Annotated in this window: 48 protein-coding genes and 1 riboswitch (1 of these 49 running past the window's edge); of the genes, 34 read left to right on the top strand and 14 right to left on the bottom strand. The window is 61.8% G+C overall.

Annotation, left to right across the window (positions count from 1 at the left end; genetic code table 11):
- The 9 genes from ATY78_RS14185 to opgC form a co-directional block, all read left to right on the top strand.
- On the top strand, positions 1-129 hold the 3' portion of the coding sequence (locus ATY78_RS14185) for an ABC transporter substrate-binding protein (protein WP_088682968.1). The gene continues 1,515 nt to the left of window position 1, outside the view; only the last 129 of its 1,644 coding nucleotides appear in the window; its start codon lies off the left edge, out of view; the stop codon is at positions 127-129.
- 18 nt (positions 130-147) lie between these two features.
- Entirely contained in the window at positions 148-1,215 is a 1,068-nt protein-coding gene (locus ATY78_RS14180) for an ABC transporter permease (RefSeq protein ID WP_088682967.1), read from the top strand.
- A complete protein-coding gene (locus ATY78_RS14175) occupies positions 1,212-2,147 on the top strand; it encodes an ABC transporter permease (protein ID WP_088682966.1) in 936 nt (311 codons plus the stop codon). Before ATY78_RS14180 ends, ATY78_RS14175 begins: the two co-directional genes overlap by 4 nt.
- Positions 2,144-2,977 (top strand): ABC transporter ATP-binding protein, encoded by an 834-nt coding sequence (locus ATY78_RS14170; RefSeq protein WP_088682965.1) that lies wholly within the window; start codon positions 2,144-2,146, stop codon positions 2,975-2,977. Before ATY78_RS14175 ends, ATY78_RS14170 begins: the two co-directional genes overlap by 4 nt.
- Entirely contained in the window at positions 2,974-3,723 is a 750-nt protein-coding gene (locus ATY78_RS14165; RefSeq protein WP_088682964.1) for an ABC transporter ATP-binding protein, read from the top strand. Before ATY78_RS14170 ends, ATY78_RS14165 begins: the two co-directional genes overlap by 4 nt.
- Before the next feature lie 162 nt (positions 3,724-3,885).
- Entirely contained in the window at positions 3,886-4,074 is a 189-nt protein-coding gene (locus ATY78_RS14160) for a hypothetical protein (RefSeq protein ID WP_088682963.1), read from the top strand.
- A 124-nt stretch (positions 4,075-4,198) separates the two neighbouring features.
- Positions 4,199-4,363, top strand: coding sequence for a hypothetical protein (locus tag ATY78_RS28570; RefSeq protein WP_190237461.1), 165 nt, complete (start codon positions 4,199-4,201; stop codon positions 4,361-4,363).
- A gap of 566 nt (positions 4,364-4,929) precedes the next feature.
- Positions 4,930-13,449, top strand: coding sequence for a glucoamylase family protein (locus tag ATY78_RS14155; protein WP_088682962.1), 8,520 nt, complete (start codon positions 4,930-4,932; stop codon positions 13,447-13,449).
- 99 nt (positions 13,450-13,548) lie between these two features.
- Positions 13,549-14,787 carry an OpgC domain-containing protein gene (opgC, locus tag ATY78_RS14150; protein WP_088682961.1) on the top strand — a complete coding sequence of 413 codons (1,239 nt, stop codon included), beginning with the start codon at positions 13,549-13,551 and terminating at the stop codon, positions 14,785-14,787.
- Between the two features lie 172 nt (positions 14,788-14,959).
- Here the strand turns inward: opgC and ATY78_RS14145 are convergent, their stop codons facing one another.
- Both ATY78_RS14145 and ATY78_RS14140 read right to left on the bottom strand, forming a co-directional pair.
- Positions 14,960-15,310 (bottom strand): VOC family protein, encoded by a 351-nt coding sequence (locus ATY78_RS14145; RefSeq protein WP_088682960.1) that lies wholly within the window; start codon positions 15,308-15,310, stop codon positions 14,960-14,962.
- 214 nt (positions 15,311-15,524) lie between these two features.
- Positions 15,525-17,288, bottom strand: coding sequence for a glucan ABC transporter ATP-binding protein/ permease (locus tag ATY78_RS14140; protein ID WP_088682959.1), 1,764 nt, complete (start codon positions 17,286-17,288; stop codon positions 15,525-15,527).
- 301 nt (positions 17,289-17,589) lie between these two features.
- Here ATY78_RS14140 and ATY78_RS14135 point away from each other — a divergent pair, with 301 nt between their 5' ends.
- The 3 genes from ATY78_RS14135 (at position 17,590) to ATY78_RS14125 (ending at position 22,807) form a co-directional block, all read left to right on the top strand.
- Entirely contained in the window at positions 17,590-18,330 is a 741-nt protein-coding gene (locus tag ATY78_RS14135) for a LuxR family transcriptional regulator (protein ID WP_088682958.1), read from the top strand.
- Positions 18,331-18,503: 173 nt separating this feature from the next.
- Positions 18,504-21,968, top strand: coding sequence for a pyruvate carboxylase (pyc, locus tag ATY78_RS14130; RefSeq protein WP_088682957.1), 3,465 nt, complete (start codon positions 18,504-18,506; stop codon positions 21,966-21,968).
- A gap of 266 nt (positions 21,969-22,234) precedes the next feature.
- Entirely contained in the window at positions 22,235-22,807 is a 573-nt protein-coding gene (locus tag ATY78_RS14125; RefSeq protein WP_088682956.1) for an NAD(P)H-dependent oxidoreductase, read from the top strand.
- Positions 22,808-22,862: 55 nt separating this feature from the next.
- Here ATY78_RS14125 and ATY78_RS14120 read toward each other — a convergent pair whose 3' ends face one another.
- From ATY78_RS14120 to ATY78_RS14105, 4 genes are all read right to left on the bottom strand, one after another.
- Positions 22,863-23,624: an amino acid ABC transporter ATP-binding protein gene (locus ATY78_RS14120; RefSeq protein ID WP_088682955.1), complete on the bottom strand. Its 762-nt coding sequence runs from the start codon at positions 23,622-23,624 to the stop codon at positions 22,863-22,865.
- Positions 23,621-24,301, bottom strand: coding sequence for an amino acid ABC transporter permease (locus tag ATY78_RS14115; RefSeq protein ID WP_088682954.1), 681 nt, complete (start codon positions 24,299-24,301; stop codon positions 23,621-23,623). Before ATY78_RS14115 ends, ATY78_RS14120 begins: the two co-directional genes overlap by 4 nt.
- A gap of 209 nt (positions 24,302-24,510) precedes the next feature.
- A complete protein-coding gene (locus ATY78_RS14110) occupies positions 24,511-25,284 on the bottom strand; it encodes an amino acid ABC transporter substrate-binding protein (protein WP_088682953.1) in 774 nt (257 codons plus the stop codon).
- 154 nt (positions 25,285-25,438) lie between these two features.
- Complete coding sequence (locus ATY78_RS14105) at positions 25,439-26,296, bottom strand: DMT family transporter (protein ID WP_088682952.1); 858 nt, start codon at positions 26,294-26,296, stop codon at positions 25,439-25,441.
- A gap of 145 nt (positions 26,297-26,441) precedes the next feature.
- On the opposite strand from ATY78_RS14105, the gene ATY78_RS14100 reads away from it, so the two are divergent.
- The 4 genes from ATY78_RS14100 to hisC all read left to right on the top strand — a co-directional run bounded on the left by ATY78_RS14100 (position 26,442) and on the right by hisC (position 30,900).
- Entirely contained in the window at positions 26,442-27,218 is a 777-nt protein-coding gene (locus tag ATY78_RS14100; protein ID WP_088682951.1) for a DeoR/GlpR family DNA-binding transcription regulator, read from the top strand.
- A gap of 63 nt (positions 27,219-27,281) precedes the next feature.
- Positions 27,282-28,475: an MFS transporter gene (locus ATY78_RS14095; RefSeq protein ID WP_088682950.1), complete on the top strand. Its 1,194-nt coding sequence runs from the start codon at positions 27,282-27,284 to the stop codon at positions 28,473-28,475.
- A 96-nt stretch (positions 28,476-28,571) separates the two neighbouring features.
- Positions 28,572-29,822 (top strand): flavodoxin-dependent (E)-4-hydroxy-3-methylbut-2-enyl-diphosphate synthase, encoded by a 1,251-nt coding sequence (gene ispG / locus ATY78_RS14090; RefSeq protein WP_088682949.1) that lies wholly within the window; start codon positions 28,572-28,574, stop codon positions 29,820-29,822.
- Positions 29,823-29,838: 16 nt separating this feature from the next.
- Positions 29,839-30,900 (top strand): histidinol-phosphate transaminase, encoded by a 1,062-nt coding sequence (gene hisC, locus ATY78_RS14085; RefSeq protein WP_088682948.1) that lies wholly within the window; start codon positions 29,839-29,841, stop codon positions 30,898-30,900.
- 9 nt (positions 30,901-30,909) lie between these two features.
- Here the strand turns inward: hisC and ATY78_RS14080 are convergent, their stop codons facing one another.
- Positions 30,910-31,824, bottom strand: a complete 915-nt coding sequence (locus ATY78_RS14080) for a polyprenyl synthetase family protein (RefSeq protein ID WP_088682947.1) — start codon at positions 31,822-31,824, stop codon at positions 30,910-30,912.
- Positions 31,825-31,958: 134 nt separating this feature from the next.
- Between ATY78_RS14080 and ATY78_RS14075 the strand changes: the two genes are divergently transcribed.
- The 5 genes from ATY78_RS14075 (at position 31,959) to ATY78_RS14055 (ending at position 35,069) form a co-directional block, all read left to right on the top strand.
- Positions 31,959-32,696: a transglycosylase domain-containing protein gene (locus ATY78_RS14075; protein WP_190237460.1), complete on the top strand. Its 738-nt coding sequence runs from the start codon at positions 31,959-31,961 to the stop codon at positions 32,694-32,696.
- Positions 32,697-32,792: 96 nt separating this feature from the next.
- Complete coding sequence (locus tag ATY78_RS14070; RefSeq protein ID WP_088682946.1) at positions 32,793-33,515, top strand: DUF1868 domain-containing protein; 723 nt, start codon at positions 32,793-32,795, stop codon at positions 33,513-33,515.
- Between the two features lie 13 nt (positions 33,516-33,528).
- On the top strand, positions 33,529-34,176 hold the full coding sequence (locus ATY78_RS14065) for a glutathione S-transferase family protein (protein ID WP_088682945.1): 648 nt from the start codon (positions 33,529-33,531) through the stop codon (positions 34,174-34,176).
- A 156-nt stretch (positions 34,177-34,332) separates the two neighbouring features.
- Positions 34,333-34,518 (top strand): 50S ribosomal protein L32, encoded by a 186-nt coding sequence (gene rpmF, locus ATY78_RS14060; RefSeq protein ID WP_003543812.1) that lies wholly within the window; start codon positions 34,333-34,335, stop codon positions 34,516-34,518.
- 143 nt (positions 34,519-34,661) lie between these two features.
- Complete coding sequence (locus ATY78_RS14055; RefSeq protein WP_088682944.1) at positions 34,662-35,069, top strand: hypothetical protein; 408 nt, start codon at positions 34,662-34,664, stop codon at positions 35,067-35,069.
- Here the strand turns inward: ATY78_RS14055 and phaR are convergent.
- Positions 35,064-35,636: a polyhydroxyalkanoate synthesis repressor PhaR gene (gene phaR / locus ATY78_RS14050; RefSeq protein ID WP_008528469.1), complete on the bottom strand. Its 573-nt coding sequence runs from the start codon at positions 35,634-35,636 to the stop codon at positions 35,064-35,066. The two genes, ATY78_RS14055 and phaR, sit on opposite strands and share 6 nt — an antisense overlap.
- A gap of 241 nt (positions 35,637-35,877) precedes the next feature.
- Here phaR and ATY78_RS14045 point away from each other — a divergent pair, with 241 nt between their 5' ends.
- Both ATY78_RS14045 and ATY78_RS14040 read left to right on the top strand, forming a co-directional pair.
- Complete coding sequence (locus tag ATY78_RS14045; protein WP_088682943.1) at positions 35,878-37,059, top strand: acetyl-CoA C-acetyltransferase; 1,182 nt, start codon at positions 35,878-35,880, stop codon at positions 37,057-37,059.
- 72 nt (positions 37,060-37,131) lie between these two features.
- The gene (locus tag ATY78_RS14040; RefSeq protein WP_088682942.1) at positions 37,132-37,857 is read left to right on the top strand and encodes a beta-ketoacyl-ACP reductase; all 726 of its coding nucleotides are present in this window, start codon (positions 37,132-37,134) and stop codon (positions 37,855-37,857) included.
- 415 nt (positions 37,858-38,272) lie between these two features.
- Here the strand turns inward: ATY78_RS14040 and ATY78_RS14035 are convergent, their stop codons facing one another.
- On the bottom strand, positions 38,273-38,533 hold the full coding sequence (locus ATY78_RS14035; protein WP_004674249.1) for a glycine zipper domain-containing protein: 261 nt from the start codon (positions 38,531-38,533) through the stop codon (positions 38,273-38,275).
- A 27-nt stretch (positions 38,534-38,560) separates the two neighbouring features.
- Entirely contained in the window at positions 38,561-38,716 is a 156-nt protein-coding gene (locus ATY78_RS14030; protein ID WP_017962528.1) for a DUF3309 family protein, read from the bottom strand.
- Between the two features lie 794 nt (positions 38,717-39,510).
- On the opposite strand from ATY78_RS14030, the gene ATY78_RS14025 reads away from it, so the two are divergent.
- From ATY78_RS14025 to ATY78_RS14005, 5 genes are all read left to right on the top strand, one after another.
- A complete protein-coding gene (locus tag ATY78_RS14025) occupies positions 39,511-42,726 on the top strand; it encodes a DEAD/DEAH box helicase (protein WP_088682941.1) in 3,216 nt (1,071 codons plus the stop codon).
- A 2-nt stretch (positions 42,727-42,728) separates the two neighbouring features.
- Positions 42,729-43,133 carry an RNA-binding S4 domain-containing protein gene (locus tag ATY78_RS14020; protein WP_088682940.1) on the top strand — a complete coding sequence of 135 codons (405 nt, stop codon included), beginning with the start codon at positions 42,729-42,731 and terminating at the stop codon, positions 43,131-43,133.
- Positions 43,134-43,328: 195 nt separating this feature from the next.
- A complete protein-coding gene (gene fdxA, locus ATY78_RS14015; protein WP_049733327.1) occupies positions 43,329-43,667 on the top strand; it encodes a ferredoxin FdxA in 339 nt (112 codons plus the stop codon).
- A gap of 394 nt (positions 43,668-44,061) precedes the next feature.
- A complete protein-coding gene (locus ATY78_RS14010; RefSeq protein ID WP_088682939.1) occupies positions 44,062-44,631 on the top strand; it encodes a CarD family transcriptional regulator in 570 nt (189 codons plus the stop codon).
- A 375-nt stretch (positions 44,632-45,006) separates the two neighbouring features.
- A complete protein-coding gene (locus ATY78_RS14005; protein WP_018244054.1) occupies positions 45,007-45,870 on the top strand; it encodes an RNA polymerase factor sigma-32 in 864 nt (287 codons plus the stop codon).
- A gap of 50 nt (positions 45,871-45,920) precedes the next feature.
- Here the strand turns inward: ATY78_RS14005 and ATY78_RS14000 are convergent, their stop codons facing one another.
- Together ATY78_RS14000 and ATY78_RS13995 are read right to left on the bottom strand one after the other, a co-directional pair.
- Complete coding sequence (locus tag ATY78_RS14000; RefSeq protein WP_088682938.1) at positions 45,921-47,465, bottom strand: M48 family metalloprotease; 1,545 nt, start codon at positions 47,463-47,465, stop codon at positions 45,921-45,923.
- Between the two features lie 385 nt (positions 47,466-47,850).
- Positions 47,851-49,386: an MDR family MFS transporter gene (locus ATY78_RS13995; protein ID WP_088682937.1), complete on the bottom strand. Its 1,536-nt coding sequence runs from the start codon at positions 49,384-49,386 to the stop codon at positions 47,851-47,853.
- Between the two features lie 114 nt (positions 49,387-49,500).
- Between ATY78_RS13995 and ATY78_RS13990 the strand changes: the two genes are divergently transcribed.
- From ATY78_RS13990 to ATY78_RS13975, 4 genes are all read left to right on the top strand, one after another.
- Positions 49,501-50,028 (top strand): MarR family winged helix-turn-helix transcriptional regulator, encoded by a 528-nt coding sequence (locus ATY78_RS13990; RefSeq protein WP_088682936.1) that lies wholly within the window; start codon positions 49,501-49,503, stop codon positions 50,026-50,028.
- Positions 50,029-50,085: 57 nt separating this feature from the next.
- Positions 50,086-50,742: a thiamine diphosphokinase gene (locus tag ATY78_RS13985; RefSeq protein ID WP_190237459.1), complete on the top strand. Its 657-nt coding sequence runs from the start codon at positions 50,086-50,088 to the stop codon at positions 50,740-50,742.
- A gap of 3 nt (positions 50,743-50,745) precedes the next feature.
- Positions 50,746-52,566 (top strand): ABC-F family ATP-binding cassette domain-containing protein, encoded by a 1,821-nt coding sequence (locus tag ATY78_RS13980; protein WP_088682934.1) that lies wholly within the window; start codon positions 50,746-50,748, stop codon positions 52,564-52,566.
- 113 nt (positions 52,567-52,679) lie between these two features.
- A complete protein-coding gene (locus ATY78_RS13975) occupies positions 52,680-53,309 on the top strand; it encodes a hypothetical protein (protein ID WP_088682933.1) in 630 nt (209 codons plus the stop codon).
- Positions 53,310-53,318: 9 nt separating this feature from the next.
- On the opposite strand, the gene ATY78_RS13970 is transcribed toward ATY78_RS13975, so the two are convergent.
- A complete protein-coding gene (locus tag ATY78_RS13970; protein WP_088682932.1) occupies positions 53,319-55,172 on the bottom strand; it encodes an ABC transporter ATP-binding protein/permease in 1,854 nt (617 codons plus the stop codon).
- Between the two features lie 152 nt (positions 55,173-55,324).
- Positions 55,325-55,402, top strand: a riboswitch (SAM riboswitch).
- Between the two features lie 49 nt (positions 55,403-55,451).
- Between ATY78_RS13970 and metA the strand changes: the two genes are divergently transcribed.
- Positions 55,452-56,375, top strand: a complete 924-nt coding sequence (gene metA / locus ATY78_RS13965; RefSeq protein ID WP_088682931.1) for a homoserine O-succinyltransferase — start codon at positions 55,452-55,454, stop codon at positions 56,373-56,375.
- A 92-nt stretch (positions 56,376-56,467) separates the two neighbouring features.
- Positions 56,468-57,490, top strand: a complete 1,023-nt coding sequence (locus ATY78_RS13960) for an aldose epimerase family protein (protein ID WP_088682930.1) — start codon at positions 56,468-56,470, stop codon at positions 57,488-57,490.
- Positions 57,491-57,571: 81 nt separating this feature from the next.
- Here the strand turns inward: ATY78_RS13960 and ATY78_RS13955 are convergent.
- A partial coding sequence (locus ATY78_RS13955) for an IS3 family transposase (protein WP_141105615.1) occupies positions 57,572-57,671 on the bottom strand: 100 nt, incomplete at its 5' end.

The raw sequence follows: 57,671 nt of genomic DNA, 5'->3' as shown, positions 1-57,671 counted from the left end.
CTCGCCAACAGCCCCTTCGTCATCATCTTCCAGCAGACCGAGGTGGCGGGCTATCGCAAGAACCTGAAGGATTTCAAGCTGGGTCCGAGCTTCGACACCAACTTCGTCGGCCCGATCGCCAAGGAATAATCCGGCAGGATTAGCGGCGTGAGCACCATCGAAACCAGGCAGGAGGCGCGGCCCCGCAAGGGCCGTGCCGGCGCCTTCGCGAAGGCGGCAGGGCGTTTCCTGTTTGCCGCCGTCACCACCTATCTCGGCCTCTTGGCCGTCACCTTCTTCATCGGCCGCGTCGTGCCGATCGATCCAGTGCTCGCCATTCTCGGCGACCGCGCTCCTACCCATGTCGTCGAGCGGGTACGCCAGGAGATGGGCTTCAACCTGCCGCTCTATCAGCAGTTCTACATCTATATCAAAGGGGTGCTGTCCGGTGATTTCGGCAATTCGGTGCTGACGACCAATCCGGTCATGGTCGATATCCGCCGCGTCATGCCGGCGACGATCGAGCTCGCGACGCTGGGAACACTGATCGGCGCTTGCGTCGGCGTGCCGCTCGGCGTTCTCGCCGCCGTGCGGCGCGGCAGCATCGCCGACCAGGTCGTGCGCGTCATCGGTCTCATCGGCTATTCGGTGCCGATCTTCTGGCTGGCGCTGATTTCGCTCGTCATCTTCTATGCGCGGCTGCGCTGGGTGGCGTTTCCCGGCCGCATCGACATCGTCTTCGAGTATACGTTCACGCCGATCACCGGCTTCTATCTTCTGGACAGCGCCTGGCAGGGGCAATGGGATGTCTTTTATGACGTTTTCCGCCACATTATCCTGCCTGCGTCGCTGCTCGGCTATTTCTCGCTCGCCTATATCAGCCGCATGACGCGCAGCTTCATGCTGAACGAGCTTTCGCAGGAATACATCGTCGCCGCGCGCGCCAAAGGACTGTCGGAAACACGGGTGATCTGGGGCCATGCGCTGCGCAACGCGGCCGTGCCGCTCGTCACCGTCATCGCGCTTTCCTATGCCGGCCTGCTCGAAGGATCGGTGCTGACCGAGACCGTCTTTTCCTGGCCGGGCATCGGGCTCTACATCACCAATTCGCTGCAGAACGCCGATATGAATGCCGTGCTCGGCGGCACGATCGTCATCGGGACAATCTTCATCGGCATCAACCTTCTGTCCGATCTTCTCTACCGGACGCTCGACCCAAGGACGCGAACCCGATGACGGCTCCTGCCAGCCCATCTCCAGCGATGAGCCGCCGCGAATGGCTGCTTTCCGACCGTCCGCAGTCGCGCATGCAGGCCCGCCTCGGCCGCGCCTACGTCACCTGGCGGCAGTTCACGGCAAACAGGCTCGCCGTCGTCGGCCTCATGATCATCGTCGCGCTGCTTGTGGTCGCGGCTTTCGCCGGTCTCATCGCCACGCACGATCCCGTCGTCGGCGATCTCCGTAATGCCCGCCTGCTGCCGCCGGGAACGGCCGGCTACCTGCTCGGTACGGACGATCAGGGCCGCGATATCTATTCACGGCTGATCTACGGGTCGCGATTGACCCTGTTCGTCGTCGTGCTCGTCGCCATCATTTCCGCGCCGATCGGGCTGATCGTCGGCACGGTATCGGGTTATGCCGGGGGCTGGGTGGACGCGACGCTGATGCGCATCACCGATATTTTCCTCGCCTTTCCGAAACTGGTGCTGGCGCTCGCCTTCGTCGCCGCCCTCGGTCCGGGCATCCAGAATGCGGTCATCGCCATCGCCATCACCTCCTGGCCGCCCTATGCCCGCATCGCGCGCGCCGAAACGCTGACGGTCCGGCGATCCGATTATATCTCGGCGGTGAAGCTGATGGGCGCCTCGCCGCTGCGCATCATCGTGCGCCATGTCATGCCGCTCTGCATTTCCTCGCTGATCGTGCGCGTGACGCTCGACATGGCGGGCATCATCCTGACGGCGGCAGGTCTCGGTTTCCTCGGCCTCGGCGCACAGCCGCCGCTGCCGGAGTGGGGCGCGATGATCGCCTCGGGCCGGCGCTTCATCCTCGATCAGTGGTGGGTCGCGGCGATGCCCGGTATCGCCATCCTCATCGTCAGCCTCGGCTTCAATCTCTTGGGCGACGGCCTGCGCGACGCGCTCGATCCGAAGGAGAGCGGCCAGTGACGACACTTCTGACGGTCGACAAGCTCAAGGTCAGCTATCCCACCCGCACCGGCGTGATCGAGGCCGTGCGCGGCGTCTCCTTCACGCTCGGCAAGGAGAGGCTCGGCATCGTCGGTGAATCCGGTTCCGGCAAGTCGCAGACCGGCCGGGCGATCATGGGGCTGACGCCGAAGCACGGTATCGTCACGGCCGACAGGCTCGATTTCAACGGCATCGACCTGCTCAAGGCATCGCCCGGCGAAAGGCGCAGGCTGCGCGGCAAGCGCATCGCCATGATCCTGCAGGATCCGAAATATTCGCTCGATCCCGTCATGACGATCGGCAGGCAGATCTGCGAAACGCTGCGCACGCATGAGAAGGTCGGCAAGGCGGAAGCGCGCGAACGGGCGCTCGCCATGCTGGAAGCGGTGCAGATCCGTGATCCCCAACGCGTCTTCGACCTGCACCCGCACGAGGTTTCGGGCGGCATGGGGCAGCGCGCGATGATTGCCATGATGCTGATTGCCGGTCCCGAACTGCTGATCGCCGACGAACCTACCTCGGCGCTCGACGTGACGGTGCAGCTCGACGTGCTCCGGATCATGGACAGGCTGGTTGCAGAGCGGGGCATGGGGCTGATTTTCGTTTCCCATGATCTGAGGCTTGTCTCTTCCTTCTGCGACCGCGTCATCGTCATGTATGCCGGGAAGATCGTCGAGGAGCTTGCGGCCGCTGATCTCAAACATGCGCAGCATCCCTATACGCGCGGACTGCTGAACTGCATGCCCGAGATCGGCGCAAGCCGTCATCCGCTGCCGGTGCTCGACCGCAGGCCGGAGTGGGCGGCATGAGCGCAGCACTGGAGATCGACGATCTCAGCGTCATCTATGACGAATTCCACGCGCTGAAGGATGTGAGCGTCACCGTCGAGGGCGGTGCGTCCTTCGGCCTCGTCGGCGAGTCCGGCTCGGGAAAATCCACCCTGCTGCGCGCCGTCGCCGGGCTTGCGCCGGTCAGCGGCGGGACGATCCGTATCGAGGGGGAGACCCTCAGAGGCGCGAAACGCAGCAAGGCTTTTTACCGGCGCGTGCAGATGGTCTTTCAGGACCCTTACGGTTCGCTGCATCCGCGCCAGACGATCGACCGGCTTTTGCTCGAACCGCTTGCGATCCACGGCATCGGGGAGAGCGACAAGCGCATCGCGCGGGCGCTCGACGAGGTCGGCCTCGGCAACGGCTTCCGGTTCCGCTATCCGCACCAGCTCTCCGGCGGCCAGCGGCAGCGTGTGGCGATCGCCCGGGCGCTGATCGTCGAACCTTCGATCCTGCTGCTCGACGAACCGACATCGGCGCTCGATGCCTCGGTGCAGGCCGAGGTGTTGAACCTGCTCGAGCAGATCCGGCGCGACCGTAAGCTCACCTTCGTGATGGTGAGCCATGATCTCGGCGTCATCACGCATATGTGCGAAAGACTTGCCGTCATGCGCAACGGCGCCGTCGTCGAACGCCTGAGCTCGGAAGACCTGGCGAGGGGCGCGGTCCAGGAGGACTACACGAAAAATTTGATGATCGCGAGCAGGGGTTTCGTCAAAGCCTGAAGGGCAGTCTTTTCAAACCCTTGAAAAGAAAAGGGCTCGGAAGCCGTTAAGGCTAATGTTTCCCTAAAAGACGACCAACCAACTAGACTATTGACAGCTGCCTCGCTTCTGTCATGATCCTGTTAACGATTGTTAGCTTTCGTGATCGATGGAGGTTGAGGCATGTTCTTTCTCGGTGGCATGACCATGGGCTACCTCGATCCTCCCGTCAAAGCCGATCGCCGGGAACAGATTTCGGTGTCCATTCCCGCCGAAAAGGATCGCCGGCTGATCGAGACCTCTTCCAATCCGCCGCAGAGCGACGATGCCGTCGAGCGCTCGTTGATCTGGGCATGGCGCACGCTCTGCTAAAATGGCTGGTTGAATTTTCTCTTCCGTTCGCTCTGGACGGAAATTTATCTCTACCTACCTGATAGAGAAAATAATTATAACGCGAGCCGCACAACCGGCCGCAGGAAAACAACGGAGGCAACATATGGCAGATCTGGGTATTTCGCATACTCACGTGAACCAATATGGTTCCGTACCGAACAAGAAGCCGCTCACGACGCGCCACAGGCTTCAGACGGCGCTCCACGGAGCGCTCTTCACGGCGGCATTCCTGTTCGTCGTCGCCATGGTTTGCGGGCTCGTCGGTTAATTCGGCGGATCATAAGCTCGGTAGCTGCTCGGGCTGCAGCGGCTTCCGCTTTCCCGAAGCAGGAACGCCTCATTTGTCCCTGCGCCCTCCTGACATCATCCTGTCGAGGATGATGTGGCCATAGAGTTGAGCGGCGTCACCATTCCCATCTGTTTTTTCACGCATTTCAAAGCGCGCCGGCATCGAAGTTCGTTCATGCGGCGCGCTTTGACTTTTGCTGTCTCCGCGAGCCGTTGCCAGACCAGGGTTCAGCTGCCGTATTTTCGTCGTTCCGCGGTCGAAACCAGTTCATCGAGACCGCGATTCCTGCCCCTCGACTTGAATTATCCCGATCGTGTCCAAGTTTCGACATGGCTTTCGCGGAGAGGATATCGAATGATTTCCATCACCCGTCCGGCCGCCCTGAACCAGGGCTTAATCCGTTTGCGTTACTCAACCCAAGCCTCAATCATCCCGGTTTAATCGATCTTCGAAGAATCGGGCTCCGTTCATGTCGCAGTCATGATAAGCAGTGCAAAAGGCTGAGCAAAACAGCCATAACTTTGTTTGGATCCAGAACCGAACCCATGTCTATTGCCAATCTTTCTCCGAGCCTCCCACGCGAATCCGAGATGAAGCAGATCGATCACAATGATTCGATCCGCTCGACCTATCTTTCCATCGAGGACATCAAGGCGATGGGCGATGCGATCGCCCGCAACGGCGTCGACAAGCTGCCGGCTTTCGCGCCTTTCGATTTCTTCGCGCGCCACAAGGAAAACGAGAAGGAAATCCTGCGCGTCTACCGAACCACGGCAACGGATGTCGAGGCCGGAGAGACGATTACGCCGGCGGCGGAATGGCTGCTGGACAATCACTATATCGTCGAAGAGGCGATCCAGGAGGTGCGGCGCGACTTTCCCCGCCGCTTCTACCGCGAATTGCCGACTATTTCTGTCGGGGGTGTCGAGATACCGCGAACCCTCGTGCTTGCCTGGCTCTATGTCGCCCATACCCACAGCACGATCTCGCAGGAAAGCCTGACGGCGCTGGTCGACGGTTTCCAGGCCAATGAGACGCTGAGGATCGGTGAACTCTGGGCCCTGCCCTCGCTCGTGCGCTACGTGCTGGTCGAAAATCTTCGCCGTATTTCGAGCCGTGTCGAGGCCAGCCGCCGTCTGCGCCGCCGCGCCAACGAGGCGGCCGACGAGCTGGTCCGCCTGACCGATCCGGCGAAAGCTGCCGCCTATCTGAAGACGCTGGAGCCGCTTGCCGAGGACAACACCTTCTCGACGCAGTTCCTCTACCGGTTGCGCGACGGTTCGCAGACATCGAGTCTCGCGATCACCTGGCTCGACGAGCGGCTGGAGGAACTCGGGCGCAATACCGAGGAGGCGACGACGGCCGAACACAGCCGCCTGTCTTCCGGCAACGTGACGATGGGCAACATCATCCGCAGCCTTCGCGAGATCGACGATACGGAATGGTCGGTCTGGGTCGAACAGGTCAGCCATGTCGACAAGCTGCTCTGGGAGCATTCGGACTATGGCATCCTCGATTCCGGCTCGCGCAACAAGTACCGCAAGCAGATCGAGAAGCTTGCCAAGCGCTCGCCGCTGACGGAAATGGAAATCGCCCAGCTGGCGCTCGACATGACCGATGCCGCCAAGGCTTCCGGTGAGCCGCAGCCGCATGAACCGAATGTCGGCGGCTTCCTGTCCGGTCCGCAGCGGCCGAAACTCGAGGCGCGGGCGAACTATCGCCCGACGGTCATCCAGCATTTCGTGCGCGCCGTGCGCCAGTTCAACTGGCTGGCGATCGCCGTGCCGGTCATGCTGCTGACGATCATCGCCATGGCGATCGTCGGCAAGTTCATGTCGAATGCCGGCATGGGCCCGATCGAAATCGCCGTGCTGCTGATCATGTTCTCGCTGCCGGCCTCGGAGGGCGCCACAGGTCTCTTCAACACCGTGCTTTCCTTCTTCGTGACGCCGGCGCGTCTCGTCGGTTACGAATTCAAGGAGGGCATTCCGGAGGATGCGCGTACGCTGCTCGTCGTGCCCTGCCTGATCTCGAACCGCGACAGCGTCGACGATCAGGTGCGCAATCTCGAAGTTCATTATCTCGCCAATCCGCGCGGGGAGATCTATTTCGCATTGCTCAGCGATTGGCCCGACAGCGATGTCGAGGAAACGCCTGCCGATCTCGAGGTTCTCGACTATGCCCGGCGCGAGATCGCCAATCTGTCCGCCCGCTACGCCTATGACGGCAAGACGCGCTTCTACCTGCTGCATCGCCGCCGTCTCTACAATCCTTCCGAAGGTGTATGGATGGGCTGGGAGCGCAAGCGCGGCAAGCTGCATGAGCTGAACATGCTCCTGCGCGGCGACCGCGACACGACCTATCTGCCGGGGGCCAATGCCGTTCCGGCCAACGTGCAGTATGTCATGACGCTCGATGCCGACACGCGCCTGATGCGTGATGCCGTCACCAAGCTCGTCGGCAAGCTCTACCACCCGATCAACCGCCCGGTCATCAACCCGAAAACCGGCCGCGTCGAAAGCGGCTACGGCGTGCTGCAGCCGCGCGTCACCCCGTCGCTGACGACGGGCAAGGACGCCTCGGTCTTCCAGCGTGTCTTTTCGATCAACCGCGGCCTCGACCCCTACGTCTTCACCGTTTCCGACGTCTATCAGGATCTCGCCGGCGAAGGCACCTTCACGGGCAAGGGCCTCTATCATGTCGATGCTTTCGAAGCGTCTCTGAAGGGCAGGATCGAAGAGAACTCGGTGCTCAGCCACGACCTTCTCGAAGGTTCGATGGCGCGCTGCGCGCTCGTCACCGATCTCGAACTGGTCGAGGATTTTCCGGTCCGCTACGAGGTGGAAACCTCGCGCCAGCATCGCTGGGCACGCGGCGACTGGCAGCTCTTGCCCTATATGTTCAATCCGAAATACGGCGTGACCGCGCTCGGCCGCTGGAAGATGTTCGACAATCTGCGCCGTTCGCTGACGCCGATCGCCTGGTTCTTCGCCTCCGTTCTCGGCTGGTATTTCATGGGCCCGCTCGGCGCGCTCGTCTGGCAGATTCTCCTGATCTTCTGCCTCTTCGTCGCGCCGACTCTGTCGCTCATCAACGGCATCATTCCGCGCACCAGCGATATCGTCGCCCGCGCCCATCTTTATACGGTCTGGTCCGATATCACGGCGGCCAATGCGCAGGTCGCGCTGCGCATCGTCTTCATCGCCGATTCCGCGGCGATGATGGCGGATGCGATCGGCCGCTCGCTCTACCGCCTGCTCGTCAGCCGCAAGCTGATGCTGCAATGGCGCACCGCTGCCAGCGTTCAGGCCGGCGGCCAGGGAACGCTGATCTCTTATTATAAGCAGATGTGGCATGCGCCGGCACTGGCGCTGCTGGCGCTCGGTTTTGCGGCTCTTCCGGGCGACAACGCTTTCCTCGTCGGCATTCCCTTCGCGTTTCTGTGGATACTCTCGCCCGTCGTCGCCTGGTATGTCAGCCAGTCGGCCGAGACCGAGGACCGGCTCGAAGTCGCCGATTCCGTGTCGAGCGAACTGCGCAAGATCGCCCGGCGCACCTGGCGTTACTTCGAGACCTTCACGACCCCGGAGCAGAATTATCTGCCGCCGGACAATATCCAGGAAACGCCGCATGTCATCGTCGCGGCGCGCACCTCGCCGACTAATATCGGTGTCTATCTGCTCTCCGTCGTTTCCGGCCGGCACTTCGGCTGGTTCTCCTTCGAGGAGACGATCGAGCGGCTGGAGCAGACGATCGCGACGATCGACAAGATGGAGAAATTCCGCGGCCATCTGTTCAACTGGTATCACACCGATACGCTGCAGACGCTCGGACCGCGCTACGTCTCCGCCGTCGACAGCGGCAATCTCGCAGGCCATCTGATCGCCATTTCGTCGGCCTGCCGCAACTGGGCCGAGGCGCCGTCGGCCCACATGCAGGGCAATCTCGACGGTGTCGGCGACACGGCCGGCATTCTCGGCGAAGTGCTGGCTGATCTGCCCGACGACCGCAAGACCGTGCGCCCGCTGCGCCGGCGCCTGGAGGAACGCATCGTCGGCTTCCAGAACGCGCTTGCCGCGGTCAAGCGCGAGCACGAATTCGCCTCGATCCGCATCATCAACCTCGCCGTTCTTGCACGCGACATCGAAAAGCTCGCCGCCAATCTCGACCATGAGGTCAAGTCGAAGCAGAGCGAAGAGGTCACCCAATGGGCCGCCTCCCTCGTGAAGGTCTGCGAGGCGCATATATCAGACAGCACCTTCGACCTTTCCAAGGTCGATGACCTGAGGCCGCGCCTGGTGGCGCTGCGCGACAAGGCGCGCGACCTCGCCTTCTCGATGGATTTCGGCTTCCTGTTCCGACCGGAGCGCCGCCTGCTGTCGATCGGCTACCGCGTCGAAAGTGGCGAGCTCGATCAGGCCTGCTACGATCTTCTCGCCTCGGAATGCCGTCTGACCAGCCTCTTCGGCATCGCCAAGGGCGATCTGCCGACGGAACACTGGTACCGGCTCGGCCGCCAGGTCGTGCCTGTGGGGTCGCGCGGCGCGCTCGTCTCCTGGTCCGGCTCGATGTTCGAATATCTGATGCCGCCGCTCGTCATGCAGGAGCGCGGCGGAGGCATTCTCAACCAGACCAACAATCTGGTCGTGATCGAGCAGATGAATTATGCTCGCAAGCTCGGCATTCCGTGGGGCATTTCGGAAGCAGCCTTCAATGCCCGCGACCATAACCTCAACTATCAGTACACGAATTTCGGCGTTCCGACGCTCGGTCTGAAACGCGGCCTCGGCCACAATGCCGTCATCGCGCCTTACGCCTCGCTGCTGGCCAGCCAGTACGACCCGCCGGGCGCGCTCGAAAACCTGCAGAAGCTGCGCAAGCTCGGCGCGCTCGGCAAGTTCGGCTTCCACGACGCCGTCGATTTCACGCCGACGCGCGTGCCGGAAGGCAAGAAATGCGCGGTGGTCTACAATTATTATGCCCACCATCACGGCATGTCGATCGCGGCCGTCGCCAACGTCGCCTTCAACGGCCATCTGCGCGAGCTCTTCCACTCCGATCCCGTGATCGAGGCGGCCGAACTGCTGCTGCAGGAAAAGGCGCCGCGCGACATCCCGGTCATGAGCGGCAAGCACGAATCCGATACGCCGGCCAGCATTCAGGACGATCTGCTGCGGCCCGAGATCCGGAAGATCAGCGACCCGGCTTCGCGCGATCGCGAACTCGTCTTCCTGTCGAACGGCCATTATTCGCTGATGCTGACGGCGACGGGCGCCGGTTATTCCCGCTGGAACGGCCTTTCCGTTTCCCGCTGGAAGGCCGATCCGACCGAAGACCGCTGGGGCACCTTCATCTTCCTGCGCGATACCGCCACCAACGAATGGTGGTCGGCGACCGCGGAGCCGAAGGGCGTCGAGGGCGAGAAGATCAAGGTCGAATTCGCCGACGAGAAGGCGCAGTTCACCAAGACGGTCGGCGACCTGACGAGCGAGGTCGAGTGCATCATCGCGACCGAGCATGATGCCGAAGCCCGCCGCGTTACCCTGCTCAACATGGGTGGGGAAGACCGCTTCATCGAGGTCACGTCGTACCTCGAACCGGTCATCACCTACGACGACACCGACAACGCGCATCCGGCATTTGCACGGATGTTCGTCAAGACGGAGATCGGCAAGCGCGGCGACGTCATTCGCGCCGAACGCAACAAGCGTGATCCGAACGAGCCGAACATCAGCATCGCGCATCTGATCGTCGATAATGCCGGCGACACACGCCATACCGAATTCGAGACCGACCGGCGCAAATTCATCGGCCGGGGCCGCAGCCTTGCCGACGCGGCCGCCTTCGATCCGGGTGCGAGCCTTTCCGGCAGCGACGGCTTCATGCTCGATCCCGTCATGTCGCTGCGCCGCACGGTGCGCGTGCCGGCCGGCAAGAAGGTCAGCGTGTTCTTCTGGACGATCGCGGCGCCGACCCGTGACGAGGTCGACATGGCGGTCAACCGCTATCGTCACCCCGACGCCTTCAACCACGAGCTCGTCCAGGCCTGGACCCGCACGCAGGTGCAGATGCGCCATGTCGGCGTCACCTCGCAGCAGGCGGCCGCCTTCCAGCATCTCGGGCGCTATCTCGTCTATCCCGACATGCAGCTGCGCAAGGATGAAGCAACGGTCGAAGCCGGCCTGCAGTCACAATCGGCCCTCTGGCCGCTGGCGATCTCCGGCGACTTCCCGATCTTCACGCTGCGCGTCAACGACGACATGGATCTCGACATCGCCCGCGAAGCGCTGTTGGCGCAGGAATATCTGCGTTCGCGCGGCGTCACCGCCGATCTCGTCATCATGAACGAACGCGCCTCCTCCTACGCTCAGGACATGCAGCACGCGCTCGACGCCATGTGCGAAAACGTGCGCCGCATGGGCCAGGCCGACGGCTTGCGCCAGCATATCTTCGCCGTTCGCAAGGACCTGATGGAGGAGAACACCTACCACGCGCTGATCGCGGCTTCCCGCGTCACCCTGCATGCGAAAAACGGTAAGGTGGTCGACCAGATCAACCGGGCCGTCGCGCTGTTTGCTCCCTCCAAGGAGGAGTTGCAGGAGATGGAACGGGCCGAGCGAAACAAGGTTCCCGTCAAGCGCGTCGCCCCGGTGCCGCCGCCTGCCGTGCCCGCCGTCGTCATCGAAGAGGAAGGCGATCTCGACTTCTGGAACGGTATCGGCGGTTTTGCCCGCGACGGGCGTGAATATGTCGTTCGTCTCGCCGGCGGCCATGCGACGCCGCAGCCCTGGATCAACGTGATCTCCAACGACAGCTTCGGCTTCCATGTTTCGGCGGAAGGCGCAGGCTTCACCTGGAGCGTCAACTCGCGCGACTACCAGCTGACCTCCTGGTCGAACGATGCGGTGGTCAACCGTTCGGGCGAGGCCTTCTACCTCGCCGATCTCGACAGCGGTGCGGTCATGACGCCATTCGCGGCGCTCTCCCGCCGGCCGGACATCCGCTTCGAAGCCCGCCACGGGCTCGGTTATTCCGTCTTCTCCAGCATCCAGCACGATATCGCGCTGGAACTGACGCAGACGATCGCCCGCGACAAACCGGTGAAGCTGCAGCGCCTGCGCCTGCGCAACACCGGTTCGACCGGCCGCAGGCTGCGCCTTTACGGCTATGTCGAATGGATCCTCGGCAATAATCCGGGCCGCACGGCGCCCTTCATCCTGTCTAGATATGACGAGGAAACGGGTGCGCTGTTTGCCACCAATCCCTACAGCATCGATCATTCCAACCGCACCGCTTTCTTCGCGGCAAGCGAGACGCTTTCGAGCTTCTCGGCAAGCCGGAGGGAATTCATCGGCAAGGCGGGAACGATCCAGTCGCCGCAGGCCGTCACGTCTACCGCCGCCCTTTCCGGCTCGACCGATCTCGACGGCGATCCGGCTGCGGCTCTGGCGATCGACATCGAGCTTGCCGCCGGCGAGGAGCGCGACTTCGCCTTCTTCCTCGGCGATACCAAGACCGAAGACGAAGCGCGCGGCGTCATCGCCAATATTCGCAAGGCTTCGTTCGACGATGCCGTCGAGGCGAACCGCACCTTCTGGCGGGATTTCACCGGAAAGCTGCAGATCTCGACGCCGGATCGCGGGATGAACAATCTCGTCAACACCTGGCTGCCCTATCAGAGCCTCGGCTGCCGCATCATGGCCCGCACCGCCTTCTATCAGGCAAGCGGTGCCTTCGGCTTCCGCGACCAGCTGCAGGACACGCTGGCCTTCCTGCTGCACGAGCCTTCGATCGCCCGCCGGCAGATCCTGAATGCCGCCTCGCGCCAATTCCGCGAGGGCGACGTGCAGCATTGGTGGCTGCCTGGAACCGGCGCCGGGGTTCGCACCCTGATCTCCGACGACGTTGTCTGGCTGAGCTACGCGATCCATCACTATTGCAGCGTCACCGGCGACAAGAGCGTGCTCGACGAGGAGCTTGCCTTCCTGGAAGGTCCCACCCTGCTCGAAGGCCAGCATGACTCCTTCTACAAGCCGGAGATTTCCGAGGACAAGGCGAGCGTTTACGAACACGCGGCGCTGGCACTCGATCTCGCCATCGCCCGCAAGGGTGCGAACGGCCTGCCGCTGTTCCTCGGCGGTGACTGGAACGACGGCATGAACCGCGTCGGCATCGGCGGGCGCGGCACCAGTGTCTGGCTCGGCTGGTTCCTGGCCGGCGCCCTGCGCTCCTTCATTCCCTATGCCGAAGAACGCGGCGACAAGGCCCGCGTCGAGCGCTGGTCTGAACATCTGACCGGATTGAAGAAGGCGCTCGAAACTGCGGCGTGGGACGGCGGCTACTATCGCCGCGGCACATTCGACGACGGCGCGCTTCTTGGTTCCAGGGAAAGCCCGGAATGCCGGATCGACTCGATCGCGCAGTCCTGGAGCGTATTGTCAGGTGAGGGCGATCCGGCCCGCGCGGTCAAGGCGATGGACGCCGTGCTCGACCAACTGGTCGACGAGGAAGCCCGCATCATCCGGCTGTTCACGCCGCCTTTCGTCAATTCCGCGCGGGATCCCGGCTATATCAAAGCCTATCCGCCCGGCGTGCGTGAGAATGGCGGGCAATATACCCATGCTGCGACCTGGGTGGTGATGGCGCTGGCGGAACTGAAGCGCGGTGACGACGCGTTCCGCTGCTTCCAGATCCTCAACCCGATCACCCATGCACTCGACAAGGCCTCGGCGGAACAGTACCGCGTCGAACCTTACGTCGTGGCGGCCGACGTCTACGGGCATGATCCCTACACGTCGCGCGGCGGCTGGACCTGGTATACCGGCTCTGCCGGCTGGCTCTACCGCGCCGCCGTCGAAGGCATTCTCGGTATCCGCCTGAAGGGAGGCCGGCTTTACGTGAGGCCGTCGCTCCCTTCGGAATGGGACGGATTTGCGGCAGAGGTTGAGCAGGGCGGCGCCAAATACCGCATTTCGGTCTCAAAAGCGTCCAATGCGAGCGGCTACACTCTGTCGATCAACGGCAGCGAAGTCGCCAATCCCGAAGAGGGATATCCGCTCGGATAAGCGTTTCTCAACGCTGAAAAAAACGGCGATTCGCGAGCGGCCAAAAGGGAACCCTTTTGGCCGTTGTCGCGTTTGCAATCGGACAACAGGAGCGACCTTATGGCAAGCACGCTGACCGAAGCTCTCGGCGCCGAGCGCAGTTCCCTATCCGCCGCTGCGCCAGGGCGCGATACACGGCTTGATGTGCTGCGCGGACTGGCCTTGATCATGATCTTCATCAATCATGTTCCCGGGCAGATTTTCGAATATGTGACGACGAAGAATTTCGGTTTCTCGGATGCCGCCGAAGCCTTCGTGCTGATCTCAGGCATCGCCGTCGGCCTCGCCTATGGCTCCCGCTTCGAACCTGGCAACCGGCTCAAGATGGCGATCAAGGCGGTGAGGCGCGCCTTCACGCTCTACCTCGCCCATATGATCACGACCTTCATGACGTTGGCGCTCTTCATCTCAGGCGCCTGGCTGTTCCATCGGCCGGGGCTGCTCGTCGAAATCAATATCCTGGCGGTTCTGATGAACCTGAAGGAAGGCATTCCGGCGCTGCTGCTGCTCGGCCACCAGATCGGCTACAACAATATCCTGCCGATGTACGGCGCATTGCTGCTGATGGTGCCGATCATCCTGCTCCTCAATGCGCGCAGCCCGCTGCTGGCGCTCGCCGTCTCGGGCACGGTCTGGCTGCTCGCCGGCATCTATGAGGTGGCGCCGCATAACATGCTGATCGAGGGCTACTGGTTCCTCAATCCGCTCTCCTGGCAGTTCCTGTTCACGATCGGCATCGTCGCGATCCTGCATATCAAGCGCGGCGGCACGATTCCACGCCATCCGCTGCTGTTTGCGGCCGCTAGCGGCTACGTCGTGCTGTCCTTCGTCTGGGTGACGGGCCATCTCTGGGTTTTCGGCAATTCGCTGGCGGCTCTCGGCCTGCCGACTGTCATCACCGGCTTCGACAAGACCTTCCTGTCCCTGCCGCGGCTGCTGCACGTGCTGGCGCTGACCTATCTCGTCATCAGCATTCCGGCGCTTTCGCGCATCCTGCGCCGTCCCGCGGACCATCCGCTGACGATCCTCGGCCGCCATTCGCTGAACATCTTCGTCGCCGGCACGATCCTCGCCATGATCGGTCAGGTGGTGCTCTACATCACCAACAAGGACCCGTTGGTCGGCCCGCTCTTCGTCGTAGCCGGGATCGGCACGCAATTCGCCTATGCTTATTATCTCGAGCACAAGCGGCAGCAGGGCAAGGTCAAAGGCAAACTCGTCACGGAGCCGGCCACGATACCCGTTCCCGTCCGCGTCGGCGGAACGGCAAATGTCTATCGCCGCACCGATCGGAAATAGAGATCGGGTTGGTTCCTTGCTGCTGACAAACCGCCGCAAAACCCGCGACGTCATCCTCGGCCTTGTGCCAATGTTTTCCTGTCAAGCAATTGCAGTGGTCAGATGCTCGGCACAAGGCCGAGCATAACGAAGGAGACCTTGTCAACAAACCGAACCGATGGATGCCGGCTCTTTATGTATGCGCGAGAATATTCACCAGCTTGCCGAACGGATCGCGCACATAGAAACGCCTGACGCCCCAGGGTTCGTCGGCCGGTCCGTATTCGATCGGAAAGCCGGCGGCGGTAAACGCCTCGAAAGCGGCGTCGAGGTCATCGACCTCGATAGAGAGATCGGGCACCGAGGTTCCGGAACCGCCTTGACTGGCGACGCTCACCTGGACGGTCATCGGCCTGTCGGCGCCGAACGTCGTAATCCAGCCGTGATTCATCATCACCTGGAGACCGAGAATATCCTGATAGAAGCGCCGGGCCGGCGTGATGTCGGGCGCCTCGATGTTGGCGATGATGCGCAGGACCTTCATGGGTTTTTCCCCTATGTTTGGGCACAGCAGGAGGTTAGGGAAGAACGGCGGTCGGATCAATCAGCCATGGCTTGCAGCTGCCGTATGGCCAATGAATATCGGCCGCAGCGGTTTTGAGAGGAAGCAAAGTCCTAAACCACGGCGCATGAACGTCGCCAAACAAAAAGGCCGGAAGGATCGCTCCTTCCGGCCTTTGTCGTAAAACCCGAACTTATCAGGCGGCTTCGGTCGCGTGGGCCTTGCGGACCTCTTCGTCCGTTAGGATGCCGCTGGCGCGCAGCAGGGCGGCGAAGCGGCCGTTGCTGTGGCTGAGTTCGTCGAAGCTGCCCTGTTCGGCGACGCGGCCGTTGTCCAGGAAGAGCACCATATCGGCTTCGCGGACCGTCGACAGGCGGTGGGCGATGATGAAGGTGGTGCGGTTCTGGCGCAGGTTGTCGATTGCGGCCTTGACGCGGGCTTCGGTCTCGACGTCGAGCGCCGAAGTCGCCTCGTCGAGCACCAGGATCGGCGCGTCCTTGAGGATGGCGCGGGCGATCGCGATGCGCTGGCGCTCGCCGCCGGAGAGTTTGTTGCCGCGTTCGCCGACATGGGTATCGTAGCGGTCCTCGCGGGTCTCGATGAAGTCGGCTGCGGCTGCGGCTTCGGCCGCACGGCGCATTTCCTCTTCGCTGGCGCCCTCGCGGCCGAGGCGGATATTGTCGCTGATCGAGCGGTTCAGCAGGCCTGCATCCTGGAAGACGGTGGCGATGTGGCGGCGCAACGACTTGCGGGTCACCTTGGTGATGTCGGTGCCGTCGACGAAGATATGGCCGCCCTGCGGGTCGTAAACGCGCTGCAGCAGGTTGACGAGCGTCGTCTTGCCGGCGCCGGTCGGGCCGACGATCGCGACCGTCTGGCCTGCCTTGACCGAGAAGGAGACGTTGTGCAGGCCCTGCGAGCTGTTGCCGAAGCCGAAGGATACGTCGCGGAACTCGACCGCACCCTTGACGTCCTTGATCTCGCCGTTGCCGGCCGGCTCTTCGCGGTCACGCACCGAGTCTTCCAGCGCATAGAAATCGACGAGCTTGGAGCGGGCTTCGAAAATCTGCGTGGCGAACTGGCGCATCAGGTCGAGGCGGCCGATCAGCAGGTTGGCGAAGCCGATGAAGGCAATGACGTCACCGACGCGCAATTGGCCGGCCTGAACGAGCATCGTGCCGATGATCAGGACCACCATCATGGCGATGGTCGAGGCCATGCGGTTCAGCGCACTGGCGATCGCCCACCAGTCGAGCACCGGATACTGGGCTTCGAGCAGGCGGTCGGCGAAGGATTTCAGCGCCCTGGTTTCAGCCTCGATGCGGTTGTAGCTGTGCAGGACGGACACGTTGCTGATCGAGTCGCTGACATGCGAAAAGACGGTATGGTAGTGGTTCTCGACCGATGCCTGACCATCCTTGGTGCGGCTCATGACGACGCGGCCGATCAGCCAGTAGGCAATGCCGAGCACCATGAGCACGGCGGAAAGCCGCAGGTCCATCGACATCGCGGTCGGCACCAGAAGCGCAAGCGCGATGACCGTCGAGAGGTGGTTGCGCATGAATTCAAGCCAGAGGCCGAACAGCGTCTCGCAGGCGCGCAGCAGCGTGTGCAGCGCGTTGGACGTGCCGCGCTGATGGTGCCAGGCAAGCGGCATGGAAATAATGCGGCCGAAGGCTTCCGTCAGCAGCGTCGCACGCCGCCCGTGGGCGAGCCTGTCGGCCTCGCGGGCCACCAGCACGAAGGCAATGGTGTTGAACACGGCAAAGCCTGCCCACATGAAGAGGATGGGCTTGACCTCACCCTTGCCCGAAATCGCATCGATGATGCGACCGAACAGGATCGGCTCTGCAATCGTAATGGTCGCCAAAACGATGTTTGCGAGAACGACCAGGGATACGCGGAACTTATAGGCGCCAAGATAGCGCAGAGCCCTTGCATAGACCTTGAAAAGCGACACGTCTAACCTCTTGTGCATCTGCGAAGAACGGGGATGGTGCGATGCTACAAAAGGTTACCTGAACCGACGATTAACGGAGCATTCAGGGTTCAGCCCACAGGGGATTAACACTTTCGTACTATCGCAGGATGCGACGAGATGGCTGTGGCGCGAAAATTACCGCTGCGGTATATGCAGCGACAATTTGCGCTTGCATTTTAATAAACATTTAGCGCAGCATTAAATTAGAGACTGCATTTTTTGAAGAAGACCGTTTCGCGACAATCCGAAAGCCGCCGACGGCCTCGCAAGGGGCATTTGTGTGAATATTAATTCGTTGATTCAATTGCTTGTCATCCTGGAGGAATGCTCGAATCCCGCGGCCCTCGTCAGTGAACTGGAGCAGGTGATCCGCGGCTGCGGCTTTGAATATTACAGCCTGGCGCGCCATTCCCAGCAGAAGCCCGAGCCCTGGACCGCGGCGCTCGCCGGCTCCTGGCCCGAGCACTGGCCCCAGATCTACGCCGCGAAAAAATATGTGCTGATCGACCCGCTGGTGCGCTACCTCACTCATGCCCAGCGGCCCTTCCGCTGGCGGCAGAGCATGGCTGCGTTTCGCAAGGATGCGCATGAGCGCCGCATGGAGCAGATGATGGTCGACGCCTTCGGCCACGGGCTGGAGGACGGCTATATCTTTCCGGTTCACGGGCGCAACGGCATTTTGGGCAGCCTCAACATCAGCGGCAAGCCGGTCGAGCTGTCACCCGTGGAGCTCTCGCTGTTCGAGGCGGTGGCGCGCAAGACGTTCTGGCGGCTGCTCGAATTGAAGGGCGAGGCGCAGGCGCTGGAAACGATGCTGCCGGCCGAGACGCCGCTGACGCGACGCGAGATGGAAATCCTGCGTTATCTCGCCGAAGGCATGACCTCGATGGAGATCAGCAAATTGCTGAAGATCTCGAACCATACCGTCGACTGGTACATGAACGGCCTGCAGGATAAGCTGAAAGCGAAAAACAGGCAGCAGGCGGTGGCGCTCGCCTTCCGCCATGGCCTGATAAGCTAGCTTTCCAGGTCTGTGTCGCACCGACGCTGCTATGTATTCTCAATGCGGCGTATATTGGCATGGCGAGAAAGTGCATTTCGCAGTCGCAAGAGAAATTGAACTTCCCGTGACAAGAAGTTAAGAATTTTCTTCGCGGGTGCAGCATGCCCGCGTCTGAACGTGGAGGAACCGTTTTGCCCATATCCAAGATACTCGTTGCCAACCGCTCTGAAATTGCCATCCGCGTGTTTCGCGCGGCCAACGAGCTTGGAATAAAAACGGTGGCGATCTGGGCGGAGGAAGACAAGCTGGCGCTGCACCGCTTCAAGGCGGACGAGAGCTATCAGGTCGGCCGCGGCCCGCATCTTGCGCGCGATCTCGGGCCGATCGAAAGCTATCTGTCGATCGACGAAGTGATCCGCGTCGCCAAGCTTTCCGGCGCCGATGCCATCCATCCGGGCTACGGCCTCTTGTCGGAAAGCCCCGAATTCGTCGATGCCTGCAACAAGGCCGGCATCATCTTCATCGGCCCGAAGGGCGATACGATGCGCCAGCTCGGCAACAAGGTGGCCGCGCGCAACCTGGCGATCTCGGTCGGCGTGCCTGTGGTGCCGGCGACCGAGCCGCTGCCGGACGATATGGCCGCGGTGGCTAAGATGGCCGAAGAGATCGGTTATCCCGTCATGCTGAAGGCCTCCTGGGGTGGCGGCGGCCGCGGCATGCGCGCCATCCGCGACCCGAAGGATCTCGCCCGTGAGGTGACCGAGGCCAAGCGCGAGGCGATGGCCGCCTTCGGCAAGGACGAGGTCTATCTGGAAAAGCTCGTCGAGCGCGCCCGCCATGTCGAAAGCCAGATCCTCGGCGACACGCACGGCAACGTCGTGCATCTCTTCGAGCGCGACTGCTCCATCCAGCGCCGCAACCAGAAGGTCGTCGAGCGCGCGCCGGCTCCTTATCTGACGGAAGCGCAGCGCCAGGAGCTTGCCGGCTATTCGCTGAAGATCGCGCAGGCGACGAACTATATCGGCGCCGGCACCGTCGAATATCTGATGGATGCCGATACCGGCAAATTCTACTTCATCGAAGTCAATCCGCGCATCCAGGTCGAGCATACGGTGACAGAAGTCGTCACCGGCATCGATATCGTCAAGGCGCAGATCCATATCCTCGACGGCTATGCGATCGGCACGCCGGAATCGGGCGTTCCGGCCCAGGCCGACATCCGCCTCAACGGCCATGCGCTGCAGTGCCGTATCACCACCGAAGATCCGGAACACAACTTCATTCCGGATTACGGCCGCATCACCGCCTACCGCTCGGCTTCCGGTTTCGGCATCCGTCTGGACGGCGGCACGTCCTATTCCGGCGCCATCATCACCCGCTATTACGATCCGCTGCTGGTCAAGGTGACGGCCTGGGCGCCTAACCCGTCCGAGGCCATCAGCCGTATGGATCGGGCGCTGCGCGAATTCCGCATCCGCGGTGTGGCCACCAACCTAACCTTCCTCGAAGCGATCATCGGCCACCAGAAGTTCCGTGACAACAGCTACACGACCCGCTTCATCGACACGACGCCGGAGCTCTTCCAGCAGGTCAAGCGTCAGGACCGCGCGACGAAGCTGCTCACCTATCTCGCCGACGTCACCGTCAACGGCCATCCCGAGGCCAAGGACAGGCCGAAGCCGCTGGAGAATGCCGCCAAGCCGGTGGTGCCCTACAGCAACGGCAATGGCGTCAAGGACGGCACCAAGCAGCTGCTCGACACGCTCGGCCCGCAGAAGTTCGGCGAGTGGATGCGCAACGAGAAGCGCGTGCTCCTGACCGACACGACGATGCGCGACGGCCACCAGTCGCTGCTCGCCACCCGCATGCGCACCTATGACATCGCCCGCATCGCCGGCACCTATGCGCATGCGCTGCCGAACCTCTTGTCGCTCGAATGCTGGGGCGGCGCCACCTTCGACGTTTCGATGCGCTTCCTGACGGAAGATCCGTGGGAACGGCTGGCGCTGATTCGCGAAAGCGCGCCGAACCTGCTGCTGCAGATGCTGCTGCGCGGCGCCAACGGTGTCGGCTACACCAACTATCCCGATAATGTCGTCAAATACTTCGTCCGCCAGGCGGCCCGTGGCGGCATCGATCTCTTCCGCGTCTTCGACTGCCTGAACTGGGTCGAGAACATGCGGGTGTCGATGGATGCCATCGCCGAGGAGAACAAGCTCTGCGAGGCGGCGATCTGCTATACCGGCGATATCCTCAATTCGGCTCGCCCGAAATACGATCTCAAATACTACACCGACCTTGCCGTCGAACTGGAAAAGGCCGGTGCCCATATCATCGCTGTGAAAGACATGGCGGGTCTGCTCAAGCCTGCGGCAGCGAAGGTGCTGTTCAAGGCGCTGCGCGAGGCGACCGGCCTGCCGATCCATTTCCACACGCATGATACTTCAGGCATTGCGGCGGCGACCGTTCTTGCCGCGGTCGAAGCCGGTGTGGATGCCGTCGATGCGGCGATGGATGCGCTCTCCGGCAATACCTCGCAGCCCTGTCTCGGCTCGATCGTCGAGGCGCTCTCCGGTTCCGAGCGTGATCCGGGCCTCGATCCGGAATGGATCCGCCGCATCTCCTTCTATTGGGAAGCGGCGCGCAACCAGTATGCCGCCTTCGAAAGCGACCTCAAGGGTCCGGCCTCGGAAGTCTATCTCCACGAAATGCCGGGCGGCCAGTTCACCAACCTCAAGGAGCAGGCCCGTTCGCTGGGTTTGGAGACCCGCTGGCATCAGGTGGCGCAGGCCTATGCCGACGCCAACCAGATGTTCGGTGACATCGTCAAGGTGACGCCGTCCTCCAAGGTGGTCGGCGACATGGCGCTGATGATGGTCTCCCAGGATCTCACTGTCGCCGACGTGGTCAGCCCGGACCGCGAAGTCTCCTTCCCGGAATCGGTGGTCTCGATGCTGAAGGGCGATCTCGGCCAGCCGCCGTCGGGATGGCCGGAGGCGCTGCAGAAGAAGGCGCTGAAGGGCGACAAGCCCTATACGGTGCGTCCGGGTTCGCTGTTGAAGGAAGCCGATCTCGATGCCGAGCGCAAGGTGATCGAGACCAAGCTGGAGCGCGAGGTCAGCGACTTCGAATTCGCCTCCTACCTGATGTATCCGAAGGTCTTCACCGACTTCGCACTTGCCTCCGATACTTACGGCCCGGTCTCGGTGCTGCCGACGCCCGCCTATTTCTATGGGCTGGCGGACGGCGAGGAGCTGTTTGCCGATATCGAGAAGGGCAAGACGCTCGTCATCGTCAACCAGGCGATGAGCGCTACCGACAGCCAAGGCATGGTCACCGTCTTCTTCGAGCTCAACGGCCAGCCGCGCCGCATCAAGGTGCCGGACCGGGCGCATGGGGCGACGGGTGCGGCCGTGCGCCGTAAGGCCGAACCCGGCAATGCCGCCCATGTCGGCGCGCCGATGCCCGGCGTCATCAGCCGTGTCTTCGTCTCTTCAGGCCAGGCCGTCAGTGCCGGTGACGTGCTCGTCTCCATCGAGGCGATGAAGATGGAGACCGCGATCCATGCGGAAAAGGACGGAACCATTGCCGAAGTGCTGGTGAAAGCCGGTGACCAGATCGACGCCAAGGATCTGCTCGTCGTCTACGGCGGGTAAACAGCTTGGCTGCCGGAGCGGAAATCACGCTCCGGCAGCTCACCCTCTTTTGCCGCGATCACTCGATTGTGTGCAATCGGCCGATCGGAATGAGGGACTTTCAAGCTTTCCGCGGTATTTCCGGCTTGCCGGGCACGGCGCTTCTTTCCTAAAAACAACTCCGGCGTCTAACTCCAAAGGATTATACGCTGTTCAAGGAGCGTCCATGGCGTGCCCTGTCGGACGCGGCGCTCCAGCGACCTCGCCATTCAACAGGAAAGAACCCCATGAGCCAGTTGAAAATCGCCGTCATCGTCGGAAGCACGCGTATCGGCCGCTTTGCCGATCATCCCGCCCAATGGATCGCCGGCCTTGCCGGAGAGCGGTCCGAGCTTGCCGTCGAGGTGCTGGATCTTCGCGATTATCCGCTGCCGTTCTTCGGCGAAGCGCGCGCGACGGAAGCGGAGAATGAGACGGCCGAGCGCTGGAAAAAGAAACTGCGCGAATTCGACGGCTATATCCTCACCGCCGCCGAATATAACCACGCACCGACCGCTGTCCTGAAGAATGCCATCGATCTCGGTGAATTCATCCACAAGCCGGTCGCCTTCGTCGGTTACGGCGGCGTCGGCGGTGCGCGCGCCGTCGAGCATCTGAGGCTGATTTTCGTGGAAATGGCTGCCGCTTCCGTGAAAACGGGCGTCCACATCGCCTTCAGCGAATATCTGAGCGTGCTCAAGGAAGGCAAGAGCCTCAGCGACTACCCGCACCTCAACGAGGCGGCCAAGAACCAGCTCGACCAGCTCATCTGGTGGGGCAATGCGCTGAAGGCAGCGCGCTCGGTCGTCACCGCGGCCTGAGGCAGATCGCTTAGAAGCAAAGCGTCTCACGTGAATCACGATTCACGTGAGACAATTAGATATCATAGGTATGGGCGGCGTTGATCGTCGAGATGAAGCGCTTGGTGCGTTCGCGCTCGGGCGCAGTGAAAATGGCTTTCGCGCTGCCCGTTTCCACCACGCCCCCGGCTTCCAGGAAGACGACGTCATTGGCGATTTTCGAGGCGAGCCGGAGATCGTGGGTCGCCATGACCATCGTCGTGCCTTCGCGGGCAAGCTGACCCAGCACGTCGACCACTTCCGCCGAGAGTTCCGGATCGAGCGCCGAGGTCGGCTCGTCGCAGAGAAGCACACGCGGCGAAGGCGCCAGCGCCCGGGCGATCGCCACACGCTGCTGCTGACCGCCCGATAAGGTCGAAGGCCAGGCATCGGTCTTGTGCGCCATGCCGACCTTGGTCAGCAGTTCCATGGCGCGTTCGCGCGCCTTTTCCTTCGGCCACTTCAAAACCGTCACCAGGCCTTCCATGACGTTTTCGATCGCGGTCTGATGCGGAAAGAGCTGGAAATTCTGGAAGACCATGCCGGTCTGACGGCGGATTTTCTGGATCGCCTGCCAGCTCGTTCTCTTGCCCGGCGCGAAGGAGAGCGTTTCCTCTCCGAGGCGGATCGCGCCTGATGTCGGGATTTCGAGCAGGTTGATGCAGCGCAGCAGCGTGCTCTTGCCGCCGCCGGACGGGCCGACGAGGGCGGTGACGCTGCCTTCGGGAATGCGGATGCTGATGTCCTTCAGGATGACGGCATCGCCGAAGCGCTTTTCGATGTTGGAAAGCTCGATCATGCATTTGCCTCCAGCATGCCGCCGTAACGCGCGAAACGGCGCTCCAGCCGCACCTGCAGTTGCGACAGGACGGAGCTCAGGACGAGATAGATCAGCGCTGCCTCGATATAGAGGATCAGCGGCTCATAGGTGGTGGCGACGATGCGCTGCGCGGCCTGGAAGAGCTCCGGCACGGTGATGGCGGCTGCGAGCGAGGTATCCTTGACCAGCGAGATGAAGGTGTTCGACAGAGGCGGGACGGCGACGCGGGCGGCTTGCGGCAGGATCGTCCGGCTCATCGCCTGGCGCCAGCTCATGCCGATCGAATAGGCGGCTTCCCATTGGCCTTTGGGCACCGAGGAGATGACGGCGCGAATGATTTCGGAGCTGTAGGCGCCGATATTTAGGGTAAAGCCGATGAGAGCGGCGGGAAAGGCGTCGAGCAGGATGCCGATGCTCGGCAGGCCGTAAAAGATCACGAAGAGCTGGACGAGCAGCGGCGTGCCGCGAATGACCCAGACATAGAAGCGCGCGATCGCCGCGACCGGCGCCGGGCCGAAAAGGCGGGCGATCGCGGTGACCAGGCCGAGGATCAGGCCGAAGGCGAAGGACAGCAGAGTGAGGGGGATGGTGAAGATCAGCCCCGCCCAGAGAAGCGAGGGAAGCGATTCCGCCATCAATTGGAGCCAGTGCGGCAAGGGATGTTCCCTCTCGGTTGGGTCGTGATATCTCGAATACCCCTCCCCAACCCCTCGCCACAAGGGGGAGGGACTTAATCCGGCTCCCGCCCCTCACGAAATAGCGACCGAGCTGCAAGTCGAGACGTTTATTTTGAGATGAGGCGCTGCGCCACCAAAGCCCCTCCCCTTGTGGGGAGAGGTTGGGGTGGGGACTTCTTGAGCAGAGCTTACTTCGAGACGTCCTGGCCGAAATACTTGTCGGCGATCTTCTTGTACGTGCCGTCGGCCTTGATGTCGGCAAGCGCCTTGTTGATTTCGGCGAGAAGCTCCGGCTCGTTCTTACGGATGATGATGCCCGAATAATCGGCATTCTCTTGCTCGGCGGCGATCTTTACCGGCGCATCCGGCTTGTGCTTCTTAAAATCGAGGAAGGACAGGCTGTCGTTGATCGTCGCATCGGCGCGCTTGGTCAGGACGAGCTGGATCGACTGATCGAAACCATCGGTGCCGACGAGCTCGGCGCCGGATTCGGTGGCGATCTTGCCGAAGTTGCTGGTCAGCGACTGGGCCGATTTCTTGCCCTTGAGGTCGGCGAAAGTCTTGATGCTGTCATCGCCTTCGCGGACGATCAGCACAGCCTTGGAGGCAATGTAGGGCTCGGAAAAGTCGTATTTCTGCTTGCGGGCCTCGGTGATACCGACCTGATTGATGACGGTGTCGTAACGCTTGGCGTCGAGGCCGGCGATCAGTCCGTCCCACTTGCCTTCGACGAACTCGGCCTTGACGCCGAGCTTGGCGGCGATGGCTTCGCCGATCTCGACATCGAAGCCGACGAGCTTGCCGCTTTCGTCATGATAGGTGAAGGGCGCATAGGTGCCTTCGGTGCCGATCTTGAAGACGCCGGCCGATTTGATGGCGGTGAGGTTTTCGCCGGCATGGGCGGGCAGGAGGGCGGCAGCCTGAATGAGGGCAGCGGCGGCAACGGTTTTCAACCAGTTCATTGTTCTATCCATCCTTGGGAGGTTGTGATCGGATGAGGGATACTTTGCAGAAAACTAGGGCGCCGGAAGCGTAGAAAACTGCGAATAAAAGCAGCAACTGCAAATATTTTTCTCAAGCAGTCGCCTCAATCCCGAAAGCCGTGGAAAATGCGCATCATACCGCGATGCGGCGGCGCAGCCTTTCGCTGACGATGATGATCAGCCCGGCGCCGAGGATCATGCATGCGCCTGCGATGACATTCGGCATGGGGATATCGGCCCAGATCAGATAGCCGAGAAGGAAGGCCCAGACGAGAGAGGTATATTCGAATGGCGCAAGCACGGAGACGGGCGCCCGACGCATGCCTTCGAAGAGGGCTAACTGCGCCGCGCCGGCAACGACGCCGGTGGCGACGGGAAGCATCAGCTGCGTCATATCAGGGGTCCGCCAGGTATAGAGAACGGCAACGCCCGTCATAACAAGGAAAAAGACGTTGGAAACGGCCAGCTGGACGATGGTTTTCTCGTGCAGCGAGGTCTTGCGCAGCAGCACCATGGCCGCGGCCCAGAGGACGGCCGCCTGCAGCGCCAGATAGACCGGCCAGGAAATGGTAAGGCCGATCGGATTGCAGGCGATGAGCACGCCGACGAAACCGACGCCGACTGCCAGCCAGCGCGCTAGCGTGACCTCCTCCTTCAGGATGAGCCATGCAAGCAGGGTGCCGACGACGGGCGCGGCGTAATAAAGCGTGGTCATTTCGGCAAGCTGCAGGCGGCTTGCGGCGGAATAATAGGAAAGCCAGGCGGAGAGAAGCAGTATGCGGCGGGCGATAATCGGCGACGTCATCGTCTGATGGATGAGCTTGTCGCGACCATAGGCGAGGCAACCGAGCAGGATCGTCAGGCTGCGGAAAAACAGGATCTGCCAGACCGGGATGCTGACCACGAGGATCTTGATGATCGCGTCATGGAAAGTGAACGCCATATAGGAGACGGTCGTGAGCAGAATGCCCAGGTTGATGGAGTTTTTCACGGGGACGGACGGTCAATAGTCAGTTTCGCCAAATGGTGGAGCTTTGTTTCACCGCGTCAGAAAACGTGCGAACGTGCATGTTGCCTGCACGATTGTAAGTTTTTATGCATGTTTTCAGTATTTCAGACATTAACCCGGCAGGAACATGCAGGATTTTCTGTTGCGAGAGCGTCAAGGCGTGATTTCCGAGCGGCTGCGGTTGAAAGGCCGTGTGCTGGCGGCGGAACTTGCGCTCGAATTCGGCATCTCCGAGGATACGGTGCGGCGCGACCTGCGTGAAATGGCGGCGGCGGGCCTTTGCGAGAGAGTTTACGGCGGCGCATTGCCGGTTTCGCCGGCACACGGAAGCCTGACGCAGCGCATGGGGTTTGCGGCCGACCGCAAGCAGGCCTTGGCGCAGGCTGCGGCGAAGCAGATCGCTGCCGGTTCGTGCGTGTTTTTCGATGCCGGCAGCACCAATCTGGCGATCGCCAATGCCTTGCCCGCCGAACTCGAACTGACGGCCGCGACGAATGCGCCGGTGATTGCCGCAGCGCTCATCGACAAGCCTGCCGTCAACGTCATCCTGATCGGCGGCATGGTGGACCGGCAGACCGGCGGTGCGCTCGGCGCCAAGGCTTTGCGGGATATGGAGCAGATTTCGCCGGATCTCTGCATCCTCGGCGCCTGCGGCATCGATCTCGAAGCCGGCATTACGGTGTTCGGCTTCGAGGACGCGGAGTTCAAGCGGTTTGCGGCATCGAGAAGCAAGAAGGTGCTGGCGGCCGTAACCTCGGAGAAATTCAGCACCGCTGCTCCCCACAGCATCCTGCCGGTTGCCCATTGCGAGTGCCTCGTCGTCGAGCACGATGCCGATCCCGCCATTCTTGCGGGTTACCGCGAGCGTGGATGCAGAACCGTCATCGCCGAAAAAACGAACTGAGCCGCCGTTGCAGAGTTAAGAAAAACGGGTGCTCCCAAGCCCGAAAACGAGGAAAGACCGAAAATGGACAGTCATGTGAATGCGCCGCCCGGAGTCCGCAGCGGTTTCATTACCAGAAGCAGGGCGGCGGTTTCCCTGCTCTTTCTCATGAACGGCTTCGTCGTCGGTTGCTGGGCGCCGAAGATCCCGGATTTTGCCGAGCGTCTCGGTCTGACCAAATTCGAACTCGGGCTGATGATCCTGGTCTTCGGCCTCGGCTCGCTGGTCATGATGCCGATTGCCGGCGCTCAGATCGCCAGACACGGCTCGCGTGTCGTCGTCCGGGCGACGGCGGTCGGCGTGCTGCCGCTGCTTCTGGCATTGACGCTCGCGCCGAACGTGATCACCGGGGCAATCGCTCTCTTCCTGTTCGGCGGTTTCATCGGCGCGATGGATGTAGCGATGAACGCCAATGCGGTGTCCGTCGAAAAATCCATGCGCCGCGCCATCATGTCCTCCTGCCATGCTTTCTGGAGCCTTGGCGGCCTGATCGGCTCGGGTCTTGGCGGCATCGTGATCGCCAAGCTCGGCATTCCGGGCCATGCGCAGCTGGCGACGGTACTGACGGCAATCTTCCTTGCCGTGGCATGGCCGATGATCCTTGCGGATCCGCCGCATCCCGATGCCAAGAAGGAAAAGACGAAGCTGCCGATGGTGCCGCTGCCGTGGCTGCTCGGATTGATGGCGCTGTTCTCCATGGTGCCGGAAGGTGCCGTCCTGGATTGGGGCGCGCTTTATCTCCGGCAGGAAATGGATGCGTCGATCGCGCTTTCCGGTCTCGGTTTCGCAGCCTTTTCGGCGACCATGGCGATCATGCGCTTTGCCGGCGACCTGGTGCGCGACCGTCTCGGCGGCGTCAAGACGCTGCGCATCTGCACGCTGTTTGCCGTTGCCGGCATGCTGCTGGCGAGCCTCGCGCCGGATGCGGAGATTGCCATTCTGGGCTTTGCCCTTTGCGGCATCGGCATTTCCAATATGGTGCCGATCGCCTTCTCGGCGGCGGGCAATATTCCCGGCCTGAAGCCCGGCATCGGCATCTCGGTCGTCACGACCATGGGTTATTCCGGTATGCTGGTCGCGCCGTCCGTCATCGGCTTCGTCGCCGAGCATATCGGCTTTGCCGTCGTCTTCATGGCGCTGCCGGTGCTGCTGCTCTTCGTTCTCCTGTTCTCCAAGCTGGCCCATTATGCCGATGGTGTCTCCGGAGGCGGCCACTGAGCCGCCTCCAAACAAAAGTGATATAGTGGGCGGTTGACAAGAAAGCGGTCATGATCCACCTGAAAGGCACTGTTTTTAGGGGTGCAAGAACTCTTCATGTCTTCAGCCGCCGATTTTGATCCAAAACCGCGCCGTGCTTCCGTCGCCGTCGATGTCGGCGGCGTCATCGTCGGCGGAGGCGCGCCGATCGTCGTGCAATCCATGACGAATACGGATACGGCCGATATCGATTCGACCGTCGCGCAGGTCGCCGCCCTTCACCGGGCGGGTTCGGAGCTGGTGCGCATCACCGTCGATCGCGACGAGAGTGCCGCCGCCGTGCCGAAGATCCGCGAGCGGCTGCTGCGGCTCGGCATGGACGTGCCGCTGATCGGCGACTTCCACTATATCGGCCACAAGCTGCTTGCCGATCATCCCGCCTGCGCCGAGGCGCTGGCGAAATACCGCATCAATCCCGGCAATGTCGGTTTCAAGGACAAGAAGGACAAGCAGTTCGCCGAGATCATCGAGATGGCGATCCGCTACGACAAGCCGGTGCGCATCGGCGTCAACTGGGGCTCGCTCGATCAGGATCTGCTGACGGCGCTGATGGACCAGAATGCCGAAGCCGGTTCGCCGCTTTCGGCAAGACAGGTGACGCGCGAGGCGATCGTGCAGTCGGCGCTGCTGTCGGCAGCCCTTGCCGAGGAAATCGGCCTGCCGCGCAACCGCATCATCCTTTCGGCCAAGGTCAGCCAGGTGCAGGATCTGATCGCCGTCAATTCCATGCTCGCCGAGCGCTCCAATCACGCGCTGCATCTCGGCCTCACCGAAGCCGGCATGGGCAGCAAGGGCATCGTCGCTTCGTCGGCGGCGATGGGCTTCGTGCTGCAGCACGGCATCGGCGACACGATCCGCGTGTCGCTGACGCCCGAGCCGAACGGCGACCGCACGCGCGAAGTCCAGGTGGCGCAGGAAATCCTGCAGGTCATGGGCTTCCGGCAGTTCGTGCCCGTCGTCGCCGCCTGTCCGGGCTGCGGGCGCACGACCTCGACCGTGTTCCAGGAGCTGGCCCAGAACATCCAGAACGACATCCGCAAGAACATGCCGGTCTGGCGCGAGAAATATCCCGGCGTCGAGGCGCTGAACGTCGCCGTCATGGGCTGCATCGTCAACGGGCCGGGCGAAAGCAAGCATGCCGATATCGGCATTTCGCTTCCCGGCACCGGCGAGACGCCGGCCGCGCCGGTCTTCATCGACGGCAAGAAAGCGCTGACGCTGCGCGGCCCCAATATCGCCGCCGATTTCGAGGCGCTTGTCATCGATTATATCGAGAAGCGTTTCGGCCAGCGAACGGCAGCGGAATGAAGGCCCGGGCGTTCGAATGAGCCGGTACTGGTCTGATATCGTCAGCAAGCTTCGGCCCTATGTCGCGGGCGAGCAGCCGCGTATTCCCGGCCTGGTCAAGCTCAATACCAATGAGAATCCCTACGGGCCGTCCCCAAGGGCGATCGAGGCGATCAGGCAAGCGACGGACGATCGTCTGCGGCTCTATCCCGATCCCGCCGCCACCGAATTGCGCGAGGCGATCGCAGCCCGTTTCGACCTGACGGCGGAGGAAGTTTTCGTCGGCAACGGTTCCGACGAGGTTCTCGCCCACACGTTCCAGGCGCTGCTGAAACACGATCTGCCGCTTCTCTATCCCGATGTGACCTACAGCTTCTATCCGACATATAGCCTGCTATATGGTGTCGAGGCGATCGAGATACCGCTCGACGATCAGTTCCGGATTCGGCTTGCGGATTACGACGGGCCGTGCGGCGCGATCATCATCCCCAATCCGAATGCGCCGACGGGTATCGGACTGCCGCTGGCCGGGATTGAGGTGCTTGTTGCTGCTCATCCGGATGCGGTCGTCGTGATAGACGAGGCCTATGTCGATTTCGGCGGCGAAAGCGCCGTGCCGCTCATTTCTCGATATCCCAACCTTCTGGTCATCCAGACCTTGTCGAAATCCCGTTCGTTCGCAGGTCTACGCGTCGGCTTCGCGCTGGGGCACCGGGACCTGATCGAGGCGCTGGTGCGCGTCAAGGACAGCTTCAATTCCTATCCGCTCGACCGCTTGGCCCAGGTCGCGGCGACGGCGGCGATCAAGGACGAAGCATGGTTCGAGACATGCCGGCGGAAAGTCATCGCTACTCGGGAAAGTCTCGTGCGGGAGCTTGAGGCGCTGGATTTCGAGGTGCTGCCGTCGCAGGCGAATTTCGTTTTCGCAAGGCATGAAAACCGGCCGGGCGCAGCCCTTCTGGCCGGGCTGCGGGAGCGTGGGATTCTCGTCCGGCGTTTCGCCGAGCCGCGCATTTCGGAGTTCCTGCGCATCAGCATCGGCACCGACGAGGAATGTGCACGGCTGGTTGCCGCTCTCAAGGAAATATTGGCGACTTGATCTGCCGGCTCAGCTCTTCCGGTCGGCGATGAAATGCGCAGCGGCCGTGAGGATCGAGGCGCGGGCGCCGTAGGGGGCGAGCAGATCTTCGGCATCGCGGACGTGCTGGCGCAGTTCGGTTTCAGCCCATTCCATGCCGTGGAGCGCCACGAGCGTTCCCTTGCCACGGGCCGCATCCTTGCCGGTCGCCTTGCCCATGGTCGCCGCATCCGAGGTCAGGTCGAGAATGTCGTCGGCGAGCTGGAAGGCAAGACCGATCTTTTCGCCGAAAGCGCGCAGGCGGCGGCGATCTTCGGGCGGGCTACCGGTGATAATGGCGCCGGCCTCGCAGGCGAAGCGGATCAGCGCGCCGGTTTTCATCGCCTGCAGGCGGATGATGCCGGTCTCGTCGGGCGCCTGTCTTTCGGCGGCGAGATCGAGCGCCTGGCCGCCGGCCATGCCGCCGAGACCGGCCGCGCGAGCAAGCGCCAGCACCAGCGCTGCCTTGCTCGTATCGGGAAGGGCGGTCTCCGGCGCGGCGACGATGTCGAAGGCGTAGGTCAGCAGGCTGTCGCCGGCGAGAATCGCGGTGGCTTCGTCGAACTTGACGTGGACCGTCGGCTTGCCGCGGCGCAGGTCGTCATCGTCCATGGCCGGCAGATCGTCATGCACGAGGGAATAGCAGTGAACGCATTCGAGCGCGGCGCCGACCCGAAGTGCTGCCTGCTCATCGCCGCCGAGAAGGGCGGCGCTTTCGGAAACTAGGAATGGGCGCAGCCGCTTGCCGCCGTTCAGAACGGCATAATGCATGGCGCTGCGTAAGGTTTCGGGCCTGGCGATTTCATCGGAAAGAGGGCTCGGTGAAAGCAGCGTGTCGAGCAGCGCCTCGATTTCGCGGGCGTTGTTCCTAAGCCTCGTCTCGAAAGTGTCCCGGTTCGCGTCCATGGGCGCTGTTTGGCATGGGGCACCGGGGCTTGCAACGGAATTGTCGATGACTGCAGCAAGATTTCCCTTGTGCTCTGGCATAAGCGCCTCACAGGCGCTATGAGAACGATAGGGAGCGAAATGGGCTTGGGACATTGGATATAGCGCCGGAGAGAGAGGATATCGCCGACATGCCGGCCCGTCGGCGATGGTTCGAAAATCGGCCTGTGCTGAAGCGTATCGTTCTTGGCTTGCTGGCCGTTCTGATCCTTCCCTACGTGCTGATCTTCCTTTACCTGCTGCCCTTCATCCATCCCGTTTCGACGCTGATGCTGCGCGATCTCGTGCTGCTGCGCGGCTATGACCGCAGATGGGTATCGCTGGACGAGGTTGCCCCGGTCCTGGTGCAATCGGTGATGATGTCCGAAGACGGTCAATATTGCTTCCACGGCGGCGTCGACTGGGCCGAAATGCGCATGCTGGTCGAAGATACGCTGAAAGGTCAGGCGACGCGCGGCGGCAGCACGATCCCGATGCAGACGGCGAAGAACCTCTTCCTCTGGAATAGCCGCTCCTTCGCGCGCAAGGCGATGGAGCTTCCGCTCGCCGTCACCACGGATTTCGTCCTGTCGAAACGGCGGCTGATGGAAATCTATCTCAATATCGCCGAATGGGGTCCCGGCATTTACGGCATCGAGGCGGCGGCCCAGCACCATTTCAAGGTTCCGGCCTCGAAGCTGACACGACGCCAGGCATCGCTGCTCGCCGTTTCGCTGCCGAACCCGATCGACCGCAACGCCGGCAAGCCCGGACGGGGCCTTCGCCGGCTTGCCGGCGTCATCGAGAGGCGTGCGCAGGGTTCGGGCGATTACATCAAGTGCATCTATGAATGAGATCATAAGTTGTCGTTGGTGACTGCGAGCGTCATCTGACATTCTTGGTTCTGCCATATGGGCGAATGCAGTCCAACCAGAGCCCCCGAGTCGCCCATGACCACGACCACGTTTTCTCCCGAACTTCTCCTCTACTCGACGACGCATAATCAAAACCCGCCCACCCATCTCGGCAGCCGTTATGGCAAGATCGGCGGTTTCCTGCCGGAAGCCGGCAACACCATCGTCTGCCACATCGAGAAGGGTTCGAGGACCCAGGCGGTGCTGATAGAGGCGCGCGAGGCATATCTGGCGATGCCCGAGGCGCCGCAATTTCTCTTCACGCCGATCTCGAGCCTTCACATGACGCTTTTCGAAGGCGTCATCGAGACGAGGCGCCGGCAGGACTGCTGGCCTGTAGACCTCCCTATCGAGACGCCGATCGAGGATATGACCGAACTCATGGCGGCGCGGCTCGAAGGCTTTTCGATGGCCGAACCCTTCAAGGTCACCGTCGTCGAAGCCCGGCCGTCGGGCCTGCTCGTCGACGGAGCGACGGAGAAGGACCGCAAGGTCATGCGGGCCTGGCGCGATGCGCTTGCCGATCTTCTCGGCTATCGCCAGCCCAACCATATGGATTACAAGTTCCACATCACCTTCGCCTATGTGATCGAGCGGCTGGAGGATGAAGCCTTGCCGCGATGGCAGGCGATGCTCGACGAGGTGGCCGAGGATATCCGCCGCAAGGCCCCCGTTTTCGAGCTTGCGCCGCCGGCATTCTGTGTGTTCGAGGACATGAACCATTTCCACGAACTGCTGATCTTCGATTTCGATGCCTGAACGGGAGAGGCTTATGGACAGACCGACGCTCTACATCGCCAACAAGAATTATTCTTCCTGGTCTTTCCGGCCGTGGATGGCGCTGACGGGCGCCGGCGTCGATTTCGAAGAAATCCTGATCCCCTTCGACGACGCGGCCGGCAATCCCAATATCAAGGCGATATCGCCGAGCGGCCGGGTGCCGGTCCTGCAGCATGGTGGTTTGAAGATCTGGGAATCGCTGGCGATCATCGAATATGCCGCCGAGCTTTATCCGGACGCCGGCCTTTGGCCGCGCTACCGTGCCGAACGGGCGCTCGCCCGTTCTGTTTCGATGGAAATGCTTTCAGGCTTCCGTGCCCTGCGCAATGCCTGCCCGATGAATATTCGCCGGCCGAAGGGCGGGATCGCATTGCCTGATGGCGTCAACGCCGATGTCAGCCGTATCGAGGCGATCTGGCAAGACCTTCTGCAGAAATCCGGCGGCCCGTTTCTCTTTGGCGCGTTCAGCGGCGCGGATGCGATGTTTGCGCCGGTCGTCAACCGGTTCGACATCTATGAACTCGTCAGCCGGGAGGATACGTTCGCCTATATGGAGACGATGAAGGCGCATCCGGCCTGGCGGAAATGGGAAGAGGCGGCCCGCGCCGAGCCCTGGATCGTGCCGGAAGACGAGGTCTGAGCCTCGAATCATCGGCCTTGCAAAAAATACGCATGGGGACTGGTCAAGGCCGCCCCATGCATGTATAAGCGCGCAAAATTTCCGAAATCGCGACATGTCCGTTTCGGCCGCCAGTCTGGCCGTGGGAATGTTTTGCCCGCAAGTGGAGTAAGAAAAATGGCTGTACCGAAGAGAAAAACGAGCCCGTCCAAGCGCGGCATGCGCCGTTCGGCTGATGCGCTGAAGGCTCCGACCTACGTCGAAGACAAGAACTCCGGCGAACTGCGCCGTCCTCACCATATCGATCTGAAGACCGGCATGTATCGCGGCCGCCAGGTTCTGACGCCGAAGGAAAGCGCATAATTTTCCGATCCGGCTTGTCCGATCGAAAGTTTCAAAGGCCGGCGTCACGTCGGCCTTTTGCATTTCGGCGATATAATATTTGCAATGGCTTGAAGTGAGACAACGGTTTGCGGCAGTATTCTTTCTCCGCTAGGAGATTGCCGATGATAGCCGCCGTGCCTCTGATGATTATCCCGTTTATTCTTTACAATCTGGCGATGCTCGGCCTGATGGGCGGCGGCGGCATTGCGGCGCTGCATAATGACATCATCGTCCTGTCGATGCTCTCGGGCGCGATCTGGAGCATGGCGCTCGGCGATCTCTTCATCGTCGTCGCCCTTATCGTGCTCTTCTTCGAAATCCTGAGAGCGACCAGGCCCGGTTCCGGCAACCTGATGAACCACATCTTGTCGATGCTGGTGTTCATCGCCTTCCTGGTCGAGTTTCTGCTCGTCCAGGATGCTGCGACGCAGGTTTTCTTCATCTTGATGACGATCGCTCTGATCGATGTGATCGGTGGTTTTGCCGTCTCGATCCGAAGCGCCGGGCGGGATGTCTCTATCGGATTATAGATTATCGAGCTTGTTCTGAAGGGCGCGGAGCTGTTCTTTCAGCTCGTCGATATCCTTGGCCTCAGCCTTGCGGCTTTCCTTTGCGGGCGGCGTCATGAAGGGCGAGAACATCTGCATCGCCTGCTGAAACAGCTCGGTGTTGCGGCGAACCTGGTCTTCCACCATCTGCATCGGCAATTGCAGGTTCTTGCCGAGCGGCGTCTCGCCGAAAGCGCGGTTCACCTGCTCGCGCATCTGGGACTGCTGCTCGGTAAAGGCGCGCATCGAATGCTCGAGGAAGCTCGGCACGACCATCTGCATCTGATCGCCGTAATAGGTGATGAGCTGGCGCAGGAAGGAGATCGGAAGCAGCGTGTTGCCGGTCTTCGATTCCTGTTCGAAGATGATCTGGGTCAGCACGGAATGCGTGATATCATCTCCGCTTTTTGCATCCTGGACGATAAAATCTTCGCCCTTCTTCACCATCTCCGCCAAATCTTCCAGCGTCACATAGGTGCTGGTGCCTGTGTTATACAGGCGGCGATTGGCGTATTTCTTGATAACGATCTGACCCTCATTCTTCGCCATATCAGTCTCCTGTACCCCCGTCTGATTTATGGATGTTCCTCCACCTGAGACTGTAAACGCAAAAGAAGGCCGGTGACAATCTCTTTGTGCGTTGCGGCAAACCTTTAACAGAGCAGATAAATCGGCTTTGACGGCGTGCCGCTGAAAAATGGCGGCAGGCGGTCTTCGCGTTTGACTTGCGCTCAAAGCTTTGCCAGTTTCCACTTATGTAAGTGGGACGAAAAAAACGAGGAGCCTCCCCATGAGCAATTCATCCATCGTCATCGCCAGCGCAGGTCGGACAGCCGTCGGCTCGTTCAACGGCGCATTCGCAACGGTCCCCGCGCACGAACTCGGCGCGGCCGTGATCAAGGGTGCGCTCGCGCGCGCCGGCGTCGATGCCGGCGAAGTGGATGAAGTGATCCTCGGCCAGGTGCTCGCCGCCGGCGAGGGCCAGAACCCGGCCCGCCAGGCCGCGATCAAGGCCGGCATTCCGAAGGAAGCGACCGCCTGGGGCGTCAACCAGCTCTGCGGCTCCGGCCTTCGCGCCGTCGCGCTCGGCATGCAGCAGATCGCCACCGGCGACGCCAAGATCATCGTTGCCGGCGGCCAGGAATCCATGTCGATGGCGCCGCATGCCGCGCATCTGCGCGGCGGCACGAAGATGGGCGACATGAAGATGGTCGACACGATGATCAAGGACGGCCTGACCGACGCCTTCCATGGCTATCACATGGGCATCACCGCCGAGAATGTCGCGCGGCAGTGGCAGCTTTCGCGTGACGAACAGGATCAGTTTGCCGTCGCTTCGCAGAACAAGGCTGAAGCTGCGCAGAAGGCCGGCCGCTTCACCGACGAGATCATCCCCTACGTCATCCAGACGCGTAAGGGCGACGTGACCGTCGACGCCGACGAATATATCCGTCACGGCGCCACGCTGGAGGCGATGGGCAAGCTGCGCCCGGCCTTCGACAAGGAGGGCACGGTCACGGCCGCGAACGCCTCCGGCCTCAATGACGGCGCTGCCGCCGCCGTGCTGATGAGCGAAGCCGAAGCTATTAGGCGCGGCATCCAGCCGCTTGCGCGCATCGTTTCCTGGGCAACGGCGGGCGTCGATCCTTCGATCATGGGCACCGGCCCGATCCCGGCGTCGCGCAAGGCACTCGAAAAGGCAGGCTGGTCGGTCGGCGATCTCGATCTCGTCGAAGCCAACGAAGCTTTTGCGGCGCAGGCTTGCGCCGTCACCAAGGATCTCGGCTGGGATCCGTCGATCGTCAACGTCAACGGCGGGGCGATCGCCATCGGCCATCCGATCGGTGCCTCCGGCGCGCGCGTTCTCAATACGCTGCTGTTCGAAATGAAGCGCCGCGGCGCGAAGAAGGGCCTCGCCACGCTTTGCATCGGCGGCGGCATGGGTGTCGCCATGTGCTTTGAGGCGCTTTAAACAGCATACTATCCGTCATTGATTGAAAAGCCCGCCGTGAGGCGGGCAAAAAACAAAGAAGGGGAGTGGAACATGAGCAGAGTGGCTCTGGTCACTGGTGGTACACGCGGCATCGGCGCGGCGATTTCCGTAGCGCTGAAAAATGCCGGATACAGGGTTGCTGCCAACTATGCCGGCAACGACGAGAAGGCCAACGCCTTCCATGAGGCCACCGGCGTTCCGGTGTTCAAATGGGACGTTTCGGACTACGCCGCCTGCGGCGAGGGAATAGCCAGGATCGAAAGCGAGATCGGGCCGGTCGAAATCCTCGTCAACAATGCCGGCATTACCCGTGACGCGATGTTCCACAAGATGACGCCGCAGCAGTGGCATGAGGTGATCAACACCAACCTCACCGGCCTGTTCAACATGACGCATCAGGTCTGGACGGGCATGCGCGACCGCAGCTTCGGCCGTATCGTCAATATCTCGTCGATCAACGGCCAGAAGGGCCAGATGGGACAGGCGAATTATTCGGCCGCCAAGGCCGGCGATCTCGGCTTCACCAAGGCGCTCGCCCAGGAAGGGGCGGCGAAGAATATCACCGTCAACGCCATCTGCCCCGGTTATATCGGAACCGAGATGGTGCTTGCCGTGCCGGAGAAGGTGCTGAACGAACGCATCATTCCGCAGATCCCGGTCGGCCGCCTCGGCGAGCCTGAAGAGATCGCGCGTTGCGTCACCTTCCTCGCCTCCGACGATGCCGGCTTCATCACCGGTTCGACGCTGACGGCCAATGGCGGGCAGTTCTTCGTTTAACGCAGCACGAATGCTTATCGATTTGCAAAGGCGCGTTGCAGGACGCGCCTTTTTTTTGTTCGGGGAGTCAGAGGCGGCTGCCGATGTTCCGGTCCCGCTGAACCCTAATCTTGACCGGCACTCGTTGCCGCGAGCGATCTCTGCTGCGAAGAACTGAGATCGCGGCTGTCAGGAAAGCCGCGGCGATAAGGGCGGCCATGACGGAATTCAGGACAATCTGGTCCATGGAAATATTCCTTTCAGTGCGTCGGGCGATGGTGCCTGCCCTGCGCTCATGAAAGGAAATATGCGCCTGGCTAGTGGGCGCCGGTAGATTTGACTTTCGCGACCGATCGTCAACGTCATGTTGACGGACCCGCGGCAAAGAAAAACGGGCGCAGAAGCGCCCGTTGGGAGTCCGATATGCTTTCGCCGATCAGTAGCGGCAGCGAGCCTCGTAGCGGCGGCCGTAGCGGTCGCGATAGATGCAGTAGCCGCGGCGTTCGACCGACTGGCCGATGAGAGCGCCGGTCAGGCCGCCGGCAACGGCGCCGACTGCGGCACCACCCCAGCTGTTGGTGACGGCGCCGCCGATGATAGCGCCGGTGCCGGCGCCGATCGCGGTGCCCTGCTCGGTCGCGGTGCAGGACGCCAGAGCGCCGACGAGCGCGCCAATAAGAACGATCTTCTTCATCATGTCGTAACTCCCCAGGTTAGGTGGGCCTTAGATGCGGCCCATTAGTACAAGGATAATGATAATCACGAGAACTAGCCCCAAACCGCCAGAAGGTCCATAGCCCCAGCCACGGCTGTAACCCCAATTCGGCAAGGCTCCGATCAGGAGCAGAATGAGGATAATGAGAAGTATTGTGCCAAGCATGGGTGTGTTTCCTTCATTTCATCCGCAATCTGATGGACCAGAAACCCGTATTGGCGATTTTTGTTCCCGGTTAGGCCAGGAAATGTGACGCCGCCCGATTTGCGTCATATCGAAACCTGTTCGTATGGTTAAAAAGTCATTTAAATACAATATGTTGTGGCGAACAAAGCGAGAAGATCCCGATGTCGCCGATTCGTCAGCGATTCGTTCCGTTTTTGATCGGTGCGCAGGCTTCGGCGAATTCGATTTAACGCCTTATGAATCCGGCTCTTGAAAGATTAATGGCGATGCGATGATGCGGGGCGAGAAGATCCGCCGGCGATCCCGCATCTAGCGCTCCAGTCCGACTCGACCACCAGATATGGCCGTGAACGAAAGGCGAAAACGAGATGGTCGGCGATTCGTCGCCGATTCGTTCCGGCTTTGATCGAGAGGTTAATTTCGGGCGCAATTTTCGATTGCCGATGCCCGGTCGGAATCGTCGATCGTGATGGTGAAAATGCGAACGAGCGAGAATCCCAAGATTCAGCATCTAGTGGGAAAAAGTGATTCAAAATCAATAGTTAGCCGTGAACAAAAGCTGAATCAGCCGGAGTCAGCGATTCGTCGCTGATTCGTTCTCAAGCTGTTCCGAATCGGAAATTCCGGCGTTCCGAACGACTCGCAAAGGTCGTAATTCCGTTAGCAATTTGAAATCTTCCCTTGCGTTTGCGGCGGCGGCTGTCCATGTGTTCTGTGCTTCCATCCGGAGGCCGAAATTTTCCTGGGGCCGCCCGCCTCGTTTGCATGGACCGATGACTCTGACTTCGCAGCCGATGATTCTGAGCGGGCGCGGTGTGACCGCCGTGCTCGGGCCGACCAATACCGGCAAGACCCATTATGCCATCGAGCGCATGGTTGCGCACGGAACTGGCGTGATCGGCCTGCCGCTCAGGCTGCTGGCGCGCGAGGTCTATACGCGGGTGGTGGAGAAGGTCGGCGTGCAGAACGTGGCGCTGGTCACCGGCGAGGAAAAAATTTCGCCGCCCAATGCGCGCTTTTCCGTCTGCACGGTCGAAGCGATGCCGCGGGAGACCAAGGCCGCCTTCGTTGCGATCGACGAGGTGCAGCTCGCCGGCGATCTCGAGCGCGGCCATATCTTCACAGACCGCATCCTGCATCTTCGTGGCCGTGATGAAACGCTGCTGCTGGGTGCTGCGACGATGCGGCCGATCCTGCAGCATATCCTGCCCGGCATCACGATCGTCGAGCGGCCGCGGCTTTCGCATCTCCTTTACGCCGGACAGAAGAAGATCACCCGGCTGCCGCAGCGCTCGGCCATCGTCGCCTTCTCGGCCGACGAGGTCTATGCCATCGCCGAGCTCATCCGCCGGCAGCGCGGCGGGGCGGCCGTCGTGCTGGGGGCGCTCAGCCCGCGCACCCGAAATGCGCAGGTCGCGCTCTACCAGGCGGGCGACGTCGAATATCTGGTGGCGACCGATGCGATCGGCATGGGCCTCAATCTCGACGTCGATCACGTCGCCTTCGCCCAGGACCGGAAATTCGACGGCTACCAGTTCCGCAATCTCAATCCGGCCGAACTCGGCCAGATCGCCGGCCGCGCCGGGCGGCATGTGCGGGACGGCACCTTCGGCGTCACCGGACAGGTCTCGCCCTTCGACGAGGAGCTGGTGCAGCGGATCGAGGGACATGAATTCGACAACGTCAAGGTTCTGCAGTGGCGCACGACGGAGATGGACTTCTCCTCGATCCAGTCGCTGCGCGCCAGCCTGGAGGCCGGGCCGCGCGTGCCGGGACTGACGCGGGCGCTGCCGGCGGTCGACCAGCAGGCGCTGGAACAGCTTTCGCGCTATCCCGAGGTGATCGACCTCGCCGACAGGCCGGCCCGCGTCGAAAAACTCTGGGAGGCTTGCGCGCTGCCCGACTACCGGCGTATCACTCCGGCACAACATGCCGATCTTATTTCGACCCTCTTTTCCGATCTCGTGCGCTATGGCACGGTGAACGAGCAGTTTCTTGCGGAGCAGGTTCATCGCTCGGATCGAACTGATGGGGAAATTGACACGCTTTCGGCGCGAATCGCGCAGATAAGAACCTGGACCTATGTCTCGAATCGGCCCGGCTGGCTGGCCGATCCGACACATTGGCAGGAAAAGACGCGGGAAATCGAAGATCGATTGTCCGATGCGTTACATGAAAGGTTGACGAAACGCTTTGTTGATCGCAGGACATCTGTGCTCATGAAGCGCCTGAGAGAGAATGCGATGCTGGAAGCTGAAATCAGTGTGAATGGCGATGTCTTCGTTGAAGGACATCATGTAGGGCAGTTGAGCGGATTCCGCTTCACGCCGGTGGCGGGAACGGATGGACCGGATGCCAAGGCGGTTCAGGCTGCGTCGCAGAAGGCGCTCGCGCTCGAGTTCGAAGCCCGCGCGGCCCGGCTGCATGCCGCTGGCAACAGCGATCTGGCGATCGGCTCGGATGGATTGATCCGCTGGGTCGGCGATCCGGTGGCGCGGCTTTCCGGCAGCGATCACGTCATGCGCCCGCGGGTGATTCTGCTCGCCGACGAGCAGTTGACGGGCAATGCCCGCGATCACGTCGCGGCCCGTATCGAGCGCTTCGTCAATCATCACATCAGCACGGTGCTGAAGCCGCTGGACGATCTGTCCCGCGCCGAAGACCTGCAGGGTCTTGCCAAGGGGCTTGCCTTCCAGCTCGTCGAGAATCTCGGCGTGCTCTTCCGTCGTGACGTGACCGAAGAGGTGAAGTCGCTGGATCAGGAGGCACGCGCCTCGATGCGCCGTTACGGCGTGCGGTTCGGCGCTTACCACATCTTCGTCCCGGCGCTGCTGAAGCCGGCCCCGGCCGAGCTCATCACGCTTCTCTGGGCTCTGAAGAACGATGGTCTCGACAAACCCGGCTACGGCGATCTCATCCCCGTGCTCGCGGCCGGCCGCACCTCCGTCGTCACCGATCCAAGCTTCGAGCGGATGTTCTACAAGCTCGCCGGCTTCCGTTTCCTCGGCAAGCGCGCCGTGCGCATCGATATTCTCGAACGGCTGGCAGACATCATCCGTCCGCTGCTGCAATGGAAGCCCGGCCAGAACAACCGTCCGGAGGGCGCCTATGACGGCCGCCGCTTCACGACAACGACGGCGATGCTGTCGATCCTCGGCGCGACGCTGGAGGACATGGAGGAAATCCTCAAGGGCCTCGGCTATCGCGCCGATGCGGTGAAGGCGGAAGAGGCGTCGGCCCATCTTGCGACACAGGATGCGGCTTCTGCGCCTGCCGCCGCTGACGCGCCTGCGGAAGAGACGGCCGAAAAGGCCGATCACGACGATGCTGACGGGGCGACCGACGAGACCGCTGCCGAGGCGCCCGCAACCGAAGCGGTTTCGGCAGCTGCCGAGGCGACTGCCGCGGAAGCTGTTGAGAGCCCGGCGCCGGAAGCGGCCGAAACAAATGCTCCGGCGGAGGCTTCTGCTTCCGCGGACGCCGCATCCGCTTCTGGAGAAGCCGGCGAGCCGGCCGAACCGAAACCGGTTCTTCTGTGGCGTCTCGGTGGCCGCAACGACAACCAGCGCCAGGCGCGCGGCGGGCATGGCGAACGCCGTGGCGGTCATGGCCAGGAGCGCGGCCAGAACCAGGAACGCGGCGACCGCAATCGCCGCCCGGGCGGTGGTGAAGGCAATCGCGGCGGTGACGGCCGGGACAACAACCGCCCCAACCGTGGCAAGGACGGCGACGGCCGCGACGGCGGCAGGCCGCAGCAGGCAAGGGGCGACCGCAACAACCAATTGCGGGGCGACCAGCCGCGCGGCGACCGGCAGGACCGTGGCGACCGCAAGGATCGCGGCGAGCGCAATGACCGCAACGACCGCAATAACAATCGCGGCTCGCAGCCGCTGCGCTTCGAGGCCAAGCCGCCGCGCAAGGAGAAGCCGATCGATCCGGATTCGCCTTTCGCCAAGCTCGCTGCCCTCAAGGAGCAGATGAAGAAGTAGTCATGAGCGGGGAGACACAGCCGACAAGCGGTTCGCGCCAGCGCATCGACAAATGGCTGTTCTTCACGCGCATGGTGAAGTCGCGCTCGCTGGCGCAAAGTCATGTGCAGTCGGGCCATGTCCGCATCAACGGCGAGCGCTGCAGCCAGCCGAGCCAGATGGTCAAGCCGGGCGACCGCGTCGAGTTGACGCTCGATCGGCGCGATGTCGTTCTCGTCGTGCGTCTTGCCGGCGAGCGGCGAGGGCCTTACGAGGAGGCGCGGCTGCTCTATGAAGACCTGTCGCCGCCGCCGGGTGAGGCAAAACGCCTCACCCCCTATGAGCAGGCGATCAGGGCGACCGGCAGCGGCCGTCCGACCAAAAAGGAAAGACGCGCAATCGATAGACTGATGTCGGACGAGGATTAGAAAACTCTGCCTGAGGCGGCGGCTTTTGCAGATCGTTTATCCTTGAAATTAGGCGCCAAAGCCGATACGTGACTGACAACCCGCCGGACACGTAACTTGCCTCTCAAGCCTGCCTACGCTGTTCCTCCGGCACGGGGATAGGCGCGACGTTCCAGGTTGGCCGGCCCCATCTGCATGGAAATCCTGGAGTTCTTCATGACCTATGTCGTGACCGACAATTGCATCAAGTGCAAATACACCGATTGCGTGGAAGTCTGCCCCGTCGACTGCTTCTATGAAGGCGAGAATTTCCTCGTCATCCATCCGGATGAATGCATCGATTGCGGCGTCTGCGAGCCTGAATGTCCCGCCGAGGCGATCAAGCCGGATACCGAGCCGGGTCTCGACAAGTGGCTGAAGATCAACACGGAATATGCCAGCATCTGGCCGAATATCACGGTCAAGAAGGATCCTTTGCCCGAAGCCAAGGAAATGGATGGCGAGACCGGAAAGTTCGAGAAGTATTTCTCTGAGAAGCCGGGTTCCGGCGATTGAAACAGCCGCCGCATTCGGCGCCCGAATTCGGGCGTCCATGCGGTGAAACGTTTTAAATCCTGCGCGCGGCATATGGGTGACTTGTGTTGCCCGCATGACTCAAGCGAAGCAAATTATTGATTTCCTCATATTTTTATGATAGGTTTCGTGCACTGTTCCATTTGTGGCATGACGCATGCCCAAAACCATCACGAAAGCAAAACAAATCCGTCCCACGGTTTCCGTGACATATCAACGCCTTGAGCGTCGCATCCCAAGATCGCGCGCAAGACATATTTGCTTTTGCCTGATGGGACCAGAGTGAAGTCACCCGACGGATCTACCCGTCTCATCCGGGCCTGACTGACCCGGCTCCGGCCGCCGCCGGAAGCGTAACAGGGAGTTTTTGAATAGAATGACGACTCAGCAGAAAAAGCCTTCTACAGCACGCCACGGCTTCAAGACCGGTGAATCGATCGTCTACCCCGCTCATGGCGTCGGTACCATCACCGCTATCGAAGAGCAAGAAGTCGCCGGCATGAAGCTCGAACTTTTCGTTATCGATTTCGAGAAGGACAAGATGCGCCTGAAGGTGCCGGTCGCAAAGGCCATGAGCATTGGCATGCGCAAGCTGTCGGAAACGGATTTCGTCGAGCGTGCTTTGAAGGTCGTGCAGGGCAAGGCGCGCGTCAAGCGTACCATGTGGTCCCGCCGCGCCCAGGAATATGATGCCAAGATCAATTCCGGCGACCTGATTTCCATCGCTGAGGTCGTGCGCGATCTCTATCGTGCCGAAAACCAGCCCGAGCAGTCCTATTCCGAGCGCCAGCTCTATGAGGCTGCGCTCGACCGCATGGCGCGCGAAATCGCCGCCGTCAACAAAATGTCGGAAACCGAAGCCGTCCGCCTCGTGGAGACCAATCTCAACAAGGGGCCGAAGCGCGGCAAGGCAATCGAAGAAGACGAGCAGGACGAAGCCGCATAAGGCGCCCCTGCTGCTCCTTCAAAAACCCGGCCTTCGAGCCGGGTTTTTTATTGGAACCTTTTCCCGGCTGCCGCGTTAACACACGTAATTGCGGACTGCTCGCCGAGGCAATGGCCTGGACGAGCGAACCGTTGTTCCGTCAATGTTCGATGAGGAGCGGATCATGCCTTTTCAGTTGTGCCCATCCGGCAACGTGAAGAAACAGGTCCAGCCCAGCCGTCTTACCGGCACATGATGAGACATAGGGCCTCCCCCTGAAAAGTCCAGGGGCGAGGTTTTTATGCATTCAGAACTCAATTCGGTCCGGACAGCGATGTTCCGGAATGTGCGTTTTATTGTTCATTTAGGGCGAGAGGCCTGTTTCAGGAGATCGAAATGAAGAACATGTCTGCAGATAGGCGCATGATCAAAATCGCGATGGCCGCCCCCTATCTCGCCCGTCAGGAAGAGCACGATCTTGCCACCCGCTGGAAGGATCACGACGACCGGGGCGCACGTAACCAGATCGCCATGGCCCATATGCGCCTCGTCATCTCCATGGCCGGCAAGTTCCGCAATTTCGGCCTGCCGATGAGCGATCTCGTGCAGGAGGGCTATGTCGGCCTGCTGGAGGCCGCTGCCCGTTTCGAGCCGGAGCGCGACGTGCGCTTTTCGACCTATGCAAGCTGGTGGATCAGGGCGTCGATCCAGGACTACATCCTGCGCAACTGGTCGATCGTGCGCGGCGGCACGAGTTCGGCGCAGAAGGCGCTGTTCTTCAATCTGCGCCGTCTGCGCGCCAAGCTTGCCAAGGGCGATACACAGCTGACGCTGCAATCCATCCATCAGGAAATCGCCGCGGCGCTGGGCGTCAGCCTCGCCGACGTGCAGACCATGGATGCCAGGCTTTCCGGCAACGACGCGTCGCTGCAGGCGCCTTCCGTCTCCGGCGATGCCGAGAGTGCGGAGAAGATGGATTTCCTCGTCAGCGACGATCCCCTGCCGGACGAACAGGTTTCCAACATGATCGACGGCGAGCGCCGCCGCGTCTGGCTGGCCTCGGCGCTGAAACATCTCAACGAACGCGAGATGAAGATCATCAGCGCGCGGCGCTTGGCGGAAGACGGCGCCACGCTCGAAGAACTCGGCGCCGATCTCGGCATTTCCAAGGAACGCGTGCGCCAGATCGAAAGCCGGGCGATGGAGAAGCTTCGCAGCGCACTCGTCAGCGCCGACCCGCACATGGCGGCCTACGCCTAACCCTTTTCATTCCAGCAGCACCGACTGGCCCGGCGCAAGCCGGGCTTTTTTTATTCGGCAATGATCTTGACGCGGTCGCCAGGCGAAACGGCCGCACCCGTCGGCAGGGCGTTGATGAGCTTGAAGAGATCGAGCTTGCGGTCGGTGCCCATCATGCGGGCGGCGAGCGTCGAGATGTTCTCGCCCGGCCGAACGGTGACGACGCGGATGCGCAGCGGCTTCAGCGAGGCCGTCTCCGCCGGTGTCATGCGCCTGAAGCTCGCGCGCAGGACGTTGGCGGTCGGTTCGAGGGCATCGCTGCCTTTCGGGACGGCGGTCAGGAAACGGAAGATCTGCGAATTGTTACGGATGACGGTCACGTCGAAATCCCAGCGATCGGCGCTGGCGCGTGCGGTGGCTGCTTCCATGCCGTTGATGGTGACCGGCTGGATGGTCGACGGATCGAGGCCGGTCACCCAGCCACTGGAGATATAGTTGGTGAGGCTCTGATTCTGGTTGTCGGCAACGCCGTCGAAGCGGACGGCGATATCGTTCGGGCCGGTGGCCATGACCGCTTCGACCTTATTGTCGATCTTGAAGTCCGGCGGCACGTCGAAGCGGATGCCGAGACCGCCATGCAGGAAGGTCTGGCCGCGCACATAGCCTTCTTCCGGGCTGTCGCCATAGAGCAGGCCGTCTATGCCGTCGAGATAATAGTCGCGGCCCTTGTCGCCGACAGAGCCTTCCTGGCCGAAAGCGCGGGCGTGGGTGCGGGCAAGCTCGATGCGCTGGGCGGAATTCGGATGGCTCGACAGAAAGTCGAGGCTCTGGTCGGCCTCGGGATCGACCGACATGAAACGGCTGTAGGCCGCCATGGAATCGAGGAAGCGGGCGGCGGCATAGGGATCGTAGCCGGCTTCGCCGAGCATGCGCACGCCGATGACATCGGCCTGCAGTTCCTGCTGGCGGGAGAAGGCGGCGAGCCTGAGCTTGCCGCGGGCAAGCGCCTGTTTGCCAGCGATATCGCTGGAAAGGACTTCGGCGACGACGCGGCTGGCGATGACCTCGGCCTCTTCGCGCTTCTGCCGCTCGATGCCGTGGTTCGCCGTCACGTGGCCCATCTCGTGCGACAAGACGGCCGCGACCTCGGAGGCGTCGTTGGCAAGAGCGAGCAGGCCGCGGGTGACGTAGAGATAGCCGCCCGGCAGCGCAAAGGCGTTGATGGCAGGCGAATTCAGGATGGTGATGCGGTAGGACTGGCTCGGATTTTCCGACACCGCCGTCAGGGCGCCGGCAATGCGGGCGACGAGGCGCTCGGTCTTGGCGTCCTTATATTCGCCGCCATAGCTTGCCACGATGCGCGGATGCTCGCGGGCGCCCATCGCCGCGCGCGGATCGTTCTTCTGCACTTCGTCGACGATCTGCGGATTGGAAGAGGGCGACACGCTCGGCTGATAGGATTGTTCGATCAGCGACTGACAACCGTTCAGCGCCAATGCCATAGCCGAAAGCAGCATCAGGCGGCGCGCGAAGCGGCGCGGCACGGAGATGGCATCACTGGAAAGCGCGGGCGATTTCCACGTCGTCAAGCAGTCCAGTCTGGTTCTCCGCGTCATGTCGCTGTTTTGCCGGTTTGCCGCATGTTCGGACCGGCCGTCGCAAGGGGAATTCAACAGGTGCGTACCCCTGATCTCGCACTGCACAAACGGCCGATACAAGTCATTGCTGTAGCTGATTTACGCATCGGTTGCATAGCGAGACTCTGTTTAAATGTCGCGGCGTTGCATTTTGGCAAGCCTCAGAGATTGAAGCTCTCCTTCGCTCGGATGAAATTATGGCGAAAGTTCCACCACACGCATGAGATTCGTCGGCGGCGCAGAAAAAGAACGGGCCGATTGAAACAACCGGCCCGATCAGGACAATTCAGCGGGAAATTTACAACTAACGATGCGTGATGTGCATACGAATGCCTGCTGATGAAGCATCCGGCGGGCGATTCGACTATTCTGCGGCTTCCGTCGCCGGCGTTTGCGCCATCGTCTTACCGGCGCGAGGCAGTTGCACGGGCTTCAGCATGATTGCGGCCATAAGACCGAGAATGGCGATGGCGCAGGAGGTCATGAAGAGCGGTGAAAAGGCGGCGGCATAGAGATCGGCGACGGCCTGACGGCTTGCTTCGGGCAGGGCGGCCATCATCTTCGGTGTCAGCTGCTCGATATCGGCGACGCCCGGAATGGCCACTCCGACCTTGCCGAGCCCGGAAGCGATAATCGCGCCATAGATGGATATGGCGATCGACGCGCCTCCCATGCGCGACAGCGTCACGGCACCGGTCGCCGCGCCGACGTCGCGGGCGGGCGCGGTATTCTGCACGCCGATGACGGGAACCTGCTGCGCAAGGCCGATGCCGATGCCATGCAGCATCATGATCGCGCCGATGAAGGCGATCGGCGTTCCCGCGTGGACCTGTGACAACAATGCGAAGGCAATGGCGCTGCAGGTGAGGCTTGCGATGGCGAAGGGCTTGTAGCGGCCAGTCGTCGAGATGATGCGGCCGGCCGACAGCGATCCGCAGACGATGCCGCCGGTCAGAAGAATGAAGAGAAGCCCGGCGGCGGACGGCGAAAGGCCGGTCGTGGTCTGCAGGAAGAGGGCGAGATAGTTGACCATGCCGATGGCGATGGCGCCGCCCATGACCGATATAATCAGGAGCAGGCTGAAGGTCGAATTGCGAAACAGCTGCAGCGGAACGATCGGCTCCGGCGCGCGGCGCTCGACGAATACCCAGGCGATGGCTGAGACGACGCCGAAGGCGACGATGCCGATACTCTGTGGAGAAATCAACGAGCCGAACAATTCGCTGCTGTCGGTGGCAAGCACGATGCTGGTCGCCGTCAGCGCGAGCAGAAGTGCGCCGGCATAATCGATCCTGGGGCGGCGATGCGGCTTGCGGTAAGGCAGCATGAAGGCAAGGCCGGTGAGCACGATGAAGCCGATCGGCACGTTGACGAGGAAGATCGAGCGCCAGCCGAAGAGATCGCTCATCGTGCCGCCGAGCACTGGTCCGATGGCGCCCGACGCCATCAGCACGAGGCTGGAATAGCTCTGGTAGCGCGCCCGCTCCCGTGGCTCGAACAGGTCGGCGTTGACGGCGAAGATCGACACCATGATGCCGCCGCCGCCAAGGCCCTGCAGCACACGGGCGGCGATCAGCGTGTTCATCGACACCGCAAGGCCGCAGACCGTCGAGCCGACCGTGAAGATGGCGATCGCCGTCATCATCACATATTTGCGGCCGAAGAGATCGCCGAGCTTGCCGTAAACGGGCATGACGGCGCTGAGCGAAAGCAGATAGGCCGAACCGATCCAGCCGAAGCGCTCGAGATGGCCGAATTCGCCGACGATGGTCGGCAGCGCCGTGGAAACGATCTGATTGTCCAGCGTCGCCATGAACATAGCGGTCATCAGGAAGAAGAAGAGGATAAGCCGGCGACGAGGATCCGTCACAAGCGGCGCAGGCGCGAGTTGCATGTCCATGGGAGCGACATTCCGATTGATGTGTTTTTATGTGCTGTCAGCATATAATTGTCAATAGCACATGAATGACATCGGCATATTCAATTCTTCGTTCCGCTCTGTTATGGTCCTGTGATGAATGAAGCCATGACGAAGATCCTATCCAAAAGCCCGGCCGATCCGGACGGCGAAAACGTGCCGCGCATCGGCCGGAGCATGACGCGCATGCGGCTGATGACCGGGAGGCGGCTGATCGGGCGGCTGGCGATCCAGAGTGCTGCGCCAGGTCTCGAGCTTTCGCATCTCGATGTGCTCGATGCCGTGCGCAGGGCTCAGCCCGACGGCGAGGTCACAGTCGGCATGATCGCGGAGATGCTGCGCATCGATCCGTCGCGGGCAAGCCGGGTGGTGGCCGAGATGGTTGCGCGCAACGTGCTGCGCCGCGAGGCCTCACAAGCCGATGCACGGCGGATCGTCGTCGTCATCACCAAGGCCGGCCAGGATTTGCTTGCCGAGATCGTGGCGCAGAAGCTTGCGTTCATCTCCGAGATCGTCTCCGACTGGCCGGAAGAGGATGTCGAACGTTTCGCAGCGCTTTTCGAGCGTTTCATCGGCGGTTACGAGGCGGTCTTCCTGTCGCGCGACGAGGATACGCCGGGCTGAAAAAAACGGCCGATCCCTAGGCCCCTTCCCCTCGACCCCCCGTTTGCGCTAAGGGCAATGCCCATGAGCCAATCCACCTTCACCATCCTGCTCGGCGGCGAACTCAGCCTGACGGAACGGCTGCGCCATGCCATCGGCGGCAGCCGTTTCATTGCGGCCGACGGCGGCATGCGGCATGCGGCAGCCCTTGGTGTTACGCCGGAGCTCTGGGTCGGTGATTTCGATTCGACATCAGCCGACTTAGAGGGCGCATTCCCGGATGTGCCGAAACAGCCTTATCCGGCGGCGAAGGCGGCGACGGACGGTGAGATCGCGGTCTCCGAAGCGATCGCCCGGGGCGCGCGGCGTCTCATCCTGGCAGGCGCACTCGGCGGCGAACGCTCCGACCATGCGCTTCAGCATCTCCTGTCTGCCGTCAGCCTGGCCGAAGAGGGTTTCGACGTGCTGCTGACCTCGGGTAGGGAAGAGGCAGTGCCGCTGCCTGCCGGCACGATCGAAATCGACCTTCCCAAGGGCAGCCTGTTTTCCGTGCCCGGCTTCAGCGAGCTGACAGGGCTTTCCATCGAGAATGCGCGTTATCCTCTGGCGGATTTCCACCTGCCTTTCGGCTCGTCGCGCACCATTTCCAACGTCGCGGAAGGCAAGGTTCGCTTTTCGCTCATCAGCGGTCGGGCGATCGTGCTTGCCCGGCCCTACGATCTTTCCGGAGTCTGATTTTTGGCCCCTCCCATTCTGAAACTCGACGATATCTTCCTGAGCTTCGGCGGCGCGCCGCTGTTGGCTGGCGCTTCCCTGCAGGTCGAGCCCGGCGACAAGGTCTGTCTCGTCGGGCGCAATGGCTCGGGAAAGTCGACGCTATTGAAGATCGCCGCCGGCATGGTCGAGGCGCAGTCGGGTGAGGTCTTCCGCCATCCGTCCTCGACGGTGCGTTATCTCGAACAGGCCCCCGATTTTGCCGGCTTCAGCACGGTTCAGGCCTATGCCGAGGCGGGCCTCGGGCCGGGCGATGATCCCTATCGCGTCACCTATCTTCTGTCCCATCTCGGCCTGACCGGCGAGGAAGATCCGAGCACCCTTTCCGGCGGTGAATCGCGCCGTGCGGCGCTTGCGCGGGTGCTGGCGCCGGAACCTGACATTCTCCTGCTCGACGAGCCGACCAACCATCTCGACCTTCCCACAATCGAATGGCTGGAAGGCGAGCTGCAGAAAACCCGCAGCGCCCTGATGCTGATCTCGCACGACCGGCGCTTCCTCGAAAAGGTCTCGACGGCAACCGTCTGGCTCGACCGTGGCACCTCGCGCCGGCTCGACAGGGGGTTTGGGCATTTCGAAGCCTGGCGCGATCAGGTGCTGGAGGCCGAGGAGCTGGAGCAGCACAAGCTCGGCAAGGCGATCGAGCGCGAGGAACACTGGCTGCGCTACGGCGTCACGGCGCGGCGCAAGCGCAACATGCGCCGCCTCGGCGAGCTGCAGACGATGCGTTCGCAATATCGCGGCCACAAAGGCCCGCAGGGCACGGTGCAGGCGACGGTTTCGGATGCGCAGGAATCCGGCAAGCTGGTGATCGAGGCTGAGAAGATTACCAAGAGCTTCGGCGACCGGCCGATCGTCACGCCCTTCTCGATCCGCGTGCATCGCGGCGATTGCATCGGCCTGGTCGGGCCGAACGGCGCCGGCAAGACGACGCTCCTGAAAATGCTGACGGGGCAGCTTTCTCCCGACAGCGGCACGGTGAAGCTCGGCACCAATCTGGAGATCGCCACCCTCGACCAGAAGCGCGAGGATCTCGACCCCGAGGATACGCTCGCCAACTACTTGACGGACGGGCGCGGCGAAAACCTGCTCGTCAACGGCGAGCAGCGTCATGTCACCGGCTATATGAAGGAATTCCTGTTCCAGCCGGAACAGGCGCGCACACCGATCAGGAGCCTTTCGGGCGGCGAGCGCGCCCGGCTGATGCTGGCGCGCATCCTATCGCGTCCGGCAAACCTCCTGATCCTCGACGAACCCACAAACGATCTCGATATCGAGACGCTCGACCTGTTGCAGGAAATCGTCGCCGGTTTTCCCGGCACGGTCATCCTCGTCAGCCACGATCGCGACTTCCTCGACCGCACCGTGACCTCGACGATCGCCCCCGCCATGCCGGACGCGCCCGACGGCCGCTGGATCGAATATGCCGGCGGCTACACGGATATGCTGGCGCAGCGCAAAGGCGCGCTCGAAGAGCGCAGGAAGGCCGAAAAGGCGGCGGAGAAGCCGAAGACCCAGGAGACGGCACCTTCGGGCGGAGGCTCGAAGGGCAAGCTGTCGTTCAAGCAGAAATTCGCGCTGGAAAATCTGCCGAAGGAGATGGCCAAGGCCGAAGCCGAGATCACCAAGCGCGAACAGGTGATGGCCGATCCCAATCTTTTCACGCGCGATCCCTCAGCTTTCAACCGGCTTGCTGCGGAGATGGAGAAGCTGCGCGCCGGCCTGACCAAGATGGAAGAGGAGTGGCTGGAGCTCGAAATGCTGCGGGAAGAGCTGGAGGGCTGAGTTCTCCTTCGCGGCTCACTTTTCCTTGATTCGTCAGCCTGCCGTCGCCGGGCATAAGGTGCCGTCCGGCAGCCGGGGATATCGACGATCGCAATGGCGACAAGGAAAGTCACATGTCTCGCAAGCTTCGTTCCGGAATTTTTGCGGCACTTGCCGCAGGCGGCTTTGCCGCACTTGCCTTCTCGCAGGCGGCGCTGGCGCAGGATGCTGAGCGCGTTCGTGTTCGCGGCACCATCGAAAGCCTGAGCGGCGATACGCTGGTCGTCAAGACGCGCGAAGGCGGCGATGCGACGATCACGCTGAAAGCCGGCTGGAAGGTCGGCGGCGTCACGAAAGCCTCGGCCGAGGATATCAAGCCCGGCGATTTCGTCGGAGTCGCCTCGCTCCCGAAGGGCAGCGGCCCGGATGGGGCGATCGAAGTGCTGATCTTCCCGGCGTCGATGAAAGGGACGGGCGAGGGCAATCGCCCCTGGGATGCGCAGCCGAACAGCCAGATGACCAACGCCACCGTCAGCAATGCCGTCAAATCCGTCGACGGCCACACGATCACGCTGACTTACCAGGGCAAGGAAAAGACCATCACGATCGCCGATGAGACGCCGATCGTGACCCTGGCGCCCGCGACCAATGATGATCTGAAGACCGGCGCCGGCATCATCGTCACCGGCGAAAAGGCGGCGGACGGCAGCATTTCGGCCGGCCAGGTTGCCGTCGGTCTCAACGGTATCGTGCCGCCAATGTGACTGGTTGGTTTACAGCGCCGGCGCGGGAACGGCAGCAGCGCCTGCACCGGCGCTGGCGCCGGTCTGGGCGACTGGCGCCGGCTCCTCGGATTTTGCCGGCAGGGCCTGCAGATGCAGGACGCGCGGCTGCAGGGCCTCTAGATAAGTTTCGGAGCGGCCGATATAGATCATGGCGGTTTCCGGCATGGCGGTCAGCACCCTGCACATCATTTCCTGCCATTCCGGCTCCATGCCCTCAAGCACTTCATCGAAAACGATCCAGCGCGGGCGCACCAGAAGCAGGCGGGCGAAGCCGATCGCCTTCTGCTCGTCGCCGTCGAGCAGCTTGTCCCAGCGGGCGCGGGTATCGAGCCTTGCGATCAGGGAATGCAGGCCGGCCTTTTCGAGGGCCGCCTCGACGGCTGCCTTCTCATAGGCATCAGGGCTTTCGGGAAAGGCCAGCGCTTCGCGCAGCGTCCCGCCGGGAACATAGGCGATCTGCGGAACGAACAGCATGTCGTCGGCCGGCGGCAGGCCCATCGTGCCGCTGCCGCATGGCCAGAGGCCGGCCATCGCCTGGAAGAGCAGCTTGCGGTTGACGCTGTGATCGCCGTTGATCATGATTTTTTCGCCGGCCTTGATCACCACATCGGTTTCGCGCAGGCGGAAGCCGCCGCATTCCTCGATGTCTTCGCCGATCTTGGCATTGATCACCACATCCTTCAGCGTCAGCGTGTCGGACGGGGTGTTTTCATAGGCGATGCTGCCCTTCAGGTCGAAATCCTCGTCCATGTCGAGCAGCGCCTGGCGGAAATCGGTGACGCGCATCAGGGTGGCGCGCCATTCGGCGATCGGGCCGAAATTGGCGACGTACCAGCGCAGCGCCGTGTTGACCTGGTTGAAGGCGCCGACGGACATCATCAGCTGACCGAGGGTGAGGCCGCCGGAGAAATAGGCGGGAGCGGCGACGATGATCGGGATGACGATCACCAGCCAGCCGTATCCTGCCGAAACCCAGGTGAGGTTGGTATTGGCCATGGCGAGCCGCTTGACGACCCGCAGCACCGAACTGATGTCGGTATTGATGCGCCGGCGTTCGTTCTCCTCGCCGCGGGCGACGGTGATGGCCGGCATGTTCTCGTTGGCATGCATCAGCGTGAAGCGAAGCTCGGCCTCTTTCGAGAAGCGGTCGGCATTGAGCTTCACCAGCTTGCGGCCGACGACCTGGCTCAGCACCGAGGCGGAAGCGGCATAGAAAATCGCCGCCCAGACCATATAGCCCGGAATGGAGAAGCTGTGGCCGCTGATGTGGAAGATGAAGCCGCTCGAAAGCTCCCAGAGCACGCCGATGAAGCTCACCAGAAGAATGGTCGATTGCAGGAGGCCGAGGACGAGACCGGTCGTGCTTTCGGCAAGGTTGCGGGAATCCTCATGCAGGCGCTGGTCCGGGTTGACGCCGATCAGGCCGCTGGAGGCGAGCCGCAGCGCCCGCTTGCGCTTCAGCCATTGATCGACGAGATCACGCGACAGGCCCTCGCGCATATAGAGCGCGGTCATCTGGTTCAGCCAGGCCTGCAGCACATTGAGCAGCAGCAGCGTGCCAGCGATCATCGCGAAGATTTCGAGCTGGTGGAAGAATTCGCCGAGGTCGCGGCGTTCCAGCGAATCGTAGAAGGGGGCATTCCACTCGTTGAGGATGACCTGGCCATAGGCCGTCGCCAGGATGACGAGGATCAGCACGGTCGCCAGAAACAGCACCTTGCCACGCACAGCTGAATTCCAGAATGCGGAGAACATCACCCCGAGGCGATATGTCAGGCTGAAATCGTAACCTACCCTATCCTGCCTCCGGATGCCCGGCCTCCCCTCAGTCTTATCTGCCATCATGCTTTTCCAACACCGCCCATATGTCATTATTAACATGGTGGCGTTACCGGTCTATCAACAGATTCTATCAGTCATTAAACTGTGATGATGCTTGCGCGGCCCGCTCCCGCATGCATTCGGCAGTTGATTCGCGGCCCGACAGGGGCTAATTAACATTCCGTGGTGATTTGGCCGGCCGGCTTGCAGCCACGTTAAAAAAGTCGCTAAAGGGCCGCGTGCGGACCGGTAGCGATTTTTTGTCGCCGCCGGTTTTTTGTTTTTGATCGAGTGACCGCAATGCCCATCAAGATCCCCGATACGCTGCCCGCCTTCGAAACCCTGGTTCAGGAAGGCGTGCGGGTGATGACCGAGACGATGGCGATCCGCCAGGATATCCGTCCGCTACAGATCGGGCTGCTCAACTTGATGCCGAACAAGATCAAGACCGAAGTGCAGATGGCCCGCCTCGTCGGCGCCTCGCCGCTGCAGGTGGAACTGTCGCTCATCCGCATCGGCGGCCACAAGGCCAAGAACACCTCCGAAGATCACCTGCTCGCCTTCTACCAGACCTGGGAAGAGGTGAAACAGCGCAAATTCGACGGTTTCATCATCACCGGCGCGCCGATCGAGCTTCTGCCCTATGAGGACGTCACCTATTGGGCGGAGATGCGGGAGATTCTCGACTGGACAGAAACGAACGTCCATTCGACGATGAACGTCTGCTGGGGCGCGATGGCGGCGATCTATCACTTCCACGGCGTCCCGAAATACGAGCTGAAGGAGAAGGCTTTCGGCATCTATCGCCACCGGAACCTGAAGCCGTCGTCGATTTATCTCAATGGTTTTTCCGACAATTTCGAAGTGCCGGTGTCACGCTGGACCGAGGTGCGCCGCGCCGATATCGAGAAATCCGAAAGCCTGGAAATCCTGATGGAATCCAGCGAGATGGGCGTCTGCCTCGTGCACGAGAAGAGAGGCCGGCGGCTCTACATGTTCAATCATGTGGAATATGATTCCACCTCGCTTTCCGACGAGTATTTCCGCGACGTCAATGCCGGTGTGCCGATCAAGATGCCGCACAACTACTTCCCGCATAACGATCCGGCGATTGCGCCGCAGAACCGCTGGCGCAGCCACGCGCATCTGTTGTTCGGCAACTGGATCAACGAAATCTACCAGACGACGCCCTATGACGTCGAAGAGATCGGCATGGACCTCTGAGCGGCGTTTCTTTCTCATCTGCCCGGTTGCGGTTTGGAACAAATGCGGGCAGGTTCCGGTCCTAAACCCAGGAATAGAACGGACGGTCGATCATGTCGGACAAGTTGGAGCGGGAAGTTTTCGGGCAGACGAAGGCGGGCGAGACCGTCTATCGTGTCGTCATCAAGGGCGGCGGGCTGACGGCCAAGATCATGACCTGGGGCGCGGTCATCCAGGACCTGCGCCTTGAGGGACATGATGCGCCGCTGCAGCTCGGCTTCGAGGATTTCGACAGCTATCCTCTCCATTCGGCCTATTTCGGCGCGACGCCCGGCCGTTGCGCCAACCGTGTCGGCGGCGGCAGGTTCACGCTCGACGGCAAGGATTATCAGCTCGAGCCGAACGAAAACGGCGTCACGCATCTGCATGGCGGCAGCGACAATATCGGCAAGCGCAACTGGACGATCGTCGAGCATGACGTCGACCGCCTGGTGATGAAGATCGTCGATCCCGACGGCCGCGCCGGCTATCCCGGCAATTGCAATGTCCAGGCGACGTTCCGGGTGCACGGCAACGGTGAACTGTCGATCACCTACGAATCGACCAGCGACCAGCCGACGCTCGCCAATGTCTGCCAGCACGCCTATTTCAATCTCGACGGCCGCGAAGACGCGCTCGGCCACGACATCATGATCGCCGCGGATCACTACCTGCCGACCGACGAGAAGCAGGTGCCGACCGGCGAGATCCGGTCCGTCGCCGGCACGGAATTCGATTTCCGCGAGATGGCGCCGATGAAGCGTTTTACCGGCAGCGAACAGGCGCTGTACGACCATAATTTCTGCCTGTCCGGCGAGCGCACCGCCAAGCGGACCGTGGCGCTCGCCCGCAGCCTCTATTCGGGCGTGTCGCTGGAGGTGCGCAGCACCGAACCGGGCGTGCAGTTCTATGCCGGCTTCAAGCTCAACACGGGGGCTCCCGGCCTCGGCGGGCGCAAATACGGCCCGTTCGCCGGCTTCTGCCTGGAGACGCAGGTCTGGCCGGATGCCATCAATCACGAAGGTTTCCCAAATGCAGTGCTGCGCCCTGGCGAGGTGCTGCGCCAGGAGACGGATTATATCTTTACCAAGAGCTGAGCGTTAGAGACGCACGGCTGTCAAATTTGATCGCTATGAACCCTCTCTGGCTTGTGAACTGACCCCGTAAAGTTGGACGGTTTATTGGCTGGGATTATTTAAGGGCTGAGTCCTGTATTGAACAGGGCTCAGCCCTTTGAGTTTTAGCCTGATGCGATCGTTGTTGTAATACCGAATATAG

This window comes from Rhizobium sp. R635 (assembly GCF_002211285.1).
Taxonomy (GTDB): domain Bacteria; phylum Pseudomonadota; class Alphaproteobacteria; order Rhizobiales; family Rhizobiaceae; genus Rhizobium.
The sequence above is the reverse complement of the archived record's forward strand: the minus strand, read 5'-3'. Positions and strand labels throughout refer to the sequence as shown.

Excerpts from the sequence above, each read along its gene's own strand:
- ATY78_RS14175 (WP_088682966.1), top strand. The coding sequence starts at position 1,212 with ATGACGGCTCCTGCCAGCCCATCTCCAGCGATGAGCCGCCGCGAATGG.
- ATY78_RS14165 (WP_088682964.1), top strand. The coding sequence starts at position 2,974 with ATGAGCGCAGCACTGGAGATCGACGATCTCAGCGTCATCTATGACGAA.
- ATY78_RS14160 (WP_088682963.1), top strand. The coding sequence starts at position 3,886 with ATGTTCTTTCTCGGTGGCATGACCATGGGCTACCTCGATCCTCCCGTC.
- ATY78_RS28570 (WP_190237461.1), top strand. The coding sequence starts at position 4,199 with ATGGCAGATCTGGGTATTTCGCATACTCACGTGAACCAATATGGTTCC.
- ATY78_RS14155 (WP_088682962.1), top strand. The coding sequence starts at position 4,930 with ATGTCTATTGCCAATCTTTCTCCGAGCCTCCCACGCGAATCCGAGATG.
- opgC (WP_088682961.1), top strand. The coding sequence starts at position 13,549 with ATGGCAAGCACGCTGACCGAAGCTCTCGGCGCCGAGCGCAGTTCCCTA.
- ATY78_RS14145 (WP_088682960.1), bottom strand. The coding sequence starts at position 15,310 with ATGAAGGTCCTGCGCATCATCGCCAACATCGAGGCGCCCGACATCACG.
- ATY78_RS14125 (WP_088682956.1), top strand. The coding sequence starts at position 22,235 with ATGAGCCAGTTGAAAATCGCCGTCATCGTCGGAAGCACGCGTATCGGC.
- ATY78_RS14120 (WP_088682955.1), bottom strand. The coding sequence starts at position 23,624 with ATGATCGAGCTTTCCAACATCGAAAAGCGCTTCGGCGATGCCGTCATC.
- ATY78_RS14110 (WP_088682953.1), bottom strand. The coding sequence starts at position 25,284 with ATGAACTGGTTGAAAACCGTTGCCGCCGCTGCCCTCATTCAGGCTGCC.
- ATY78_RS14100 (WP_088682951.1), top strand. The coding sequence starts at position 26,442 with ATGCAGGATTTTCTGTTGCGAGAGCGTCAAGGCGTGATTTCCGAGCGG.
- ATY78_RS14095 (WP_088682950.1), top strand. The coding sequence starts at position 27,282 with ATGGACAGTCATGTGAATGCGCCGCCCGGAGTCCGCAGCGGTTTCATT.
- ispG (WP_088682949.1), top strand. The coding sequence starts at position 28,572 with ATGTCTTCAGCCGCCGATTTTGATCCAAAACCGCGCCGTGCTTCCGTC.
- hisC (WP_088682948.1), top strand. The coding sequence starts at position 29,839 with ATGAGCCGGTACTGGTCTGATATCGTCAGCAAGCTTCGGCCCTATGTC.
- ATY78_RS14080 (WP_088682947.1), bottom strand. The coding sequence starts at position 31,824 with ATGGACGCGAACCGGGACACTTTCGAGACGAGGCTTAGGAACAACGCC.
- ATY78_RS14070 (WP_088682946.1), top strand. The coding sequence starts at position 32,793 with ATGACCACGACCACGTTTTCTCCCGAACTTCTCCTCTACTCGACGACG.
- ATY78_RS14065 (WP_088682945.1), top strand. The coding sequence starts at position 33,529 with ATGGACAGACCGACGCTCTACATCGCCAACAAGAATTATTCTTCCTGG.
- rpmF (WP_003543812.1), top strand. The coding sequence starts at position 34,333 with ATGGCTGTACCGAAGAGAAAAACGAGCCCGTCCAAGCGCGGCATGCGC.
- ATY78_RS14055 (WP_088682944.1), top strand. The coding sequence starts at position 34,662 with ATGATAGCCGCCGTGCCTCTGATGATTATCCCGTTTATTCTTTACAAT.
- phaR (WP_008528469.1), bottom strand. The coding sequence starts at position 35,636 with ATGGCGAAGAATGAGGGTCAGATCGTTATCAAGAAATACGCCAATCGC.
- ATY78_RS14045 (WP_088682943.1), top strand. The coding sequence starts at position 35,878 with ATGAGCAATTCATCCATCGTCATCGCCAGCGCAGGTCGGACAGCCGTC.
- ATY78_RS14040 (WP_088682942.1), top strand. The coding sequence starts at position 37,132 with ATGAGCAGAGTGGCTCTGGTCACTGGTGGTACACGCGGCATCGGCGCG.
- ATY78_RS14035 (WP_004674249.1), bottom strand. The coding sequence starts at position 38,533 with ATGATGAAGAAGATCGTTCTTATTGGCGCGCTCGTCGGCGCTCTGGCG.
- ATY78_RS14030 (WP_017962528.1), bottom strand. The coding sequence starts at position 38,716 with ATGCTTGGCACAATACTTCTCATTATCCTCATTCTGCTCCTGATCGGA.
- ATY78_RS14025 (WP_088682941.1), top strand. The coding sequence starts at position 39,511 with ATGACTCTGACTTCGCAGCCGATGATTCTGAGCGGGCGCGGTGTGACC.
- ATY78_RS14020 (WP_088682940.1), top strand. The coding sequence starts at position 42,729 with ATGAGCGGGGAGACACAGCCGACAAGCGGTTCGCGCCAGCGCATCGAC.
- fdxA (WP_049733327.1), top strand. The coding sequence starts at position 43,329 with ATGACCTATGTCGTGACCGACAATTGCATCAAGTGCAAATACACCGAT.
- ATY78_RS14010 (WP_088682939.1), top strand. The coding sequence starts at position 44,062 with ATGACGACTCAGCAGAAAAAGCCTTCTACAGCACGCCACGGCTTCAAG.
- ATY78_RS14005 (WP_018244054.1), top strand. The coding sequence starts at position 45,007 with ATGAAGAACATGTCTGCAGATAGGCGCATGATCAAAATCGCGATGGCC.
- ATY78_RS14000 (WP_088682938.1), bottom strand. The coding sequence starts at position 47,465 with ATGACGCGGAGAACCAGACTGGACTGCTTGACGACGTGGAAATCGCCC.
- ATY78_RS13995 (WP_088682937.1), bottom strand. The coding sequence starts at position 49,386 with ATGGACATGCAACTCGCGCCTGCGCCGCTTGTGACGGATCCTCGTCGC.
- ATY78_RS13990 (WP_088682936.1), top strand. The coding sequence starts at position 49,501 with ATGAATGAAGCCATGACGAAGATCCTATCCAAAAGCCCGGCCGATCCG.
- ATY78_RS13985 (WP_190237459.1), top strand. The coding sequence starts at position 50,086 with ATGCCCATGAGCCAATCCACCTTCACCATCCTGCTCGGCGGCGAACTC.
- ATY78_RS13975 (WP_088682933.1), top strand. The coding sequence starts at position 52,680 with ATGTCTCGCAAGCTTCGTTCCGGAATTTTTGCGGCACTTGCCGCAGGC.
- ATY78_RS13970 (WP_088682932.1), bottom strand. The coding sequence starts at position 55,172 with ATGGCAGATAAGACTGAGGGGAGGCCGGGCATCCGGAGGCAGGATAGG.
- metA (WP_088682931.1), top strand. The coding sequence starts at position 55,452 with ATGCCCATCAAGATCCCCGATACGCTGCCCGCCTTCGAAACCCTGGTT.
- ATY78_RS13960 (WP_088682930.1), top strand. The coding sequence starts at position 56,468 with ATGTCGGACAAGTTGGAGCGGGAAGTTTTCGGGCAGACGAAGGCGGGC.